Source organism: Devosia subaequoris, from assembly GCF_014197055.1.
Taxonomy (GTDB): domain Bacteria; phylum Pseudomonadota; class Alphaproteobacteria; order Rhizobiales; family Devosiaceae; genus Devosia; species Devosia subaequoris.
On record NZ_JACIEW010000003.1, the window covers coordinates 1 to 56664 of the forward strand.

The 56664-nt window shown below is 61.7% G+C and carries 56 protein-coding genes and 1 tRNA gene (1 of these 57 only partly in view); 32 read left to right on the forward strand and 25 right to left on the reverse strand.

Annotated elements, in window-relative coordinates:
* The 3 genes from GGR20_RS06730 to GGR20_RS06740 form a co-directional block, all read right to left on the reverse strand.
* Window positions 1-1235, reverse strand: a 1235-nt coding sequence (locus GGR20_RS06730) for a recombinase family protein (RefSeq protein WP_183310488.1), incomplete at its 3' end; no start/stop codon positions are given.
* Entirely contained in the window at window positions 1232-1840 is a 609-nt protein-coding gene (locus GGR20_RS06735) for a DUF2924 domain-containing protein (protein WP_246349480.1), read from the reverse strand. The genes GGR20_RS06730 and GGR20_RS06735, both read right to left, overlap by 4 nt.
* A gap of 393 nt (window positions 1841-2233) precedes the next feature.
* Window positions 2234-2309: transfer RNA gene (locus GGR20_RS06740), tRNA-Ile, on the reverse strand.
* Window positions 2310-2448: 139 nt separating this feature from the next.
* Here GGR20_RS06740 and GGR20_RS06745 point away from each other — a divergent pair.
* The 8 genes from GGR20_RS06745 (at window position 2449) to GGR20_RS06780 (ending at window position 10418) form a co-directional block, all read left to right on the forward strand.
* On the forward strand, window positions 2449-3204 hold the full coding sequence (locus GGR20_RS06745; RefSeq protein ID WP_183310489.1) for an IclR family transcriptional regulator domain-containing protein: 756 nt from the start codon (window positions 2449-2451) through the stop codon (window positions 3202-3204).
* 300 nt (window positions 3205-3504) lie between these two features.
* Window positions 3505-4533 carry a PstS family phosphate ABC transporter substrate-binding protein gene (locus GGR20_RS06750; RefSeq protein ID WP_183310490.1) on the forward strand — a complete coding sequence of 343 codons (1029 nt, stop codon included), beginning with the start codon at window positions 3505-3507 and terminating at the stop codon, window positions 4531-4533.
* A gap of 110 nt (window positions 4534-4643) precedes the next feature.
* Window positions 4644-6020: a phosphate ABC transporter permease subunit PstC gene (gene pstC, locus GGR20_RS06755; protein WP_183310491.1), complete on the forward strand. Its 1377-nt coding sequence runs from the start codon at window positions 4644-4646 to the stop codon at window positions 6018-6020.
* Window positions 6021-6022: 2 nt separating this feature from the next.
* Entirely contained in the window at window positions 6023-7384 is a 1362-nt protein-coding gene (pstA, locus tag GGR20_RS06760) for a phosphate ABC transporter permease PstA (protein ID WP_183310492.1), read from the forward strand.
* 66 nt (window positions 7385-7450) lie between these two features.
* The gene (gene pstB / locus GGR20_RS06765) at window positions 7451-8233 is read left to right on the forward strand and encodes a phosphate ABC transporter ATP-binding protein PstB (protein ID WP_246349494.1); all 783 of its coding nucleotides are present in this window, start codon (window positions 7451-7453) and stop codon (window positions 8231-8233) included.
* A 23-nt stretch (window positions 8234-8256) separates the two neighbouring features.
* Window positions 8257-8967: a phosphate signaling complex protein PhoU gene (phoU, locus tag GGR20_RS06770; RefSeq protein ID WP_183310494.1), complete on the forward strand. Its 711-nt coding sequence runs from the start codon at window positions 8257-8259 to the stop codon at window positions 8965-8967.
* A 157-nt stretch (window positions 8968-9124) separates the two neighbouring features.
* Window positions 9125-9826: a phosphate regulon transcriptional regulator PhoB gene (gene phoB / locus GGR20_RS06775; protein ID WP_183310495.1), complete on the forward strand. Its 702-nt coding sequence runs from the start codon at window positions 9125-9127 to the stop codon at window positions 9824-9826.
* 139 nt (window positions 9827-9965) lie between these two features.
* The gene (locus GGR20_RS06780) at window positions 9966-10418 is read left to right on the forward strand and encodes a PRC-barrel domain-containing protein (protein ID WP_183310496.1); all 453 of its coding nucleotides are present in this window, start codon (window positions 9966-9968) and stop codon (window positions 10416-10418) included.
* Between the two features lie 62 nt (window positions 10419-10480).
* On the opposite strand, the gene GGR20_RS06785 is transcribed toward GGR20_RS06780, so the two are convergent.
* The 3 genes from GGR20_RS06785 to GGR20_RS06795 form a co-directional block, all read right to left on the reverse strand.
* Window positions 10481-11083, reverse strand: a complete 603-nt coding sequence (locus GGR20_RS06785) for a DUF998 domain-containing protein (RefSeq protein WP_183310497.1) — start codon at window positions 11081-11083, stop codon at window positions 10481-10483.
* Window positions 11084-11246: 163 nt separating this feature from the next.
* Complete coding sequence (locus tag GGR20_RS06790) at window positions 11247-12686, reverse strand: aldehyde dehydrogenase family protein (protein ID WP_183310498.1); 1440 nt, start codon at window positions 12684-12686, stop codon at window positions 11247-11249.
* Window positions 12687-12732: 46 nt separating this feature from the next.
* Window positions 12733-13878: a fumarylacetoacetate hydrolase family protein gene (locus GGR20_RS06795; protein WP_183310499.1), complete on the reverse strand. Its 1146-nt coding sequence runs from the start codon at window positions 13876-13878 to the stop codon at window positions 12733-12735.
* A gap of 188 nt (window positions 13879-14066) precedes the next feature.
* Here GGR20_RS06795 and GGR20_RS06800 point away from each other — a divergent pair, with 188 nt between their 5' ends.
* Window positions 14067-14783, forward strand: coding sequence for an SIMPL domain-containing protein (locus GGR20_RS06800; protein ID WP_183310500.1), 717 nt, complete (start codon window positions 14067-14069; stop codon window positions 14781-14783).
* 262 nt (window positions 14784-15045) lie between these two features.
* Here GGR20_RS06800 and GGR20_RS06805 read toward each other — a convergent pair whose 3' ends face one another.
* A complete protein-coding gene (locus GGR20_RS06805) occupies window positions 15046-15876 on the reverse strand; it encodes a sulfite exporter TauE/SafE family protein (RefSeq protein ID WP_183310501.1) in 831 nt (276 codons plus the stop codon).
* A gap of 2 nt (window positions 15877-15878) precedes the next feature.
* Window positions 15879-16298, reverse strand: a complete 420-nt coding sequence (locus GGR20_RS06810) for a secondary thiamine-phosphate synthase enzyme YjbQ (RefSeq protein WP_183310502.1) — start codon at window positions 16296-16298, stop codon at window positions 15879-15881.
* A 258-nt stretch (window positions 16299-16556) separates the two neighbouring features.
* On the opposite strand from GGR20_RS06810, the gene GGR20_RS06815 reads away from it, so the two are divergent.
* Window positions 16557-18716, forward strand: a complete 2160-nt coding sequence (locus GGR20_RS06815) for an OmpA family protein (RefSeq protein WP_183310503.1) — start codon at window positions 16557-16559, stop codon at window positions 18714-18716.
* A gap of 250 nt (window positions 18717-18966) precedes the next feature.
* Window positions 18967-19368, forward strand: a complete 402-nt coding sequence (locus GGR20_RS06820) for a hypothetical protein (RefSeq protein ID WP_183310504.1) — start codon at window positions 18967-18969, stop codon at window positions 19366-19368.
* Between the two features lie 122 nt (window positions 19369-19490).
* Here the strand turns inward: GGR20_RS06820 and GGR20_RS06825 are convergent, their stop codons facing one another.
* The 5 genes from GGR20_RS06825 to dnaG all read right to left on the reverse strand — a co-directional run bounded on the left by GGR20_RS06825 (window position 19491) and on the right by dnaG (window position 24573).
* Entirely contained in the window at window positions 19491-19712 is a 222-nt protein-coding gene (locus tag GGR20_RS06825; protein WP_183310505.1) for a hypothetical protein, read from the reverse strand.
* Between the two features lie 73 nt (window positions 19713-19785).
* The gene (locus tag GGR20_RS06830; protein ID WP_183310506.1) at window positions 19786-20073 is read right to left on the reverse strand and encodes an HlyU family transcriptional regulator; all 288 of its coding nucleotides are present in this window, start codon (window positions 20071-20073) and stop codon (window positions 19786-19788) included.
* On the reverse strand, window positions 20073-20378 hold the full coding sequence (locus GGR20_RS06835) for a DUF2442 domain-containing protein (RefSeq protein ID WP_183310507.1): 306 nt from the start codon (window positions 20376-20378) through the stop codon (window positions 20073-20075). Before GGR20_RS06835 ends, GGR20_RS06830 begins: the two co-directional genes overlap by 1 nt.
* A gap of 11 nt (window positions 20379-20389) precedes the next feature.
* Window positions 20390-22438, reverse strand: coding sequence for an RNA polymerase sigma factor RpoD (gene rpoD, locus GGR20_RS06840; protein ID WP_183310508.1), 2049 nt, complete (start codon window positions 22436-22438; stop codon window positions 20390-20392).
* Window positions 22439-22629: 191 nt separating this feature from the next.
* Window positions 22630-24573 carry a DNA primase gene (gene dnaG / locus GGR20_RS06845; protein WP_183310509.1) on the reverse strand — a complete coding sequence of 648 codons (1944 nt, stop codon included), beginning with the start codon at window positions 24571-24573 and terminating at the stop codon, window positions 22630-22632.
* A 57-nt stretch (window positions 24574-24630) separates the two neighbouring features.
* On the opposite strand from dnaG, the gene GGR20_RS06850 reads away from it, so the two are divergent.
* Complete coding sequence (locus tag GGR20_RS06850) at window positions 24631-25020, forward strand: hypothetical protein (RefSeq protein ID WP_183310510.1); 390 nt, start codon at window positions 24631-24633, stop codon at window positions 25018-25020.
* A gap of 5 nt (window positions 25021-25025) precedes the next feature.
* Here the strand turns inward: GGR20_RS06850 and GGR20_RS06855 are convergent, their stop codons facing one another.
* The gene (locus GGR20_RS06855; RefSeq protein ID WP_183310511.1) at window positions 25026-25586 is read right to left on the reverse strand and encodes a DUF308 domain-containing protein; all 561 of its coding nucleotides are present in this window, start codon (window positions 25584-25586) and stop codon (window positions 25026-25028) included.
* Window positions 25587-25767: 181 nt separating this feature from the next.
* Between GGR20_RS06855 and GGR20_RS06860 the strand changes: the two genes are divergently transcribed.
* Window positions 25768-26958: an MFS transporter gene (locus GGR20_RS06860; protein WP_183310512.1), complete on the forward strand. Its 1191-nt coding sequence runs from the start codon at window positions 25768-25770 to the stop codon at window positions 26956-26958.
* Between the two features lie 124 nt (window positions 26959-27082).
* Window positions 27083-28222, forward strand: coding sequence for a GGDEF domain-containing protein (locus GGR20_RS06865; protein ID WP_183310513.1), 1140 nt, complete (start codon window positions 27083-27085; stop codon window positions 28220-28222).
* Between the two features lie 6 nt (window positions 28223-28228).
* On the opposite strand, the gene GGR20_RS06870 is transcribed toward GGR20_RS06865, so the two are convergent.
* On the reverse strand, window positions 28229-28681 hold the full coding sequence (locus tag GGR20_RS06870; RefSeq protein WP_183310514.1) for a GatB/YqeY domain-containing protein: 453 nt from the start codon (window positions 28679-28681) through the stop codon (window positions 28229-28231).
* A gap of 152 nt (window positions 28682-28833) precedes the next feature.
* Here GGR20_RS06870 and carA point away from each other — a divergent pair, with 152 nt between their 5' ends.
* Genes carA through GGR20_RS06885 form a run of 3 tightly spaced genes read left to right on the forward strand, consistent with a single transcriptional unit; the run spans window position 28834 to window position 31148 of the window.
* Window positions 28834-30084 carry a glutamine-hydrolyzing carbamoyl-phosphate synthase small subunit gene (carA, locus tag GGR20_RS06875; protein WP_183310515.1) on the forward strand — a complete coding sequence of 417 codons (1251 nt, stop codon included), beginning with the start codon at window positions 28834-28836 and terminating at the stop codon, window positions 30082-30084.
* Window positions 30085-30126: 42 nt separating this feature from the next.
* Window positions 30127-30843, forward strand: coding sequence for an AzlC family ABC transporter permease (locus GGR20_RS06880; RefSeq protein ID WP_183310516.1), 717 nt, complete (start codon window positions 30127-30129; stop codon window positions 30841-30843).
* Window positions 30843-31148, forward strand: a complete 306-nt coding sequence (locus GGR20_RS06885; protein WP_183310517.1) for a branched-chain amino acid transport AzlD family protein — start codon at window positions 30843-30845, stop codon at window positions 31146-31148. The genes GGR20_RS06880 and GGR20_RS06885 overlap by 1 nt, the downstream gene beginning before the upstream one ends.
* On the opposite strand, the gene GGR20_RS06890 is transcribed toward GGR20_RS06885, so the two are convergent.
* The 4 genes from GGR20_RS06890 to GGR20_RS06905 form a co-directional block, all read right to left on the reverse strand.
* Window positions 31145-31318 carry a hypothetical protein gene (locus GGR20_RS06890; RefSeq protein WP_183310518.1) on the reverse strand — a complete coding sequence of 58 codons (174 nt, stop codon included), beginning with the start codon at window positions 31316-31318 and terminating at the stop codon, window positions 31145-31147. The genes GGR20_RS06885 and GGR20_RS06890 overlap by 4 nt on opposite strands.
* A 67-nt stretch (window positions 31319-31385) precedes the next feature.
* On the reverse strand, window positions 31386-31892 hold the full coding sequence (locus tag GGR20_RS06895) for a cupin domain-containing protein (protein WP_183310519.1): 507 nt from the start codon (window positions 31890-31892) through the stop codon (window positions 31386-31388).
* A 51-nt stretch (window positions 31893-31943) separates the two neighbouring features.
* Window positions 31944-32864 (reverse strand): KPN_02809 family neutral zinc metallopeptidase, encoded by a 921-nt coding sequence (gene ypfJ, locus GGR20_RS06900; RefSeq protein WP_183310520.1) that lies wholly within the window; start codon window positions 32862-32864, stop codon window positions 31944-31946.
* 156 nt (window positions 32865-33020) lie between these two features.
* Window positions 33021-34493, reverse strand: a complete 1473-nt coding sequence (locus tag GGR20_RS06905; RefSeq protein WP_420827433.1) for a mannitol dehydrogenase family protein — start codon at window positions 34491-34493, stop codon at window positions 33021-33023.
* 133 nt (window positions 34494-34626) lie between these two features.
* Here GGR20_RS06905 and GGR20_RS06910 point away from each other — a divergent pair, with 133 nt between their 5' ends.
* Together GGR20_RS06910 and GGR20_RS06915 are read left to right on the forward strand one after the other, a co-directional pair.
* The gene (locus tag GGR20_RS06910) at window positions 34627-35535 is read left to right on the forward strand and encodes a PfkB family carbohydrate kinase (RefSeq protein WP_183310521.1); all 909 of its coding nucleotides are present in this window, start codon (window positions 34627-34629) and stop codon (window positions 35533-35535) included.
* A 233-nt stretch (window positions 35536-35768) separates the two neighbouring features.
* Window positions 35769-37754 (forward strand): bifunctional 2',3'-cyclic-nucleotide 2'-phosphodiesterase/3'-nucleotidase, encoded by a 1986-nt coding sequence (locus GGR20_RS06915; protein ID WP_183310522.1) that lies wholly within the window; start codon window positions 35769-35771, stop codon window positions 37752-37754.
* A gap of 63 nt (window positions 37755-37817) precedes the next feature.
* On the opposite strand, the gene GGR20_RS06920 is transcribed toward GGR20_RS06915, so the two are convergent.
* Window positions 37818-38015: a hypothetical protein gene (locus tag GGR20_RS06920; protein ID WP_183310523.1), complete on the reverse strand. Its 198-nt coding sequence runs from the start codon at window positions 38013-38015 to the stop codon at window positions 37818-37820.
* A gap of 94 nt (window positions 38016-38109) precedes the next feature.
* Here GGR20_RS06920 and GGR20_RS06925 point away from each other — a divergent pair, with 94 nt between their 5' ends.
* The 3 genes from GGR20_RS06925 (at window position 38110) to GGR20_RS06935 (ending at window position 41534) form a co-directional block, all read left to right on the forward strand.
* On the forward strand, window positions 38110-39087 hold the full coding sequence (locus GGR20_RS06925; RefSeq protein WP_183310524.1) for a ribonuclease T2 family protein: 978 nt from the start codon (window positions 38110-38112) through the stop codon (window positions 39085-39087).
* 147 nt (window positions 39088-39234) lie between these two features.
* The gene (locus GGR20_RS06930) at window positions 39235-39999 is read left to right on the forward strand and encodes an ABC transporter ATP-binding protein (protein WP_183310525.1); all 765 of its coding nucleotides are present in this window, start codon (window positions 39235-39237) and stop codon (window positions 39997-39999) included.
* The gene (locus GGR20_RS06935) at window positions 39996-41534 is read left to right on the forward strand and encodes a permease (protein ID WP_183310526.1); all 1539 of its coding nucleotides are present in this window, start codon (window positions 39996-39998) and stop codon (window positions 41532-41534) included. The genes GGR20_RS06930 and GGR20_RS06935 overlap by 4 nt, the downstream gene beginning before the upstream one ends.
* 74 nt (window positions 41535-41608) lie before the next feature.
* On the opposite strand, the gene GGR20_RS06940 is transcribed toward GGR20_RS06935, so the two are convergent.
* Entirely contained in the window at window positions 41609-41782 is a 174-nt protein-coding gene (locus GGR20_RS06940; protein WP_183310527.1) for a DUF1328 family protein, read from the reverse strand.
* A 144-nt stretch (window positions 41783-41926) separates the two neighbouring features.
* Here GGR20_RS06940 and GGR20_RS06945 point away from each other — a divergent pair, with 144 nt between their 5' ends.
* Complete coding sequence (locus GGR20_RS06945; RefSeq protein ID WP_183310528.1) at window positions 41927-44251, forward strand: putative bifunctional diguanylate cyclase/phosphodiesterase; 2325 nt, start codon at window positions 41927-41929, stop codon at window positions 44249-44251.
* Here the strand turns inward: GGR20_RS06945 and GGR20_RS06950 are convergent.
* From GGR20_RS06950 to motA, 3 genes are all read right to left on the reverse strand, one after another.
* On the reverse strand, window positions 44248-45222 hold the full coding sequence (locus tag GGR20_RS06950; protein WP_183310529.1) for a FecR family protein: 975 nt from the start codon (window positions 45220-45222) through the stop codon (window positions 44248-44250). The two genes, GGR20_RS06945 and GGR20_RS06950, sit on opposite strands and share 4 nt — an antisense overlap.
* Before the next feature lie 250 nt (window positions 45223-45472).
* Entirely contained in the window at window positions 45473-46393 is a 921-nt protein-coding gene (locus tag GGR20_RS06955) for a flagellar motor protein MotB (RefSeq protein ID WP_183310530.1), read from the reverse strand.
* A gap of 24 nt (window positions 46394-46417) precedes the next feature.
* Window positions 46418-47281, reverse strand: coding sequence for a flagellar motor stator protein MotA (motA, locus tag GGR20_RS06960; RefSeq protein WP_183310531.1), 864 nt, complete (start codon window positions 47279-47281; stop codon window positions 46418-46420).
* A 176-nt stretch (window positions 47282-47457) separates the two neighbouring features.
* Here motA and GGR20_RS06965 point away from each other — a divergent pair, with 176 nt between their 5' ends.
* Window positions 47458-47898 (forward strand): hypothetical protein, encoded by a 441-nt coding sequence (locus tag GGR20_RS06965; protein ID WP_183310532.1) that lies wholly within the window; start codon window positions 47458-47460, stop codon window positions 47896-47898.
* Between the two features lie 78 nt (window positions 47899-47976).
* On the opposite strand, the gene yghU is transcribed toward GGR20_RS06965, so the two are convergent.
* A complete protein-coding gene (gene yghU / locus GGR20_RS06970) occupies window positions 47977-48843 on the reverse strand; it encodes a glutathione-dependent disulfide-bond oxidoreductase (protein WP_183310533.1) in 867 nt (288 codons plus the stop codon).
* Between the two features lie 142 nt (window positions 48844-48985).
* Between yghU and GGR20_RS06975 the strand changes: the two genes are divergently transcribed.
* The 8 genes from GGR20_RS06975 to carB form a co-directional block, all read left to right on the forward strand.
* Window positions 48986-50092, forward strand: a complete 1107-nt coding sequence (locus GGR20_RS06975; RefSeq protein ID WP_183310534.1) for a THUMP domain-containing class I SAM-dependent RNA methyltransferase — start codon at window positions 48986-48988, stop codon at window positions 50090-50092.
* Between the two features lie 146 nt (window positions 50093-50238).
* Window positions 50239-50607 (forward strand): response regulator, encoded by a 369-nt coding sequence (locus tag GGR20_RS06980; RefSeq protein ID WP_183310535.1) that lies wholly within the window; start codon window positions 50239-50241, stop codon window positions 50605-50607.
* A gap of 72 nt (window positions 50608-50679) precedes the next feature.
* Entirely contained in the window at window positions 50680-51441 is a 762-nt protein-coding gene (locus GGR20_RS06985; protein ID WP_183310536.1) for a DedA family protein, read from the forward strand.
* On the forward strand, window positions 51369-51569 hold the full coding sequence (locus tag GGR20_RS06990) for a CsbD family protein (RefSeq protein WP_183310537.1): 201 nt from the start codon (window positions 51369-51371) through the stop codon (window positions 51567-51569). The genes GGR20_RS06985 and GGR20_RS06990 overlap by 73 nt, the downstream gene beginning before the upstream one ends.
* A gap of 109 nt (window positions 51570-51678) precedes the next feature.
* Window positions 51679-52038: a DUF2200 domain-containing protein gene (locus GGR20_RS06995; protein ID WP_183310538.1), complete on the forward strand. Its 360-nt coding sequence runs from the start codon at window positions 51679-51681 to the stop codon at window positions 52036-52038.
* A 110-nt stretch (window positions 52039-52148) separates the two neighbouring features.
* Complete coding sequence (greA, locus tag GGR20_RS07000) at window positions 52149-52631, forward strand: transcription elongation factor GreA (RefSeq protein WP_183310539.1); 483 nt, start codon at window positions 52149-52151, stop codon at window positions 52629-52631.
* Window positions 52632-53075: 444 nt separating this feature from the next.
* Entirely contained in the window at window positions 53076-53339 is a 264-nt protein-coding gene (locus GGR20_RS19230; protein ID WP_420827437.1) for a DUF6968 family protein, read from the forward strand.
* A 181-nt stretch (window positions 53340-53520) separates the two neighbouring features.
* Window positions 53521-56664, forward strand: partial view of a carbamoyl-phosphate synthase large subunit gene (gene carB / locus GGR20_RS07010; protein WP_183310541.1) — the 5' portion only. It continues 168 nt past the right edge of the window; the window shows 3144 of its 3312 coding nt (coding positions 1-3144); it begins with the start codon at window positions 53521-53523; its stop codon lies beyond the right edge, outside the window.

Consider the following 56664-nt stretch of genomic DNA (forward strand, 5'->3'; position numbering starts at 1 on the left):
TTCCGCTTGGTTGAGGTCCATGGACGGCTCATGGCTACCTCCTCTCCAGTGGAAGCAATATAGTGCACCTCCAGGCTGTCTCGCCTAACGATCACGTTGGCGATTGCGGGAGTGAGCTCAGCTGGGTCCTCTCTCACTTCTTCAGGGTTTTGGCTGCTGCTCAAGTGCTGTTGCAGCAGATCCAGGACCGCCTGCTCTATCTCTGGAGCGGATACGCGTGGAACCGATCCCGCCTCCTCTCGCCGACCCTGCTGCAGTGCAAAAGACGTGTAGTACCGATAGCGCACCCCAGCTTTATTGGCGGTCGTCGGTGTCATGCGGAAGCCTCTGTCGTCAAACAGCTTACCCGCAAGCAGCGCATTTGTGTTGATGCGCGTCGTGCTGCTGGGCGCAGCTTCACTCAGCGCTGTCTGAACTGCCTCGAACTGCTCCAGAGCAATGATCGGCGAGTGATGACCCGAATAGTGCTGACCCTTATGGCGCACTTCACCGATATAGACGCGATTGCGCAGAAGATAGGCCAGAGGCCCCTTACTGAACGGCACCCCACCTCTTTGGGTGCCGTCCCGCAGCTTGCTGATCTTGGTGGTGAGCCCCCGCTCCCGCAGTTCTCTCAGGAGCCCGGTCAGGCTCCTGAGCTCGAGATAGCGGCGGAAGATGAAGCGGATTGTCTCTGCTTCCGCCGGGTTGATCACCAGCTTCTTGTCTTCAGTGTCATAGCCAAGCGGCACCGGGCCACCCATGTGCAGCCCCTTCTTCTTGCTGGCCGCGATCTTGTCCCTGATGCGCTCACCGGTGACCTCTCGCTCAAACTGAGCAAAGGACAACAGCACATTGAGGGTGAGCCGTCCGATCGAGGAGGTGGTGTTGAAGCTCTGGGTCACCGACACGAAAGAGACCTGACGAGCATCAAAGCGCTCCACCAGCTTGGCGAAGTCTGCGAGAGATCGCGTCAGCCGATCCACCTTGTAGACCACGACAATGTCGACTTCCCCCGCATCAATCGCACCAATCAACTGTTGCAGGGCCGGGCGGTTCATCGAGCCCCCCGAAAAGCCACCATCATCAAACGCGGTGGGCACCAGCGTCCAGCCCTCATGTTTCTGGCTGGTAACATAAGCTTCACAGGCCTCCCGCTGTGCAGCGAGCGAGTTGAACTCCTGCTCCAGCCCATATTCCGTAGAGACACGCGTGTAGATGGCGCAGCGCAGCGGTTTGGCTAAGGCCGCACTCATTTCCCTTCCCCTGCCGCGCCGTTGCTGGTGTCTTTCTCACGTAAGCCAAAAAACCGCGGGCCATTCCAGCGGGTGCCAGTAATCCGCCGGGCGATGTCCGACAGGCTCTGATACTCAGCACCCTGCCAGATGAACCCGGCCGTGGTGACGGTCACGGTGTGCACGTCATTGCCGAACTCCCGCACCAGCAGGGTCCCCGGCCCAAGCCGCCGCCGGCGCACGGGCGGTACAGTCGGCGGAGCCTTGGCCTTGCGAGTCCCTTCCTGCCGCTCGCGAATGTTCTCACGCTGGATACGCTCGAGGTAGCGCTGAGTGGCCCGATCAAGATCCCCATGCACTTTTGCCTGCAGACGGTAGGCCAGCAGGCGCATCAACAGGGAGCGGGGCAAGTCTGGTGGTCCGGTGCGGAGCCGTTTCCGCCACAATACCCGCAGCCCGTTGATGTCCAGCTCCGCGAGTTGCGCCAGGTCGTGCCTCAACCCTTCTTTCCGCTCGTCTTCAAATGAGGGGGAGCCAGCCTGCTCAAGTGTCGGGGAATGCGACGGACCGGCTGTGACCGCCTCCGCACCTGACCTAGACTGATAATCAGTTTGAATCTGTTCCAAGGCGCGACCTCCAGGTTTTGACGATTAAGCCCGTTACCACCCAAACCCCGCTATGGCTAAAAGCCGGCGGGGTGACGCGCCTTTTTGTGGCGCCACCAGTACCGCTCCAAGCTGGATACAAGTCCAGTCCGAAGAGCCGGGAAGACCGCCTGTGCAAGGCGCACTTAAGACGAATCCCATCTCTTGTCTTTGCGAACCGGTCTCCAAGTGCGCCGACCTCAACCGACGGAAAGCAGACGAAAATACGGGGAGAAAAGCAGCAGAAACTGGCCAAAATGGCTGTGCTAAGTTCTTCGGGGAGACCGTCTCATTCGAGCCTAGTGACCGCTAAGCCTTTGATTGTGGCTGCATCTCCCACATCATCCGAGAGCACGCGGCTGCATAGGGAGTGGTTGGTGGGCCCACCAGGACTCGAACCTGGAACCAGACCGTTATGAGCGGTCGGCTCTAACCATTGAGCTATAGGCCCTCGCCCGCGTCATATCAGGGTCGCAGCCACTGTCAAACTCTGTTTGCACCGGCCAATGCATGCAAGCCCATGGCCGCTTCCCCCGGCGCCTGTCCTCGGCTAGTTTGTGCGCCAGCCGAACAGATGACGGGCAGCGCCCTTGCGGGACGGAGATATCATTCATGGTCTGATGCGAGGGCTCTCGGTAATCGAGTGCTTCGACGAGGATCATGCACGCATGTCGATTACCGACGTGGCCGAGCGCACCGGCCTTGAACGCGCCACGGCGCGGCGCTGTCTGCTGACCCTGGTGCATCTGGGCTATGCCACTTATGACGGTAAGTTCTTCCAGTTGACGCCGCGCGTGCTCAATCTGGGCCATTCCTATCTTGCCGCTACGCCCCTGCCCCGGCTGATCCAGCCATTCCTGGAGGAACTCTCCCGCGCCACCGGGGAAAGCACCTCGGCGGCCGTGCTGGAAGGAACTGACATACTCTATGTCGCGCGCGCCTCCACACGCCGCGTCATGTCGATCAATCTGGGCGCTGGCGCGCGCCTGCCCGCCTATTGCACCTCCATGGGGCGCACCCTCTTGGCCGCGCTGCCGCCCGAGGAAGCCCAGGCGATTCTCGAGCGCTCTGACATTGTCGCCTATACCGCGCGGACCAAGGCCGACAAGGCTACCATCACGACCGAACTGGCCGTCATCGCCGCCCAGGGCTTCGCTGTTATCGATCAGGAACTCGAACTGGGCCTGTGCTCGATAGCCGTTCCCCTGCACAATGCCGTCGGCCAGGTGGTGGCTGCCATCAATATCGGTGCCCACGTCGCCCGGGCGCCCACCTCTCGCATGATTGCCCATTTCCTACCGCTGATGCGCAGGGTTCAGGCCGAAGTCCGCCCGCTGCTGCGCTAGAAAATAGCGGCCCGCGGACTGTCCGGAAGCTGTCACACAGCAACGCTAACTTTGCCACCAAAGGCCGGAAAAGCCATGGTTAACCGCCCATGACGCCATGGCAGCTTGTTTCCGGGCAAGACCGACACAATTCCTTTCCGTCACAATTTTCACGTTCATTTACAACAGCTTGCAATGTCATAAACCGGTCATTGAATTGCAATAAAACTGTCGCCGCGCCCTCCTATGGTCTGCCGCGTCACAGGGCGGCCCAACGAATGGCTGGCCATGTTTGCAAATGAATTCCGGAAGGGACATTCCATGAAGACCGCACTCTACGCCAGTGCTGCCGTTATTGCTCTTGCAGCATTCGGCACTAATGCCGCCTACGCTCAGTCGCGCGACACCATCCAGATCGCCGGTTCCTCCACCGTGCTGCCCTTCGCTTCGATTGTCGCCGAAGAATTCGCCAATGCATTCCCCGACTACAATGCCCCCAACGTTGCCGGTGGTGGCTCGGGTGGCGGCAAGCGCCAGCTTTGCGAAGGCGTCGGCGAAGCCACTCTGGACATCGCCAACTCGTCCTCCAAGATGAGCGCCAGCGAACTGGAAAGCTGCCATGCCAACGGCGTGACCGACGTGCGCGAAATCGTGTTCGGCTATGACGGCATCGTTTTCGCCACCGGCATCGATCAGGGCGACTTCGCTCTCGAGCCCGTCCACCTCTACAAGGCTATCGCTGCTCAGGTTCCGGTTGACGGCGAACTGGTCGACAACCCGTACAACAACTGGTCCGAAATCGACGCTTCGCTTCCCGACCAGGCTATCTTCGTTGCCATTCCCGGCACCAACCACGGCACTCGCGAAGTCTTCGACCAGCGCGTTCTGGAAGCTGGTTGTGAAGCTGCCGAGCTGCCCGAGATGGATGAAGACGCCATGGAAGCGGCTTGCCTGACCCCGCGTCAGGACGTCGTTGTGGAAATCGCCGGTGACTACACCGAGACCCTGGCCCGCCTGCAGTCGAACCCCGAAGCTGTTGGCGTGTTCGGTTTGAGCTTCTACGATCAGAACCGCGACACCCTCAAGGTTGCCACCGTGTCCGGCGTTGAACCGAGCCTCGACACCATCGCCGCTGGTGACTACCCGGTCTCGCGTCCGCTGCAGTTCTACGTCAAGGGCGCCCATGTCGGTGTGATCCCGGGCATCGAAGACTACGTCGCCTTCTTCCTGTCCGAGCAGATGGCCGGTGCCGGTGGCACTCTGGAAGCTGCTGGTCTGGTTCCGGCGTCCAGCGAATTCCTCGCTGGCCAGCTCGAGGCCTTTAACAACGCTGAACAGTACACCCGCTAAGCGGCTCTACTCTTCTCAGGAGAATCCCGGCCCGGTCGGGGTTCTCCCCCAAGCATTCGAGATACGCGCCAGGCCCGTTGGTCCGGCACACCAGGAAGGACCGCTTCGCCGTGAACGCCCTCGTTATCGCAGCCCTTCTTCTGGTTCTACTTACGGTTTCCTATCAGGTCGGATGGTCGCGCAGCCGAAAACTGGCCGAGGGCAAGGAGGCGCGTCTTCACTCTCGCCCGATCTATCATGGCGTCCTTGCCGCGCTGTTCGCCCTCCTGCCAGCCATCGTCATTTTGGGTCTTTGGGCCCTGTTCAGCCAGTCCGTAACCCATAGCTTCATTCTGGCGCAGCTACCTGCGGAAGTTGCGCAGCAGCAGCCATTCGAGGTTCAGGCCGCCATTTCGCGGGTGCAGGCCATTGCCTCCGGCTATGGTGTCATCGGCGAACCGACCCCAGCCGAGGCCGCTGCAGCCAGTGCCTATGCCTCCTTCCAGCAACTTTCCTTCCTTGGCGTCATCGCCGCTGCCGCAGCCCTTGGCGCAGGCGGCCTGTTCTGGGCTCAACGCCGGATAGCGCCGCGCCTCCGCGCCCGCACCGAGGTGGAGATCTTCGTCCGCCTGGCGCTCATCGCCTGCTCCACCGTGGCCATCCTGACCACGCTGGGCATCGTGCTTTCCCTTCTCTCTGACGCACTGCGCTTCTTCAGCTTCATCAACCCGCTCGACTTCTTCTTCGGCACCACCTGGAACCCGCGCTTCCAGAGCACGGGGTCGGGTTCCGCGGGCGAATATGGGCTTTTGCCGCTGCTCTGGGGCACGGTGATGATCAGTCTCATCGCGATGCTGGTCGCTGTTCCCATCGGACTGATGTCGGCAATCTACCTGTCTCAATACGCCCATGAGCGCGTGCGCAGCGTGGTCAAGCCGATCATCGAAATTCTCGCCGGCATTCCCACTATCGTTTACGGCTTCTTTGCTCTGGTCACCGTCGGCCCGTTCCTTTCTGGTCTGGGTGACGTCATCGGCATCGATATTCGCGCCACCAGCGCGCTCACCGCTGGCGTCGTAATGGGCATCATGATCATCCCCTTCATCTCTTCGCTCAGCGACGACATTCTGGGGCAGGTTCCGCGCGCCATGCGCGACGGCTCGCTCGGCCTGGGCGCCACGCAATCGGAAACCATCCGTAAGGTGCTGCTGCCCGCTGCCCTGCCCGGCGTGGTCGGTGCAGTGCTGCTCGCCGTCAGTCGCGCCATCGGGGAAACCATGATTGTGGTTTTGGCGGCTGGCAACAGCCCGGTCCTGCGCGCCAATCCTGCCGAGCCGACATCTACGGTGACGGTCAGCATCGTCAACCAGTTGACCGGTGATGCCGACTTTACCAGCCCGCAATCTCTGGTCGCCTTCGCCCTCGGTCTCACGCTTTTCGCCATGACATTGCTGCTCAACGTCCTGGCGCTCTACATCGTCCGCAAATTCAGGGAGCAATACGAATAGCCATGACTGATACTGTGCTCCCTGGCGCCGCGGCCGGCGCGCAAAACCGCGAACGGGTTCGCAAGGGCCTGGCCCGTCGCCATCGCAACGAAGCGCTGTTCCGCTGGGCAGGCATTCTCTCCATTGCCGCCGCCCTTGGTTTCGTCGCCATTCTGTTCGGCATGATCCTGTCCAAGGGCCTGCCCTCGTTCTGGCAGTCCACCGTTCATTTCGAAGCCTATTTCGACCCCGAACTGATCCAGGGTGGCCCGCGTCCAGAGCGCGCCGATTTCCCCTCGCCTGCTGACCACCAGCAGGCCGTGAAAACCTGGCAGCGCGCCGTGACGATGTCCAATTGGAACAAGATCGTTGAGACCGGTCTGCGTGAGGCTGCACCTGGCTTTGAAATCGAGAGTCGCGATCTGCTCGAGCTTGTGACCTCCGCCGGTCGCTTCCAGTTGCGCGACATCTATTTTGCCAAGCCGGAGGTGCTGGGCCAGCGGATCCCGGTCTCCATTCTTGCCTCGGCCAACACCGACAACTGGCTCAAGGGCACCATCGACCGCAGCCAGCCTGATGAGCGTCAGCAGCTTGCCGCGACCACCCGCGCCCTGGCCGACCAGTTTGAAGAGAATGGGACCATCAGCTTCGATTTTGCCTGGCACATCTTCACCAATGTCGACAGCCGCTCGGCACCGGCGACCGCTGGCCTGGCCGGTGCATTCATGGGCTCGCTCTACATGATGATCGTGGTGATCGTGCTGGCCGTGCCGATTGGCGTGGCAAGTGCCGTCTATCTCGAAGAGTTCGCCCCAAAAAACCGCCTGACCGACCTGATTGAAGTCAACATCAACAATCTTGCGGCCGTGCCCTCCATCGTCTTTGGCCTGCTCGGTGCCGCCGTCTTTATCAACTACTTCGGTCTGCCCCGCTCGGCGCCGCTGGTTGGCGGCCTGGTGCTGACCCTGATGACGCTGCCAACTATTATCATTGCGACCCGCGCCGCTCTACGTGCGGTTTCGCCATCGCTGCGCCAGGCCGCACTCGGGCTTGGTGCATCGCACAACCAGACCGTGTTCCACCACGTCCTGCCCATGACCTATCCGGGCGTACTGACAGCGACGATCATCGGCGTTGCCCAGGCCCTTGGCGAAACTGCGCCGCTGCTGCTAATCGGCATGAGCGCCTTCATTGCCAATGTTCCGGCTGGTCCGCTGGACTCGGCCACCGCCCTTCCGGTGCAAATCTATCTCTGGCAGGGTAACGAAAACCGTAACTTCTTCGAGGCGAGGACCTCCGCAGCCATCATCGTTCTGCTCGGGTTGATGCTGCTGCTCAATGCCATCGCCATCTTCCTGCGCTCGCGCCTTGAAAAGCGCGCTTAAGGAGACACCAATATGGACGTTCTCGCCGGCAAGGTTAAAGTGACCTCAAAGACTTTGGATCAGACCATGAACCCCGCTGAATTGATGGATCATCCCATCCGCCTCTCCACACGCGACGTGACCGTCCACTACGGAGAAAAGCAGGCGCTGCATGGCATTTCCATCGACATACCCGATCGCGCCGTTACCGCCTTCATCGGCCCCTCGGGCTGCGGCAAGTCGACCTTTCTGCGTTGCATCAACCGCATGAACGACACCATTGAAGGCGCCAGGGTCGGCGGCAAGATTGAGTTGGATGGAGAGGATATTTACTCATCCGACCTCGATGTGGTCGAACTGCGCGCCCGCGTCGGCATGGTGTTCCAGAAGCCGAACCCCTTCCCCAAGTCGATTTATGACAATGTGGCCTATGGCCCGCGCATTCATGGCCTGGCCAAATCCAAGGCCGATCTCGATGAGATCGTCATCTCCTCACTGCGCAAGGCGGGCCTGTTCGAAGAGGTAAAGGATCGCCTTGCCGAACCCGGCACCGGCCTGTCCGGCGGCCAGCAGCAGCGCTTGTGCATTGCCCGCGCCATTGCCGTTGGTCCCGAAGTCATCCTGATGGATGAGCCCTGCTCGGCTCTCGACCCGATCGCCACCGCCATCATTGAGGAACTGATCGACGAGCTGCGTGAGAACTACACCATCGTCATTGTAACCCACTCGATGCAGCAGGCCGCCCGCGTCAGCCAGAAGACCGCCTTCTTCCACCTGGGCAACCTGATCGAGCATGGCGACACCGAAGACATCTTCACCAATCCGGTGAACAAGCAGACCCAGGACTACATCATGGGCCGTATTGGCTGACAGCCACGGGAAGAGGAAACATCATGCCCAATACCGGCACCGAACACATTGTCACCTCCTACAATGAAGAGCTGCTGGCGCTCGCCCAGGCCATTGCCGAGATGGGCGGTCAGGTTGAGGTGGCCATCGAAAATGGTACTCGCTCACTGCTCAAACTCGACCGCGAACTGGCCGATCTGACCATCATTGCCGACCAGCGCATCGACGACATGCAGCGCGAAATCGACGAGATGGCTGTCTCGATGATTGCCCGGCGCCAGCCCATGGCCAGCGATCTGCGCGCCATCATCACCGCCATCCACGTGGCGTCCGACCTTGAGCGCATTGGCGACATGGCCAAGCAGTTGGCGCGCCGCTCGCTGAAGCTCGAAGGCCTCAATCTCCAGCCCACCTTCTACAACGGCGTCAAGAATATGACCGCGCTGGTGCTACGCCAGGTCAAGGACGCACTCGACGCCTATGGCAATCGCGAGGAAGCTGCTTCCATTGAGGTCTGCAATCGCGATGACGAGGTGGACGCGATGTACACCTCGCTGTTCCGCGAACTGCTGACCTATATGCTCGAAGATCCACGCAACATCACCGCCTGCACCCATCTGCTGTTCTGCGCCAAGAGCCTGGAACGTGTCGGCGATCACGCCACCAATATCGCCGAGCGGGCTTACTATCTGTCCACCGGCAAGCAGCTCACCAGCGACGTTCAGGATCTGCAGCGCCAGCAGATCAAAGCGTAGCAGGCGGTCTGCGCTGCAGACGGAAGGCTCCATTGGAGCCTTTCAAGCCAAGTAGGCCGTGCGAGCCACGCTCGAATGGCCGGGACGGTGGGACAACCACCACATGCAAACTCAATGTTCGGCCCCTCCCTTGGGTGCCGGCCGATGGAGCACATCCATGCCCGCGACGGTTCTTGTTGTTGAAGACGAAGGCGATATCGCCATTCTGCTGCGCTACAATCTGGAGGCCGAAGGCTTCCGCGTGGTCACCGCCGAAAGTGGCGATGAGGCGCAGCAGGCCCTCGCCGAAAAACTGCCCGATCTGATCCTGCTCGACTGGATGCTGCCCGAGATTTCCGGCATTGAATTGTGTCGGCGCCTGCGCGCCCGCGATGAAACCGCCGGCATCCCGATCATCATGCTGACCGCGCGCGGCGAAGAAGAAGAACGCGTTCGTGGACTCTCGACCGGCGCCGACGACTACGTTGTCAAACCCTTCTCGGTGCCCGAACTGGTGGCCCGCATCCACGCCCTGCTGCGTCGCGCCAACCCCAACCTGGTCACCACCGCGCTCAAGGTCGGCGACCTCGAACTCGACCGCACCACCCATCGCGTGCGCCGCGCCAGTCGGGACGTACATCTTGGCCCCACCGAGTACCGGCTGCTCGAATATCTCATGCGTCATCCCGGCCGCGTCTATTCGCGCGAACAGCTGCTCGATGGCGTCTGGGGCAATGATGTCTATGTCGACGAACGTACGGTCGACGTCCATATCGGCCGTCTCCGCCGCGCCATCAATCGCGGTCGCGAGGTCGACCCCATCCGCACTGTGCGGGGAGCAGGTTATGCTTTCGACGAGCGTTTTGCCGCCAACGCCTAGCTATCGAGCGGGCCGGGCCGCTGCTGCGATCTCGTCCCAGCGCTAAAAACACCGTGACCGCCCACCAGGATTTTTTTGGAACGTCGCGCCCGCTTTCTTCATTGGTCAGCTATCCGAAGACGACCAAAAGGAGGCAGAAATGAAACTGTTCACCACCGCCGCCCTCGCAGCCGTGACCCTGCTCGGTGGCGCTCCCGCCCTGGCTCAGTTTAGCGGGGACTGGAACGAGCTGATCCGTACCCGTGATCTGACCGGCTCGCCGGTTTACACCACCAATGAGGCCCATGACGAGGGCTCTTGGGGAGCTGCAGACGGCGACTACATGTGGGGTTGGTCCGGCTATGAAGGCGTAGATGACAACTGGAACCACATCGGTGAGATCGAAGACGTTGTTCTCACTAAGTCCGGTGACCTGCGCGGCGTCGTGGTCGAAGTTGGCGGCTTTCTCGACATCGGCGACAAGCACGTCTTCCTCCAGGTAGAGGACGTTGAACTCACCCCAGAAGGCGACGAAGACTACGTCTTGGTGACCCGTTACTCGGAAGAGGAACTGGAGTCGATGGAAGGCGTCAACGAAGCTTGGTGGGAGTAGTCCCACATCTCATACGAGAAAATGGGCGCCACGGGCGCCCATTTTTTTGCCTCGTGCTCTGACTAACGCTTCTGGACCAAGAGCCACGCCAGACTCCCCAACCACCCAAGCAGCATCGCCCCCAAAAGGCGCTCATAAGCACCATCCCAGGCGGTGGGAACGAAAAAGAAGATTGGCGCCAGGACAGTCCAGGCTATTGCAAACCCAAGACCCAACCGCCCCCAGTGCCAGCCGCGTGCCTGCAGCGGCTTCCACAACAATGCCGAGGCAACAGCCACGGTTGTATAGAGGATCAGGACGCAGAGAAGGTGCAAGGTGGAAGCCGGAGACGTCACCAGCAGATCCTGGTTGACCCCCGCAATGGCGAGAATCGCAAGGGCCAGCGAGATCAGTAGCGCCCGGGCGGTTCGCGTCTGCCCATCATCGACTGTGACTTCCGGCAAGGCGACGGCGATGGCCACGATCGCTACCGCCAGGGCATAAAGCCCCACATCCTGAATCCATCCATATTGCCCATGCGCCAGGGCGCTGATCGTTTCGCTGAACGGATTGTGCTTCTCGAAGACGATTATCCCGACGAGATCGGCGAAAACCACCGCGCCACATCCCAGCAAACCGAGATAACCGCAGATCGTTGCCAGATGACTTCTGTGAGCGGCGGTCATGGCGAAGGATCCTTGCTTGGCGGCTCAATGACAAGCGCGCATACTGACAGAACCATCTCCTTTGAGCGTCCGTTCCAACAGAACTCTATCCGGACCAGGCGCTCAACAGCAAAAGGGCGGAGCCGCTAAGGCCCCGCCCTCCATCTCTGTCCGTCGAGGGACTTCAGCCTGCCGCGGTGTAAGCCGTTTTGACCACGGTGAAGAACTCGGCCGCATACTTGCCCTGCTCGCGCGGCCCGTAGCTCGAGCCCTTGCGGCCGCCAAAGGGCACGTGGAAGTCGACGCCCGCGGTCGGCACATTGACCATCACCATGCCGGCCTCGGCATTGCGCTTGAAGTGCGTGGCGTATTTCAGCGAGGTGGTGACGATACCGGCGCTGAGACCGAACTCGGTGTCATTGGCCGTGGCCAGCGCTTCCTCATAATCCTTGACCTTGATGACCGCCGCGACAGGCCCGAAGATTTCCTCGCGGGCAATGCGCATCTGGTTGGTCGCGCCGACAAACAGCGCGGGCTGCAGGAAGTGACCTTCGGTTTGCGCATTGACGCGATTACCGCCGGCGCGCAATTCGGCGCCTTCACCCCGACCGATCTCGATATAGTCCATGTCCTGCTTGAGCTGGCTGGGATCGACCACCGGACCGATTTCAGTGTCCTTGCTCAGGGCATCGCCCACGCGCAGATTCTTGGTCCGCTCGCTCAGGGCTTCGACAAACTTGTCGTGGATGCCCTCGGTAACGATGACGCGGCTCGAGGCGGTGCAGCGCTGCCCGGTCGAGAAGAAGGCCGACTGCGCCACGGTTTCCACGGCCACCTTGAGATCGGCATCGTCGAGCACGATGGTGGGGTTCTTGCCGCCCATTTCGAGCTGGAACTTGCGGCCATGTTCGATCGAGGCCGCAGCAACGCGCTTGCCGGTGCCCACCGAGCCGGTGAAGCTGATGGCATTGACATCCTTGCTGTCCAGCATGGTCTGGCCAACCACCGAGCCCTTGCCCATCACCAGATTCAGCACACCCTTGGGCAGGCCGGCGCGGACCAGAATATCGACGATTGCCCAGGTCGAACCCGGCACCAGATCGGCCGGCTTGACCACGACCGTGTTGCCATAGGCCAGGGCCGGCGCGATCTTCCAGGCCGGAATGGCGATGGGGAAGTTCCACGGCGTGATGATGCCGATGACCCCAAGCGGCTCGCGGGTGATCTCCACACCCACACCCGGCCGCACCGAGGGCAACACTTCGCCACTCAGGCGCAGCACTTCACCAGCGAAAAAGTCGAAGATCTGGGCGGCGCGGGTCACCTCGCCAATGCCCTCGGGCAGGGTCTTGCCCTCTTCGCGGCTGAGCAATTCCCCAAGCTCTTGCTTGCGGGCCGTGATTTCGTCGGCAGCCTTGCGCAGAATGGCGTGGCGCTCAAGAATGCCCGAACGCGACCAGGCCGGAAACGCGGCCTTGGCAGCCGCAATCGCCTGCTGCGTGTCCTCCACTGTCGCGCGGGCATAAACCCCCACAACTTCCTTGAGATTGGACGGGTTGATGTTCTCGACACCATCCGAGCCGACCCATTCGCCGTCGATAAGGTTCTTGTGCAATTCGGTCATGGAAAAGGCCTTTCGGTTGATAACGCTCGGGAGAAGAAGCGTGTATTTAGAGTAGGTTGGCTTGCGCGAGATCGCGCAGCAAATGGCTTGTGCCATAGGTCCAGGGCGGACATTTGGTAGACAGGTTGACCCGGTTGGTCAGCGTACCCAGGGTCGGTGTCGAAATGGAGACGACATCCCCAAGCTTGTGGGTAAAGCCTTTTCCAGTGCCATCGCGATCCTTCACCGGCGCAAACATGGTGCCCAGATAGAGCACCAGCCCGTCGGGATATTGATGGTGGTCGCCCACTGTGGCGGCGACCAGAGACTCGGGCGTACGCGAAATTTGCGCCATATTGGACTGGCCCTCGAGCACAAAACCATCCGTGCCCTCTACGCGCAGGGCGACCTCAGCCTGCTTGATGGTTTCGAGCGAGAACTCGCCGTCAAACAGACGCACGAATGGGCCCAGCGAAGCTGACGCATTATTGTCCTTGGCCTTGCCCAGCAGCAGCGCCGAGCGGCCCTCAACGTCACGCAGATTGACGTCATTGCCCAGCGTCGCGCCGATGATCTCGCCCTTGCTGGTCACCAGCAGCGCCACTTCTGGCTCGGGGTTGTTCCAGTTCGAAATCGGGTGCAGCCCGACTTCAGCGCCATGGCCCACCGCACTCATCGGCTGGCCCTTGGTAAAAATCTCGGCGTCCGGACCGATGCCCACTTCCAGGTATTGGCTCCAGACACCCTTTTCGATCAGCGCCGCCTTGACCTTCATCGCTGCATCCGAACCCGGTACCAGTTGCGAAAGATCGGTCCCGATCAGGTCGAGGATTTCGGTGCGCAATGCGTCAGCACGAGAATTGTCACCTCGCGCCTGTTCTTCGATCACGCGCTCAAGCAGCGACACCACAAAAGTCACGCCTGAGGCTTTGAGGGCCTGCAGGTCAATGGGTGTGAGCAATTGCGGCAGCTCCGGCTTGCCTTCCAGCGCATTGGCCATCACGGCATTGATGTCGCCAACCGCGCGACCGGGAGCAGTTTTCACATGCTCCGCCGCCCGCCCACTTTCGGCGATATCACGCACCGTGGCCATGCCGCGCGCCGTGATGTCGACCAATTGCCCGTCACGCACCGTCACGATGCGGGGATAGTCAAAGCCATCAAGTTTGGCGCGGCCGACAAGCACACCCTGCGGAAGATCACTGACGCTCATTTTGTCCCCTAACATGTTAGCTTGTCACTAGCCCAGTCGACTGGTCGGGCGCAACGCCTATGCGTATAAGTCATACTTTTTGACAATGCCACCCCATCGGCGAGCATTCAACTCTGGTTCATCTGCGCCCCAATACTGACGCATTGGGCCCGAACAACTCGGCCCAGCACTGATTCAAGGAGTTATCCATGCGTGCCCTTAGCGTCCTCGTCCCACTCGCATTGATCGCAACGACCCTGCCTGCATTTGCAGGAACCATCGCCATTGAAGGGCGCGGCGAAGTACGCGCCGCTCCGGACATGGCCACCATCAATTCTGGCGTCACCACCCAGGGCGCCACCGCTCGCGAAGCGCTCGACGCCAATACGGCCGCGATGAGCGAGCTGATTGCCGCTCTCAAGGAGTCCGGCATCGAAGCGCGGGATATCCAGACCTCCGGTTTTTCGGTCAACCCGAACTATGTCTATTCCGACGCCCGGGACGAGCTGGGCTATTCCAAGCCGCCCAAGATCAACGGCTATCAGGTGTCCAATTCGGTCACCGTCGTCGTGCGTGATCTCGAAGAGCTGGGCAGCATTCTCGACCGCTCGGTGACCGTGGGGGCCAACACCGTCAATGGCGTCAGCTCCTCTGTGGCCGATCCATCCGAACTGCTCGATGAAGCCCGCAAGCTGGCTTTCGACAATGCACGCGACAAGGCTGAGCTCTATGCCGACGCCGCCGATGTGAAACTGGGCGATTTGGAGCAGATTTCCGAGCGGCAGGACTTCAACGCCCCCCAGCCCTACCCCATGTATGCCCGGGCGGAAATGGCGGACGCGGCCCCGGTCCCTGTGGAGGCGGGCGAAATGAGCTTTGCCATTACCGTGAATGTGACGTGGGATTTGAACAACAGCACTGACTAATCGGTGCACAACTTCCCGCGCTGCCATGTTTTGGCCAAACCGTAACGGCCAAACGCGCGTTGAGTATTTTCATGGGCAGACCCGACCTCCGGTCTGCCTTTGAGTTCCCGGATCCCCTCATTGAGGGGGCTTGGGCGGTGGGGACGGTTCCACCGTAGTCACTCCGTCCCCACCTACCCCTCCGCCGTCGTTCGGCAAAGCCGACGACGGGCCCGGTGAGCGATGCGATGTTGGCAAAGGCAACGACCTGCCTTGGATCGGTTTACCCCGTCACCACTTCCCACAACATATTCAGGCCCACCACCACCAGGAACAGGGCGAACACATATTTAAGTGTCTTCTGCTCCAGCCGATGCGCCAACGCCGCGCCCCAGGGTGCACAGAGGGCGGCGAGCACGCCTACCAGAGCCAGCGCCAGCAGATTTATGTAGCCTACGCTGAGCGGGGGCAGTCCATCCACACCCCAGCCCGAAATCAGAAATCCGGCAGTACCCGAAACGGCAATCGCCACGCCTATGGCCGCGGATGTGCCAACTGCCTTGTGCATTGTCTCTCCGAACGCCACCAGCGTCGGCACGGTCAGCGAGCCGCCGCCGATACCCATCAGGGATGACACATAACCCACGACCAGCGCCGAAATGCGATGCGTAATGCTTGATCCCTTGAGATGCCCCATCAGCTTGGTCTGGAAGGCGAAGATGATATTGGCCGCGATCACGAAGGCCATGACGGCAAACACCATGCGCAGCACGTCGCCTGAATAGAGCCCCGCCATCAGCCCGCCGACAAACGTCCCCAGCACGATGAACGGCGCCCAGAGCTTGAGCACATTAAGATCGAGCGCGCCGCGCTTGTGGTGCGCCCGTGCACTCATGATTCCGGTTGGAATGATGATGGCGAGCGAAGTGCCCACGGCCACATGCTGCACCACCTCGGCATCATAGCCCATCAACAACAGGGCGTTGCTGAGGGCCGGCACAATCACCGCGCCGCCGCCAATGCCCAGCAAGCCCGCAGCGATGCCCGAGACCACCCCGGTCACCATCAGCCCCAGCACGAAGGGCCAGTAACCGGCCAAGACGCTCCAATCCATGTTTATTCCCCGATGATATGAAATACCAGCTCGCGCCGGTGCGGTCGCCGCCGGTGTTCGAAAAGATAGAGCCCCTGCCAAGTGCCCAGCACCGGCCGCCCGCCGCTGACCGGAATGCCGATCGAGGTTTGGGTGAGCGCGGCCTTGATGTGGGCGGGCATGTCGTCCGGACCTTCGGTGGTGTGCACAAGCCAGTCCATGCCTTCGGGCACCAGCCGCTGAAAGAAGCCGAGCATATCGGTCTGCACATCCGGATCGGCATTTTCCTGAATCAGAAGCGAGCAGGAGGTATGCCGCACATAGGCTGTCGCCAGCCCCGTCTCGATCCGTGTTTTGGCAACAAAACTCCGCAGCGCCCGGGTCACCTCATAGAGGCCCTGACCCTGCGTTTCGACGATATGGCTATCAATTGCCTGCTGCATCCCTGTCGCCTAGCACGGGCACACCTGGTCCGGAAGTCCGCGACCGCTGCGATCCGTCCACCACGCCGCATTGCCGCCGCAATGCGCCATTCTCTCATTCAAGATTGTTGGCGACGGAACTCCTGTCAAAACCCCGCGTTCTGGGCTGTGCGGGGCCTGTCGGACACAAGCCTGGCCATCGAGAACTGTTCATACAGCGTTCAGGTACGCACCACGATGCTCGACGGGAAGTGTTTCAAACACAAAAGGATAAGAACAATGCGCCTCAAGAACTGGCTCCTTGCCGGAACCAGCATCGGCCTGCTGGCCTTTGCGCCGATCTCGGCACACGCCCAGGACGCCGAATTGCAATCAGCCTATCAGGCTTATCTTAACGCCCAGGCCTCGGGCGACGCCGCCGCCCTGGAAGAAGCACAGACTGCTTTGACCGAGCTGTGCATCGTCGGCGGCTACACCAGCCTGGAAGAGTGTATCGCCGCGATCGAGGCCGCCGGGACCCAACCGGCTGCTGAAGAGCCTGCGGCAGAAGATGCCGCCCCCGCCGAACAGCCAGCTCCTGCGGAAGACGTTGCGCCAACTGAAGCACCGGTTGCCGAAGAGCCTGCCGCTGAACAGCCGCCGGCACAGGAAGAGCCTGTCGTCCAGGAACAGCCGGTGGAAGAACCTGCCGCTGAACAGCCCAAGGCGGAGGAACCGGCCACCGAACCAGCTCCCGCCAAGGAAGAGCCCTCCGTCAACGAAGAACCCATGACGGAGCAGGCGCCTGCTGAGGAAGCACCCGTCGCTCAAGAAGCGACCCCTGCCCAGGATCCAGCGACTGCGGACCCTGCCATTACAGAAGACGCCAGCATTGAAGCACGATTGATCGCTCAGGTTGACGCCCACAATGCGGCGGTCGCCGACCTCTCCGCCGGAGCCGATGCCACCGAAGCGCAATCCCGCATCGATGCAGCCTTGGACCAGATCACCGTAATCTGTGGCGGGCTCGGCTATGCCGACATTGAGGCCTGCCTCGCCGAATACGGTCTTGAGCTGACCCCGCTTCCCGAATCCATGTCCACCGACGAACAGCCTGCGGCTCCCGCCCCTGGTGACGAACAGCCTGCGGCTCCCGCCCCTGGTGACGAACAGCCTGCACCCGCAGAGGAAACCACCTCCGAAGGTGAACCGGCCGAAGTGATCGAGGACCTGCCTGAGGGCGTGACCCAGGATCAGGTCGCTCCGGTGCTCGACAGCGCCAAGGATGAAGAAGCCGCGCCCTCGGAAAGCGCTCAGCCTGTTGAAGGCGAAGCCGCCGCCGCCGAGGAACCCGCTGCGCCGCCCCCGGCTAATGACGAGGAAGCTCAGTCCGAAGCAACCCGCGCATTTTCAGCTCAACCCATCGCTGCAGTGACTGCAGACGAAGGCGAGGCTGTGAGAGCCGAAGAGAACGCGACCGTCAATCAGACCGTGATCAACAATTACGTCACCAACATCACCACCAATGTGACCGGCGACAACAACACGGTCACCACTGGGTCGCAACAGACGCCCGTCACCGTAGTCGAGGCGCCGAAAGTACAGACCAACAACGGTGATGCCTTCACGCAGCTCATCCTGCAGGTTGGTACGCAGCTGTTCGTTAACTCGGTCGGCCTGGACACTGATCGTTTCTACGATCCCCAGGAAGATGAGATCTACTACGAGCGCCTCAGCAATAACCGCGTTCGCGAAGTGATCACCCGCCCAGACGGCACCCAGATCATCACGGTGCGCAATCGCAACGGCGATATCCTGCGCCGCTCGCGTATTGCCCCGGACGGCCGCGAATACATCCTGGCCTACTTCGACGACAGCTACTACGACGACCTGGAACGCTGGCGCGACCCAGCCGAGGACCTTCCTCCGCTTCGCCTCAACATCCCGGTCCGCGAATATGTACTCGATGCCCGCTATGCTGACGAAGAGGAAGTCGAAGTCTTCTTTAGCCAGCCGCCGGTAGAGCAGGTCGCCCGCCTCTATTCCATCGATGAGGTGAAGCGTTCGGCCCGACTGCGTGACAGTGTCCGTCGCCTCGAAGTGGGCAATCTGACTTTCGATACCGGCGAAGCCACTATCGAGAGAAGCCAGGTTCAGGCCTTGTCCAGCGTTGCAAATGCCATGCTGTCCCTGCTTGAGCGCAATCCGAACGAGACCTTCCTCATAGAGGGTCACACCGACGCTATCGGATCGGACATCGCCAACCTGCGTCTGTCGGACCTGCGGGCTGCCACCGTTGCCCGCGTCTTGACCGACTTCTATGGCGTACCGCCTGAAAACCTGGCTACCCAGGGCTATGGCGAACGTTATTTGAAGATCCGTACCGAGGCGGCTGAGCGTCAAAACCGCCGCGTCACTATCCGCCGGATCACGCCGCTGATCACCGTCGCCGCACGCTGATCACGACACCGGACCACGCTGAAAGGCCGGGCCTCGCGCCCGGCCTTTTCTATTGCTTGCTCGAGCGCTGACGAATTCTTGAAAAAGCCACAATGAGTCACTGTCGAATGAACTTGATACGAGGCGACAGTCCATTGATTCTGTTAAGTTTTCAGAAAAAGAGCTGGCCAGTAAAACGCTCTTCACAAACTTGGGAACTCTCCATTTGGGACCGCGTTTATTAGCCAGCGTTGCAACATAGGAGCAAATGATGGCTACCCCCGAACGCGATACTGTTTACACCCGAGACGGAAACCGCACCGTCTACACCCGCGAGAGCAATGGTACCGGCTGGTTCGTCGGCATCATTGTGGCTCTCGCCCTGCTGGCGATTGGCTACCTCGTCTTCTCGGCCAATTCCGGTCCTTCGACCACCGTCGATGTGAACGGCGTGCCGGCCACTGAGGCCCCCTTGACCGACCCGGCAGTCGCTCCGGCTCCGATCACCGAAGCCCCCGCAGTCGAGACCGCCCCGGCTCCAGCCACCGAGGCTCCTGCCGCAGAAACCGCCCCGATGACCGAGGCCGCTCCCGCTGCCGAGCCTATCACTCCGGCTGAAACCGCTCCGGCCACGGACGCAGAGGTCGCCCCCCCGGCCGAACCTACCCAGTAACACTGAACCGGACCTGGCCCCTCCCTCCAGGACCGAAAGAGACCCCGGTGCCCCCGCCGGGGTCTTTTTATTGCGCCTTCCGTCCCGGATGCTGGCAATATCTAAGGTGCCCCCACGGCTGGCTATTTGCCGCTGCGCTTGATTGACTTGATCTCCTGCGGCGGAAGGCCGGACTTTTCCGAAATGACACGGTCCTGCTCCATGATGGCGGCACGCGCTGGCTCATCGCCATCAAGGCCGCCCAGCAGGCTCGCATCCACCTTGCGGTTGGAGCGCTGCGAGCCGTCTTCATAAACGACGTCGAACATCACGAATTCGGTGCGTGGGGTCGGTTTCCGGGCCATCTCGGCATCCTTTCAAACAGAAACCGCGAGCCGGCATGGCTCGCGGTCTTCGGTCAATTTGTGCGTGTGCGTCTTAGCGGTAGATCTGGTCGCCTTGCTCGTCGATGATCTGGCGTCCCTTGCTCAGCGCCAGCGCCACCAGGTCCTCGCGCGAGCTCATCTTGTCGGCGCGGATAAAGCGATAGGTCTTGACCTCACCCTCGACCTGCTTCTCGATCAGGCCTGCAAGCTGCAACTCGCCGCCTGCCTTCATCTCGATGGCCTTGATCTGGTAGCCCTTGTAACCCTCTTCGCCCAGAACCTTGTCGCCCTCCGGTTCCGAGGCGGCGCCACCGCCGAAGAGCTTCTTGAAGAACGACATTACGGGCCTCCTGTTTGTCCTGTCCTGCGCGCTGGTCGGGGTCGCTGCAACTCACCACGCTTGTTCATCTCCTCCTGCAACCAAAGCGGCGAGATGTCAAAATAGTTCGGCCAGATCGGCTTCCCATTCACCAGATCGACCTTGGCGAAATAGCCTCGATCCCGCAGCGGCTCGGTGCCTTCACCCCGCTCGGCCAGCATCGGGGCCGCATTGAACGTTCCCCAGCTGCCGTCGGAAAACGTCACCACCAGCTTGAACGGGATGGCGGTGCGCAGCGAGGTGAGTTTGAGCCGGGGAGCAGCCATGAGCTACTCTCCTAGTTGTCCAAAAAGCTCCGCAGCTTGCGCGACCGGCTCGGGTGCTTGAGCTTGCGCAGCGCCTTGGCCTCGATCTGACGAATACGCTCGCGAGTCACCGAGAACTGCTGACCGACCTCTTCAAGCGTGTGGTCGGTGTTCATGCCGATACCAAAGCGCATGCGCAGCACACGTTCTTCACGCGGGGTGAGCGAAGCCAGCACGCGGGTCGTGGTTTCACGTAGGTTCGACTGGATCGCCGCGTCGATCGGCTGCACCGCATTGGCGTCCTGGATGAAATCGCCCAGGTTCGAATCTTCTTCGTCACCAATCGGGGTTTCGAGCGAGATCGGCTCCTTGGCGATCTTGAGCACCTTGCGCACCTTGTCGAGCGGCATCTGCAGCTTTTCGCTGAGCTCTTCCGGCGTCGGTTCACGGCCGATTTCATGCAGCATCTGGCGGCTGGTGCGAACGATCTTGTTGATCGTCTCGATCATGTGCACCGGAATACGGATGGTGCGCGCCTGATCGGCGATCGAACGAGTGATCGCCTGGCGGATCCACCAGGTGGCATAGGTCGAGAATTTGTAGCCGCGGCGGTACTCGAACTTGTCCACGGCCTTCATCAGACCGATATTGCCCTCCTGGATCAGGTCCAGGAACTGCAGGCCACGGTTGGTGTACTTCTTGGCAATCGAGATCACCAGGCGAAGGTTGGCTTCCACCATTTCCTTCTTGGCGATAGCGGCTTCGCGCTCGCCCTTCTGCACCTTGTGCACGATGCGACGATATTCGCCGATATCAAGCCCGGCTTCTGTGGCCAGCGTGGCGATGTCATTGCGGATATCGGCAATGGTGTCGGTCTCGCGGCGGGCAAATTCCGCCCACCCCTTGCCATCGAAGGTCTCCAGCGACCATTCCCAGCTCGGGTCCAGTTCGCGGCCATAATAATTTTCGAGAAACGACTCGCGCTTGACGCCATAGCTCTCGGCCAGGCGCAACAGGCGGCCTTCAAGGCGCACCAGACGCTTATTGATGTCGTAGAGCTGCTCAACCAGGCTTTCGATACGGCCATTGTTCAGCGACAACGACTTCACATCGGCAATCACCTCGGCGCGCAGGGCGCTGAGCCGGTTGTTGTCGGCATCCGAAATGGCCGCCGTGCGGTCTTCAGCGTGGCGATCCTGCATTTCGCGCATCTGCCCATAAGCATCGGCGATGCGATCAAACGTTTCCACCACCTGGGGCTTGAGTTCGGCTTCCATGGCCGAGAGCGACAGGGCGTTGTCGAATTCGTCGTCGTCGTCGTCCTGCGGATCCTGAGGGGCTTCCGGCTCCTCGGGCACATACTCGTTATCACCGCTCGACGTGCGGTTGGGGGCGGCCTTGGGCTTTTCCTTGGCTGGCTCAGCTTCCGGCTTGGGCGCAACCTGCACCTCAGGCGCCGCCTGCTTGGCGTCAGGGCCTGCATAGGTGGCTTCCAGGTCGATAATGTCACGCAGCAGGATTTCGCCCTGACCAAGCTGCTCGCGCCAGATGATGATGGCCTGGAACGTCAGCGGGCTCTCACAAAGCCCCTCGATCATGGTTTCGCGGCCAGCCTCGATCCGCTTGGCGATAGCGATTTCGCCTTCGCGGCTGAGCAGTTCGACCGAGCCCATTTCGCGCAGATACATGCGAACCGGGTCGTCGGTGCGGTCGGACCCTGACTTCGCATTGGAAGTGTTGGCAACGGCCGTGCCGGTCGAGGTGGCGACTTCGGTGCCGCTTTCTTCCTCGTCCTTTTCGACTTCGGTCTCTTCGACCTCATCCTCGTCGACCACGTTGATGCCCATCTCAGAGAACATCGACATGAAGTCTTCGATCTGCTCGGAGCTGACCTCGTCCGAGGGCAGGACAGCGTTCAGTTCTTCATAAGTGACATAGCCTCGCTTCTTGGCGACCTTGATCAGCTTTTTGACGGCTGCATCGTTCTGATCGATCAAGGGAGAATCGTTGGAGGATTCCGGGGCGCCGCTTTCCGGCTTTTCGGTTTCCTTCGAGGCTTTGTTCGCTGCCTTGGTGGCCATCTGGTACTCCTCGGGACCCACGGGCGGGTGGTCCCGGCTGTGTCTTAGGTGGTGACAACTCAAGACAAGGTAAAGGTTCCATCACCGGAGCGTTAACACGCTCGTGTGACATGGCTCGCTTTCGGGGATTGTGGCAGTGATTCGCCACAACGCAAAATCGCGCAGCGTCGCCAGTCTCTCGGGTTTTCCCCTCAAAAACTGCGAGTTGCGCGTCCTGATAGCGAACCAAATCCTTCGATCAATGCCTCTGTGCCATCGACAGTGGTAATCTGGTTCTTGATGTCCCGCAGCCTTTCAAAGGTTTCTTCGCTCGGGTCTTCGCCCAGCGCGGCTTCGGCTGCCTTCAGCTCCCTATTTAGCTGAACTTTCTTGTTATGCAAGGCCAGCGCGTGACTTAATCCGGTCTCGGCATCCACCAGCGCCGTCTCGGCGCTCACCTGCCACACGCCCTGCCGCGTCAGTGATTCGGTCATTCGCTGCAACGCCGGGCCATGTCCGCGCACCCCAAGCGCCGCGCGCAAATCATCAGCCGAGATATCGTGATGCCGTACCGCCAAGGCCAGAATGTCGCCCAGCACCTTCTGCGCCACCGGCGTTTCGCAATCGAGCGCCGCAAGTGCTTCGAACTGGTCTTCGACCAGCGCCGGATGATTGACCAGCGTCAGAATAATCGTCGCCTCACGCGGGCTGGCATCGGCCATCGCGCCTGTCCTGAGCAGTCGCGAATTGCGCAGTGTGTCCGAAACCACCAGGCGCGGCGTGCCACGACCCGGATAGCCATAGGCTCCGCTCTGCCCATAGGCCGGCTTGCCGCCGCCCCGCCAGTTTTCGCGCCCGCCCCCCTGGCGCAGCGGCGCAAAAAAGGCCTTCAATTTCTCGTCAAAGGCCTGAGCATAGTGGAAGCGCACGGTCGAATCCTGGATGCCATTGGCCCGTTCGCGCAAGCGCGCCTGAAGCGCGGCGCGCTCTTCGGGCGCCTCGGGCACCAATCCGCCTGTCTCGAAACTCCACACCATGTCCGACAGGCTGCGCGCCTTTTCGATCACCTCGGCAAAAGCGCCGCGCCCCTGCGCCTTGATCAGATCGTCCGGATCCTGCCCCTCAGGCAGCGTGGCAATCTTGACGCTCTTGCCGGGTTTCAGATGCGGCAGGATGATATCCGCCGCCCGCTCCGCCGCCTTGAGGCCCGCCTTGTCGCCATCAAAACACAGGATCGGCGTATCGCTCATGCGCCAGAGCAGTTGAATATGCTCCTCGGTCAGCGCCGTCCCCAGCGGCGCCACCGCCCCTTCAAATCCGGCGGCCACTGCCGCGATCACGTCGAGATAGCCTTCTACGACAATCACGCTGGCTCCATCCCGCGCTGCCGCGCGCGCCGACTGGCCATTGTAAAGCGTCTGCCGTTTGGAGAAGAGCTGGGTTTCCGGCGAATTGAGATATTTCGCCGGCACATCCGGGCTCATGGCCCGTCCGCCAAATGCGATCACCCGGCCACGAAAATCGGTGATCGGGAACATCACACGGTTGCGGAACCGATCATAAGTCAGCGGATCATCGTCACGGCTGGTCACCAGACCGGCATCGATCATCGCCTGACCCGATACGCCATTGGCCGCCAGATGTTCCTTGAGCCCATTGCGGCTTTCCGGCGCAAAACCGATCCGGAACCTGGCCTGACTTGCCGGTGTCACCCCGCGCTCAAATAGATAGCCTCGCGCCCGCGCCCCGATATTGTGCGCCAGCGCCGCTTCGAAATATTTGGTCGCCAATTCCATGACATCGGCCAGCCCGCGCTGCGCCGCTTCGCGCTTTTCGGTGCGTTCGTCGCGCGCCGGCATCTGCACGCCGGCCATCCCCGCCAGTTTCTCGACCGCCTCGGGAAAACTCATCCCGGCCTTTTCAGTCAGGAACCGGAAGTGGTCACCCGTGGCCCCACAGCCAAAGCAGTGATAAATGCCGCGCCGGTCATCGGCGTGAAAACTCGGGCTCTTCTCGGCGTGAAACGGGCAGCAAGCCCACATATCGCCTTTGCCCGGCTGGCTTTTGCGCTTATCCCACAAGACATGCTCGCCCACCACCTGCGTAATCGGCAGGCGCTGGCGAATTTCGTCCAGGAACGTATCGGTAAAGCGCATGTATGTTATCTAGGCGCTCACAGCGCCCAAGTCATCAGCAGAGAGTTTTCCACAGCCATGCCCAAAGCCAAAATGCCCGTCGCCGTGCTGATCGCCCTCACCGCAGGTCCGGCGCTGGCCATTGGTGTCACGCTTTGGGTGGTCAATGACATGGTTCCTGCCTGCGTCATCACCGAGGCCGAGCGCCTTACCGCGCCCGATGGGGAATATGATCTGGTGACATTCTCCCGCGCCTGCGGCGAGACACCACCCAATATCCAGGCCGCGCTTGTCCCGCCGGGTGAAGAAGTGCCGTTCGATGCCGCCAGCTTCGTCTCTGTCGTCGAAGCCACCGACTTGGCCCCGCGTTGGGGCGCCGAGGGCCAGATCGAGATCACCCTGCCCCAGACCGGCGAAGTGTTGCGTCAGGATGAGACAGTGGCGGACATCACTGTCGTTTATCGCTGAGCCAATCAGGCCTTGCTCGCCTGGTACAGCCGCCAGGCCCAGCCAAACAGGCCGACAGCAAAGATGATCAGCAGAATGCCGCCGATGATCATCGCCACCCAGGCGCTGAGCAGCGGGAACAGCAGCAACAGCAGCCCCAGCAACACATAGGATGCACCTGCAAGCACCACCGGCCAGATCCGCGCATAGCTCTCACGCTCCCGCACGATCACCACGATCTGCATCACGCCGACGACAATCGCCGCCAGCCCCATCAGGGCAGATATGAAGGTCACGGTGAAAATGGTCGCCAGCATGGGGCTTATCAGGATCACCACACCCAGGAGAAGCGAGGCGGCATTGGCCACCACATCGAACCAGTAATTGCCGCTCTTGCCGCCACCGAAAGTCAGGCTCCAAAGCCCCAGCGCCCCGTCGATCAGCAGCAAGATACCGCCGAACAGCAGCAACACCGCCAGCGCCTCCAGCGGCCAGATCACCGCATAGACCCCCGCCGCCAGCATCAGTAGGCCCCGCAACGCCGTTGCCAGTGCAAATCGTTTCTTGGTCTCGGACGAAACAGGCATCTCACTCTCCTCGCGGCGGTCCGCATCCCATTCACGTCAACCAGATTAACCGCACTTGCGGAGTCGCCCAAGCACCAGCCCCCTATAGATTTTCTAAAGCGTCCGAACCAAATTGTGCATTGCGTCAGTTCCCCGTCCATGAAATGAGGCGCAATAGCCTCCTCCCCCTGCGGCCTTGACCATGTCCCTGCCCCTGCTTGCCCTGTTTCTGGCGGCCTTTGCCTTCGGCACGGCCGAATTCGTCATTGCCGGCGTTCTACCAGACGTCGCTTTGGGGCTCGGCGTGTCCATTCCCGTCGCCGGCTACCTGGTTTCCGGCTACGCTATCGGCATCGCCATTGGCGGCCCGGCCCTGGCAGTGCTCACCAAGAAGATGAACCGCAAGCTGCTCGTCCTCGTGCTCGGCGTTGGCTTCACCCTGGGGCAGGCGCTCTGCGCCATCGCGCCGAATTTCGAGCTGCTGCTTCTGGCCCGCATCTTCGTGTCGGTGCTGCACGGCGCCTATTTCGGCATCGCCTTTGTGCTGGCCACCAGCCTCGTTCCACCGGCCCGGCGCGGCTTTGCCATGGCGCTGATTCTTTCGGGCCTGACTGTCTCCAACGTCCTGGGCGTACCGGGCGGCTCGGCGATTGGCACGATGCTGGGCTGGCGCGCCACCTTCTGGGCAGTGGGTCTGCTCGGTCTTGCGGCCACCCTGGTTATCGCCGCGGTCTTGCCCGCCCGCGCCGGTGCCACAGCGTCACAGGGCAGTTTCCGGCATGAATTTGCTGCCCTTGGGCGCCAGCAGGTGTTTCTGGGCTTCACCATCGCCATGCTGGTGATGACCGGGCAATACAGTCTCTTCACCTATATCGCCCCGTTGCTGCTCACCGTCACAGGCGTGGGGAGCGAAGCGATACCGATCATTCTGCTGCTGTTTGGCATTGGCGCCACCATTGGGGTGTTCATCGGCGGGCGCTTGGCCGACTGGCGCCTCATGCCCTCGCTGATCGCCATCCTTACCCTCCAGATGACTCTCTTTGTCAGCCTCTACTTCGCTGCGCCCCACGCCATCCCGATGGCCATCGCCATTATCCTTTGGGGCGGCGCCACCTTTGCCTTTGGATCGCCCCTGCAGTCCCGCATGCTGCTCTGGGCGGCCGACGGCCCAAACCTGACGTCGGCCCTTATTCCTGCCGGCTTCAATATCGGCATCGCCGTTGGCGCCGTCTTGGGTGCAGCGCTGATCGAAGCAGGCCTGGGTTATCGGGCCTTGCCGCTGATCGGTGCAGTCTCGCTCGCCTTCGCCGTGGCGATTGCCACCCTCTCGGCGTTTCTGGAACGCCGCAGCAACGCCGCGCCGCCCCTGCCGACGGGCGTTCCGGCGCAGTGACAAGAATGCGTTAAGCTTTCGCTCACTAGACGGACACTCTCCCGCTCCCCGTAACCATCCATTTTGACATTGGCGTTATGAGAAGGTTTTCGCTGGTCGAGTTCGGCCTGTCTGGTGACCCGACATGATCGATAACGCCTCTTTGCTGATCGGCATTGCCTTTTCCGGGGCCGCCCTCGTTCTGGCGCTCGTGATAGGCTGGCTCAATTCGCGGGCCGAAACCTACCTTATTCACGGCGCAACCGGCATTGGCCTGATCGTATTGGCCATGGTCGCTCTCGGCCTGCGTGGGGACAGCTATACGCTGCTGACCCAGCTCATCCCCTTTCCGGTCATGCTCGCCGGCCTTGCCTATGTCTACTCGGGGTCTCGCCTGTTCAACTACAAGCCGGTGCGCCCGGCACTATGGATCGGTAGTGCCGCGATCATCCTGACGTTCATTCCACTCGCGCTCGGCCTGACCGGCGTCGGCACACTGATGCTCAATTTAAACGCCGGCGTCATACTGGCCCTTTGTGGCCTGGAATGCTGGCGCGGCCGCGCGGATGTCCGCTTGGCCATGGTGGCCAATGCCATCATCTATGGTCTGGTCGCCGCCTCCTTCCTCGCCTGCGCAATCATGCTGCTGGTAGAGGGGCAATGGATACTTGATGGGCCACCCGACAATCTCGCCGAAGACATCAACTCCATCATGTCGCTGGTCGGTCTGACCGGTATTGGCGCCATCACGCTGACCCTGCACCACGCTCGCGCTGCCCGACGGCATCGCATGGAGGCCAATACCGATGCGCTGACCGGCGTCCTCAACCGGCGTGCCTTGTTCCAGGCCTTCAGCGACAACACCCCAACGACCGGCTTGGCCGTGATCATGTTCGATCTCGATTGCTTCAAGCAGATCAACGACCATCTCGGCCACGCTCACGGTGACATGGTGCTCGTCCGCTTTGCTGATGTCCTGCGCAGCGAATTGCGCCACAGTGACATCATTGCCCGCATAGGCGGCGAGGAATTCTGCGCTATCCTGCCCGGTGGTGACCGTGACATGGCAGGGCACGCTGCCGAGCGGGTCAGGCGTGCCTTCGATGATCTGGCCCTGCCCGGCGGCAGCGAGACAGAAACCGCCACCGTCAGCGCCGGTCTCGCTGCCGCCGGCGAGGGTGAAACATTTTCCTCGGTTCTCAGCCGCGCCGACACTGCCCTCTACGGGGCCAAGGAGGCCGGTCGCAACCGTGTGCACATCGCTCCGTTTCGCCTGGTAGCCTGAGCGCGCCTACGCGCTCAGCGCCGCCCGCACCAGTCCGCTCGCCTTGCCAAAATCGATTCGTCCCGGATAGTCCGCCTTGAGCCGGGCAATCACCTTGCCCATGTCCTTGGGCCCCTCAGCGCCGGTAGCGGCAATCGCCGCAGCGATCGCCGCTGCAACCTCCTCGTCACTCAGTCCCTTGGGCAGGAATTCGTTGAGAATATCGATTTCTTCCTTTTCTACCGTGGCCAGGTCGCTGCGGCCCGCCTGGGCATAAATGGCAAAGCTCTCTTCGCGCTGCTTCACCATTTTCTGGATCATGGCCAGAATCTCGTCATTGGTGGCCGGCCCCTTGCCTTCGCCACGATTGGCAATGTCGCGGTCCTTGATCGCAGAATTGATCGACCGCAAAGTCGCGGTGCGCCGCTGATCCCGGGCCTTGAGCGCCAGTTTGAGCCCTTCGCTGATATCTTCGCGCATGTTTCGTCTGGTTCCTTGCCATGCAATTTGTCGCCCCCATATAGGCAACAAACGCAGGCTTCGCCACTTGCGCTGTTGGGCCATGCCTTCTAAGAGGAGGCCTCAACCGACATCATTGCCACGGCTGTGGGCAGGCCTCCCCGCCACCACTCATGCCGCGCGCCCCGACAAACCGAGCTTGGAGACCCAAAGTGACCGGCTGGCAGCAGACCCCCGCGACCGCAGTTCTGATTCTGGCGGACGGCACCCGCCTTGAGGGTTACGGCCTCGGCGCTGTTGGCCACGCAGCTGGTGAAGTGTGTTTCAACACCGCCATGACCGGTTATCAGGAAGTGCTCACCGACCCCTCCTATGCCGGGCAGATCATCACCTTCACCTTCCCCCATATCGGCAATGTCGGCACCAATGACGACGACATCGAGACGGTGAACATGGCCGCCCTCTCGGGCGTCCGCGGCGTCGTGCTCAAGGCCGACATCACCAACCCGTCCAACTACCGCGCTGCAGAAAAGCTCGATGCCTGGCTCAAGAAGCGCAACATCATCGGCATCGCTGGCATCGACACTCGGGCCCTGACCGCACTGATCCGCGAAAAGGGCATGCCCAATGGCGTCATCGTCCATGAGCCAACCGGCCAGTTCGACGAGGGCTCCATTGCCGCCGAACTCAACGCCTTCCCCGGCCTTGAAGGTCTCGACCTCGCCAAGGAAGTCACCACTGCCCAGACCTATCACTGGGACCAGACCAGCTGGCAGTGGAATGTTGGCTACGGCACGCTGGAAAACCCAGAATTCCACGTCGTCGCCATCGATTACGGCGCCAAGCGCAACATTCTGCGCTGCCTCGCCGATCAGGGTGCCAAGGTCACCGTCGTGCCTGCCACTGCTTCGGCAGACGACATCCTGGCCCACAATCCCGATGCGGTCTTCCTCTCCAACGGCCCCGGCGATCCGGCCGAGACCGGCACTTACGCCGTCCCGACCATTCAGAAGCTCATGGAAACCGGTAAACCCATGTTCGGCATCTGCCTTGGTCACCAGCTCATGGGCCTGGCCCTGGGCGGCAAGACCTCCAAGATGCATCAGGGCCATCACGGTGCCAATCACCCGGTCAAGGATCTGACCACCGGCAAAGTCGAGATCACCTCGATGAACCACGGTTTCGCCGTGGATGCCGACAGCCTGCCCGCTGGCGTCACCCAGACCCACGTGTCCCTGTTCGATGGCTCCAACGCCGGCCTCGCCGTCGACGGCAAGCCGATCTTCTCGGTGCAGTACCACCCCGAAGCCAGCCCCGGCCCCCAGGACAGCCACTATCTGTTCACGCGCTTCCTTAATCAGGTTCGCAAGCAGAAGGGCCTGCCCGAAAAGGCCGAATATATTGCGCCGGGCGCCGCGGCCTGATCCACTCGGGATCTCCCCTCGAGTCTCATCAGCAGCACGTCCATGAACAAAGATATCGTTGCAGGCCTCAAGGGCGGCGCGGTCATCGCGCTGTCCGCCTCACCCTTTGCGGTGCTGTTCGGTGCCGTCGCCGTCGATAATGGCCTGACTGTGTTCGATGCGGCACTGATGAGCGCCACCATCTATGCAGGTGCCAGCCAGCTTGTCGGCATTGAGCTGTTCGGCCAGCAGGTCGCCCCCTGGCTCATCGTTCTCTCGATCTTCGCCGTCAATTTCCGCCACATTCTTTATTCGGCCGCCATCGCCCGGCACATTCGCGGCTATAGCCTCTTGCAGAAGGCCATTGCCTTCTTCTTCCTTACCGACCCCCAATTTGCCGAAGCGATCCGTCGCGCCGAACAGGGTAGGCCCCTGACTTTCACCTGGTACATGGCCTTTGCCCTGGTCTTCTATTTCTCCTGGCTGTTCTTTTCGACCCTGGGCGCCTGGTTCGGCTCCATGCTGGGCGACCCAAAGGCCTGGGCCATCGATGTGCTGCTGCCTATCTACTTTCTGGGGCTGGTCCTTGCATTCCGACGCAAGCCGGGTTTCTACCCGGTTGTCGCTGCCAGCATGGTCGGCTCGGTCGCCGGCTACTACTTTGTCGGCTCGCCCTGGCATGTGAGCATCGGCGCCATTTGCGGCGTCCTGGTTGCAGCCCTTCTGCCCCTGCCAGCGCAACCTGTTGCAGCAGAAGTCAGTGAAGAGGCCGCCTCCTGATGGACGATCTTTCCATTCTCTGGCTGATCCTGGCCGCCGCCCTCGCAACCTACGCCACACGGGTCGGTGGCTATGTCCTTATCACCCGCATGCGCACCCTGCCGCCCCGTCTCGAGCAGGCGCTTAACGCTGTGCCAGCGGCCGTGTTGACCACCCTCTGGGCACCGGCCTTCTTCACCAATGGCTGGGATGTGCGCCTCGCCTTGATCGCCGCGGCGCTGGTCAGCCTGCGCTATCCGGGCCTGATCATGCTCGCCGCCGGCTGGGCTGCGGCCATGCTGGCCCGGCATCTATTTGGGCTTTAGTCGCCGCTATTCTCCCTTGAACTGACGCCACGCGAGCCGTTGGTCCCGCGCTCTTGTTCACGCCGCTCGCCCGTTTCCTGCTTGTCCCTGGACTGCGACGCGCCGCTATCTTCGCGGGGCCGCTCGATTTCGTCAGGCTGCGCCGGACCGGTCTTCTGATGTTTGTCCATGTTATCGCTCCACTGGCTGAGCATACTCAACGGATCGCGCCCGATTGAGTTCGCTTCATGCTCGGCATCAGGCCCATTTCTCCAGCACCGGGCCGCCTTGCCCGCCGACCGGATCGCTTTTCGGCAGTGGCACCTGCGCGATCCGTTCATCCGCCCCGGGCCGCTCGCCCGCCTCTCCTCGCATCAGGTCGGCACTGAAACCCGGCGGGTAGGCGCCCACCACCAGAAAATCGTCGCTGGCTTCCAATTTCTTGTGGCCCGTCCCCGCCGGCAGCACGATCACGTCTCCTGCCGAAACCGAGAACTCGCGTCCCTCAGGCCCGCCCAGTAGCAGCCGTGCATGGCCCTGCGCCACGCCCAGGCACTCATGGGTATTGGAGTGATAATGATGGTAGTCATACACGCTCCACCGCCAGGCGCTCGGCCAGCCATTGACGTCAAACAGCGCCTCCAGGGCCTCCGCCGAGGGCGACGAAAGCGCTCCCTTGTAGATTATCGTTGGCAGCACGGTGTTGGGAATGGTGCCGCTATCGGCGAAATGTTCCAGTGTAACTCCAGCCAGGTTGCCTTGCATGTGCGCCTCCGTTGCAGCCCATGCAACGCGCGAGCCCCATCGCTGGTTCGGCTACACATTGCCCGAAAAAGTATCGCAATCGCCCGGATTGCCCGACTGATAGCCCCGTTCGAACCATGCTTGCCGCTGCGCCGACGTGCCGTGGTTGAAGGTCTTGGGTACGGCAAAGCCCTGCATGCGCCTTTGCAAGGTATCATCACCGATCTGGTTGGCGGCGTTCAGCGCTTCCTCGATATCGCCCCTATCAAGCAGGTTTTCCTGTCCCGCATAGTTGGCCCAGACCCCGGCGTAGCAATCGGCCTGCAATTCCACCCGCACCGACCAGGCATTGGCCTCTTCCAGGCTCATCGACTGCCGCGCCTGGTTGAATTCGGGCAAGACCCCGGTCAGGTTCTGGATATGGTGCCCCACTTCATGGGCCAGCACATAGGCCTGGGCAAAATCGCCCGGCGCGCCGAACTGGCGGTGCAATTGGTCATAAAAGGAAAGGTCGATATAGACCTTGCTGTCCCCCGGGCAGTAAAACGGCCCCACCGAGCTGTCCGCTGCTCCGCAGGCTGTGTTCACCGCATCGGTAAACAGCACCACTGTCGGCTCGGGATAGTCTTCCCCGATGGCGGCAAACTGCGCGCTCCACAGATCCTCAGTTTCCTTGACCACCACGCCCACGAAATCGGCCAGCTCGTCCTGCCCCTCCGCTGGAAGCTGTCGCGACGTCGCATTGGCACTCGGCGCACCGCCCGATCCGCCGGAGAGCATGTCCAGGGGATTCTGCCCGGTGGCAAACCAGATGATCCCCAGCACCACCACAATGCCGATCAGTCCCGATATGCCGCCGCGCGAACCACGCCCGCCGGTCGGAATGCGAATGCCGCCGCTGCGTCCCAAACCGCCCAGCCCACCAAGACCGCCGCGCCGCTGCCCGCGTCGATCCTCGATATTGGAGCTGCGCTCCCGACCCCGCCACTTCATCGTCGCGCGCCTTTCACATTTTCATGGACGCTAGCAGTAAGTGAAGTGCGGGGGAACTCGTTCCACGCGGGCATCCCAACGAACGCAAAGCCCACTTCCCTACCAGGGAGAGGTAAGGGCGCCCAGTCCGAAAGGCTTTCGGCGAGCTGGGAGAGGCTATCCCGCCACCTTTGCCACCGTCGCCCGGGCACCTTCGTCGAACAGGCTCTCCAGATGCCCGACGACCACCGCGCGGAATTCCGCATTCCCCGCCAGATCGGCCCCGAACACTTCGCTCAGCCCGACCAGCCCGTCAAACAGCGCCTCGGCATCGTCCCCGGCATCAGCGGCAATTGCATGCATTTTGAGCGCAAGCGGATCGCGCACATCGATCTCACCGCCATCCTCGGCGACGCCGGTCACATAGCGCATCCATGCCGCCACCCCCAGCGCCAGCCGCTTAAAGCCCAGCCCTGCCTTCAAACGGTCGCGGATCGTCCCAAGCAATCTCTGCGGCAGTTTCTGGCTGCCATCCATCGCGATCTGCCAGGTCCGGTGCTTCAGCGCCGGATTGGCGAACCGCTCCAACAACTGATCGCGATAGGCCTCCAGATCGACGCCGGGCATGTCCAGGGTCGGCATGGCTTCTTCGGTCATCAAGTCATGGATGAGCTTTACATAGGCCGCATCGCCCATAACCTCGGCGATATACTCATAGCCCCCCAGGTAACCGGCATAAGCCATGGTCGAATGAGAGCCATTGAGCATGCGCAGCTTCATCAGCTCGAACGGCTCGACATCCTCGACCAATTGCGCGCCCACCGTCTCGAATTCAGGACGCCCGGACGGGAAATGATCCTCGATCACCCATTGGGTGAAGGGTTCGGTCATGATCGGCCAGGCATCTTCCGCGCCGATCAATCCGGCGACCTCGTCCCGGTCCGCATCGGCCGTCGAGGGCACGATGCGGTCCACCATGGTCGAGGGGAAGGCAACAGACTTGATCCATTCCCTAAGTTCGGCATCACGCAACGCGGCAAAGGCGGTCACGATCCGCTTCGCCGTTTCGCCATTGCTCGGCAGATTATCGCAGCTCATTACCGTGAAAGGAGCCACACCCGCCGCCTTGCGTCGCGCCAGCGCCTCCACCAGCATGCCCGGCGCCGATTTCGGCGCTGTCGGATTGTCGAGATCATGCACAATGTCGGCATGCTTCTGGTCCAGTTCGCCAGTTGCCGGATCGTGGCAATAACCCTTTTCCGTGACCGTCAACGACACGATGCGAATGGCCGGATCGGCCATCAGCGTCAGCAATTCCTCGCGTTGCGTATTGGCATCCATCACCGAAAGGATCGAGCCAATGACCCGCGGATGCGTGCCCTCGGCATCGCGCACGGCAATCGTATAAAGCCCGTCCTGCGGCTCCAGCGCCTCCTTGGTGTCTGGCCGGCGAAGGCTGGCCCCGACAATGCCCCAGCTCGGGTCCTTGCCCAGCAGATCGTCGACATAGACCGCCATATGCGCCCGGTGAAATGCCCCGATCCCCAGATGCACGATTCCCGGTGTCACCTTGGCCCGGTCATAGCCAGGCACTTTCGTGCCCTTGGCGAGTGTGGCAAGGCTGGCTGTGTTGAGGCGCGGGCTGGACACGGAAAATCTCCTCGAGACATGCGGCTTCCATCTTGTATGGAAGTTTGACGCAAGATAGAGCCTCTTTAGTGGCAAGCCCTTGCCGGAGCAAGCCCGCACCGTCATAACCCCGTTGAAGTTCAGGAGGAAATCCGTGGCCAAACGCATCGTCTCAATCGGGGAATGCATGATCGAGATGAGCGGTGGCGAAGACCGCACCTATCGCCTCGGCTATGCCGGCGACACGCTCAACACCGCCTGGTACCTCCGCGCCCTGCTCGATAAGGACTGGTCGGTCGACTACGTCACCGCTCTTGGTCAGGACCGCTACTCGGCCGACATCCGCGCTTTTCTTGATGGCAACGGCATCGGCACCGGTCACATCCAGACCATTTATGATCGCCGTCCCGGCCTCTACATGATCCACCAGGAAAACGGCGACCGGCACTTCACCTATTGGCGCGACAGCTCCGCTGCCAAGCTGCTGGCCGACGACAAGTCTGCGCTCGCCAATGCCGTCGAAGGCGCCGAACTGGTCTATTTCTCCGGCATTACCCTGGCCATCCTTGCCCCCCGCGCCCGCGGCCGCCTGCTCGGCGCCATCGTCAAGGCACGCGACAATGGCGCCAGGATTGCCTTTGACACCAATCTCAGGCCTGCCCTCTGGTCCTCTCCCCGCGTCATGGCCGGCGTGCTGACGGCCGCCGCCAGCCTGTGCGACATCGTCCTGCCCACCCATACCGATGAAGCGCCGCTGTTTGGCGACAAGACCATCGACGATACCGCCGACCGCTATCTCGAACTCGGCGTCGAGGAAGTCGTGGTCAAGGACGGCGCCGGGGATGCCCTGATCGCCACCGCCAGCGAGCGGGTCCGCATCGCGCCGCCCCCAGGCACCAATGTGGTCGACGCCACCGGCGCTGGCGACAGCTTCAACGGCGCCTATCTCTCAGCCCGCCTAAATGGCAGATCCCTGCACGACGCCGCCGCCGCTGCCCACCGCACCGCCGGCATCGTCATCGGCCACAAGGGCGCTCTGGTGGATCCAAAGCTGGTTCAATAGACAAGTCTGACCTGCCCCGCTTCTGCGCGAGGAAAGTGTTCGTCATCAAACTGTCATAAATTGACCAACCGGTAAAAACTTCATAGCGTCTCCATCCAGCCGTCATGCGCTCGTCACTTGAGCAAGGCATGAGCGGTCTGCTCCCCGTGGACGGGGAAGCGCCAAGAACCGGTCGAAAACCGGCCGCCGGGAGCACGCCCCCGGCAAAGCGGCACTTCATTGGAGACGATCAAATGAACTTCTTCCCATCCATTTCCCGGCGCAGCTTCCTGGCCGGTTCGGCGAGTGTTGGCGCCATGGTCGCCATGCACCCCTTTGCTGCCATGGCGCAGGCCAACCAGGCCCATCTGCGCATCATGGAAACGACCGATATTCACGTCGCCATCCTGCCTTACGACTATTATGCCGACGCTCCCAACGACACGATGGGTCTGGCGCGCACCGCCGCCATCATCGAACAGATCCGCGCCGAGGCCGGCAATGCCGTGCTGTTCGACAATGGCGATCTGATTCAGGGCAACCCGATGGGCGATTACATGGCCTATGAAAAGGGCCTCGATCAGGGCGACATTCACCCCGCCGTCGCCGCGCTCAACACCTTGGGCTACGACGCCGCCACCTTGGGCAATCACGAATTCAATTATGGCCTGGAGTTCCTCGACCGGGCGCTCGAAGGCGCCAATTTCCCGCTGGTCTCAGCCAATCTGGTGCGTGGCACGGAACTGGGCGATAACCCGCTTGAGGACGATACCTATCTCGAGCCCTACCGCATCTTTGAAAAAGAACTGACCGACGGCTCAGGCGCCACCCACACGGTCAAGATCGGTGTCATCGGCTTCCTGCCGCCGCAGATCATGACTTGGGATGCCACCCACCTGACCGGCAAGGTCGCCGTGCGCGACATCGTCGAGACTGCCGAGGCCTGGGCGCCCAAGATGCGCGAAGAAGGCGCCGACATCATTGTCGCCCTTTCCCATTCGGGCATCGACGGCGGCGAATATGTCCCGGGCATGGAAAATGCCTCGTTGCAGCTTGCTGCGGTCGAGGACATCGATGTCGTCCTGACCGGCCATCACCACCGCGTCTTCCCGGGCCCCGACTACGCCGACGTGCCCGGCGCTGATATCGAAGCTGGCACCCTCAATGGCAAGCCGGCGGTGATGCCCGGTTTCTGGGGCTCACACATGGGCCTGGTCGATCTGCTGCTCGAAGTCGATGAGGCAGGCAAGTGGGCCGTGGTATCCCACACCTCCGAAGCGCGCCCGATTTTCGAACGCGTCGAGCGCGAGAACATCCCCACGGTGGAATCCGAGCCTGAGGTCGAAGCCTCGGTTGCTGAAGAGCATCAGGAAACGCTCGACTACATCCGCCGTCCGGTTGGCGAAACGGCTGCACCCCTGCACTCCTACTTCGCCCTGGTCGCCGATGACCCGTCGGTGCAGATCGTCTCCCAGGCCCAGTCCTGGTACATTGAGCAGATGATGAAGGGCACCGAATGGGAAAGCCTGCCGATCCTGTCGGCCGCGGCCCCCTTCAAGGCCGGTGGCCGTGGCGGCCCGGATTACTACACCGACGTGCCGGTCGGCCCGGTCGCCATCAAGAACGTGGCCGATCTCTATCTCTACCCCAACACCATCCAGGCTCTGGTGGTGACCGGCGCCGATGTGAAGAACTGGCTCGAACGCTCCGCCGGCATCTTCAATCAGGTTGAAGCCGGTGCAACAGATGCCGATCTGATCAATCCCGACTTCCCGTCATACAATTTCGACGTAATCGACGGCGTGACCTACAAGATCGACCTCACCCAGCCTTCCAAATATTCTTCCGACGGCAAGGAAGAGATCAATCCCGACGCCAACCGCATCGTCGACCTGATGTATGACGGCGCCCCGATTGACCCGGAGGCCAAATTCGTCATCGCCTCGAACAACTACCGCGCTGGCGGCGGTGGCTCCTTCCCCGGTACCGGTGCCGAGAACATCATCTTCATCGGACCCGATACCAACCGGGACATTATCGTCCGCTACATCATCGAAAACGGCACCATCAACCCAAAGGCAGACAGCAATTGGTCACTCGCCCCGATCGGCGACACGACCGTGCTTTTTGCCACCGGGCCAAAAGCCGCCGATAAGGTCGCTGACGTTACTGCGGTCAGCATCGAGGCGACCGGCGAAACCGACGAAGCCGGCTTCGGCATCTACCGCATTACGCTCTAGGTCGTGCACAAAAATGCGGGCGCCCCACTGGGACGCCCGCTACAATCTTATCTGCAGCCAGTTCTACTGGCCGTCCGGCGCCACATCGACACTCACGGCGGGAACGTCAACATCCACGGTGCCGCCACCGGAGCCGTCGCCATTGAAGAAGACCAGGTAGCCGATGGCCAGCAGCGCCAGCACCACAATGATACCGACGATCATTCCAGCGCCGCTCCCGCCACGGTCGACGACTACAGTTTCACGATCAGGTTCAGACATTCCATGCCTCCTTTGGCTATGCCAGAAGAACGGTGCTGGCAGCCTGGCGGTTCCGACATGCTAAACCGGCACAAAAAAGCCCCGGAGATGAACCGTGCTAAAGCAACTCGCTCTCGCATCCGTACTGCTGGCCGCGTCACCGGCGCTTGCAGAGGTGCCACTATCTGGTACGTTTACCGCAGGAACAGCCTGCCCTGCTTATCAGTCGATCAACCGCCAGACCAATCCAGGTAGTGTCACTCTTTCCCCCGGCGAGACCTATGAGCTCGTTGCCGCCAACAACACGCCGGCCACCCATCTCTGGCTCATAATTCCCGGCGCAGAACCTGCGCGCCGCTGGGTAGAGATCACTTGCGGCACCACCGATATCGCCCTGCCGACGGCTGACAAAACGTCCTCACCGCAACAGGCCTACCGCGGCACCCAATACGTCCTCGCCGTCAATTGGCAGCCTGCTTTTTGCGAGACAGCCTCGCGCACCACCGAATGCCGCAACCAGCGCGAAAACAGCTTCGAAGCCACCCATTTCACCCTGCATGGCCTCTGGCCTCAGCCACGCAGCAATGAGTATTGCGGGGTCCCCGAGCGCGACATCTGGGCCAGCCGCGACGGTCGATGGCGTGATCTGCCTCTGCTCGACCTCACTATTGCCCAGCGCCGCAATCTGGACGAAGTCATGCCCGGCAGCCAGTCTGGCCTCGACCGGCACGAATGGACCAAGCACGGCACCTGCTACGGCAGCGGCCAGCGCGAATACTTCGCCGACTCGCTGGACCTCATGCTGGCCCTGAACACATCGGAAGTTGCGGAACTGTTCGCCAGCAATATCGGCAAGCGCATCACCCTCGACCAGCTTCGCGACGCTTTTGACAACGCGTTCGGTCCCGGCAGCGGCGAACGGGTCACCATGAGCTGCGAGCGCGACGGCAATCGCACCCTCATCACCGAACTGCGTATCAACCTGACGGGCGAGATCGCCGGACCCGATAATTTCGGCACCTTGCTGCGGGCGGCAAACCCCGCCGAAATCGAATGCCGCTCCGGCCAGGTGGACGCGGTGGGACTGCAATGACACAAATTCGCGGACGTCAACGCCCCTTTCCGGCAGCCATTGCGCAACGGAGTGCGGCAATGCCGCCTGACTCATTCCGTTAACGATTGCCATTCACTTGACCGAAAGGGCGACGAGGCTAGCGTTTCCAGATCAACAGGAGCCGCCATGCCCGCCGCCCTTACCATTTCCGGCCTCACCAAAGCCTTCGATCGCCCGGTCGTAAAGGGCGTCGACCTGACGATCGGAGCCGGCGAATTCTACGCCCTGCTTGGCCCCAATGGGGCCGGCAAAACCACCATCCTGCGCATGGTGGCAGGCCTGCTGAAACCGGATGCGGGCAACATTTCCATTCTCGGCATCGACGCCCTGGCCGATCCGGTCTTTGCCAAGCGCCGCATGGCCTGGGTGTCCGATGAGCCCATGGTCTATGACCGCCTCACCCCCCTCGAATATCTCGACTTCGTCGCCGGCCTCTGGCAGGTCGACCCGGGCCGCGCCCGTCAATCAGCCCATGAACTGATCGACTGGCTCGGCCTGTCGCCCCATGCCAATGAGCTTTGCGGCGGCTTCTCCAAGGGCATGCTGCAAAAGGTCGCCCTGGCCGGCGCCCTCGTGCATGACCCCGATCTCATCATTCTTGACGAGCCGCTGACCGGCCTCGATGCAGGCTCGGCCCGCCAGGTCAAAGATGTCCTGCGCAGCAAAACCGCTGCAGGTGTAACCGTCATCATGACCACCCATATTCTCGAAGTCGCCGAGCGCATGGCCGAACGCATCGGTGTGATTGCCGAAGGTCGCCTGATTGCCGAAGGCACGCTGGAGGAACTGCGGACCCGTATCGGTCGCGAAACCACGCTCGAGGAAATCTTTCTCGATCTGGTCGCCCAGGGCACGGCTGAAGACACTCGGTCAGAGCAGGACGCCGCGTGACCCTCGTCCCAGCCTCCCTGCCCTGGCTTGCAGCCCACGAGCTTCGCCTCGCCTGGCGTGACACCCTGGCGATGGTGACAGGCGGCCGCCGCGGGCGCCTTTTCGGCTGGATCGCCGGAGGCGGCGCGGTCTTTGGTATCATGCTCCTCATTGCCTGGTTTGCCGTCCGCCCCTGGATTGAAGCGGGTATCGTCCTTGACAAACAGGCACTGGTGACGATTTCCGGCATGGGCCTGCTGTTCTGGACAGTCACCCTCTCCCAGGCGCTCGAGGCGGTCACCCGGGTATATTACGGCCGGTCCGATCTCGACCTGATCCTGTCTTCGCCGGCCTCGAGCGCGCGGCTGTTTGCCGTTCGTGCCGGCACAGTCTTTGTCTCGACGGCCGCTCTCGGATTACTTCTCGTCAGCCCTCTGGTCATCGCCCTCGTTTTGCAGGACGGGCCGCGCTGGCTGTCGGCAATTCTGGTCATGATGGCCCTGGCGGCATTCTCTGTCGCCATCGCCATGGCCATCACCAGGCTGCTGTTCCGCCTCACCGGCCCACGCCGCACACGCCTCATTGCCCAGATCGTCGCCGGCATCGTCGGCGCCGGCTTTGTCATTGGCATCCAGGCAGCCGCCATTCTCTCTCATGAGGGCTTTTCCCGGTTGGCCTTCTTCCAGTCCGACGCCATCCTCGCCGCTGCGCCCCCTCCGAACAGCCTTCTCTGGCTCCCGGCGCGCGCCGCTTTGGGCGAACCCATGCCGGCCCTGCTGCTGATCGCCTTGTCGGTCGTAGCGCTTGTGGCAACAGCGACCCTGATCGCTCCCAGCTATGGCCGGCTGGCCACCGCCGCAGCCGGGCTCAATCATGTCCGGGGCCAACGCCGACCGCAAAAACGCGCCTTCCGCCCAGCCAGCCAGCGCCAGGCCCTGCGCCGCAAGGAATTCCTGCTGCTCCAGCGTGACCCCTGGCTGCTTTCGCAAACCCTGATGCAATTGCTCTATCTGGTGCCGCCCGCCCTGCTGCTCTGGATCAATTACGGCACATCCTCAGGCGACGGCACCTTCATTGTCATCGTGCCTGTGCTGGTCATGGCCTGCGGCCAACTGGCGGGCGGCCTCGCCTGGCTCGCCATTTCCGGCGAAGACGCGCATGACCTCGTGGCAACCGCGCCCCTTACTCCCGCCACTATACTGCGCGCCAAGATCGAAGCGGTATTGACCATCATTGCCCTGGTCATGGCGCCGCTCTTGTTCATGATCGGTCTCGCAGCCTGGCCCATGGCACTGATTACAGCCACCTGTGCCGCCGCTGCAGCAGCCGCTTCAACCGCCATTCAGCTCTGGTTTCGCGTCACCGCCAAGCGTTCGATGTTTCGCCGCCGCCAGGTCGCCTCGCGTGCGGCAACCCTCTGCGAGGCCTTCTCATCCATCCTCTGGGCCGGCACCGGCGCCCTCTGGGCCGCCGGCCTCTACCTTGCTGTCGGACCTGCAATTCTCGCATTGCTGGTTCTTGGGATTGCCCGCCTTCTCGCGCCAAAGCCGACCTGATCCAGGACTTCCAGGCGCACCGCCGGCGCAAAACGCCGAGCGGCCTCTGCCTGCGACGGAAAAAATATTGCCAGCTAGAACAGGATCGCCAAGCCCATCATAGCCAGGATCAGGATGATGACGATGCCGACAAGCATGACGCCGGCAACGATCTTGGCCAGGGTCGCCGCCGCCCCCGCCAGCGCTGTAAATCCCAGCATGCCAGCAACAAAGGCGACGACGACGAGAATAAGCAAGAGTTGAAGCATGAGAAATCTTCGCCTTCTTTTCGGTTTCTCTCGCAACGTCGCCCGCTCTGGCTCCGTTCCAGCATGACCGCACGAATAATCCGGTCTTAACCGGATGTCAGGGCTAACCCGGCTAATATATGCTCTGGCTGGGGGAGATTCTTGTTGCGGCACCTGCTGAGATGGACTGCCACCATTGTGGCCTTGCTGGTGTTGTTGGGTTTGACCCAGTCTGGCATGCTGGCCTCACTCGACCGGCGCCTCGACGACTGGCGGTTGGCCGCGGCAAACCGTCCTGTCAGCGGAACAACCGTGGTGGTCGAGGTGGACAGCCCAAGTCTGGCCGAGATCGGTATCTGGCCGTGGCCTCGCAGCCTTCATGCAGCCCTGCTCGACCGTCTGATGGCTGCTGGCGCCGACGAAGTTGCCTTCGATATCGATTTCTCCAGCAGCCGCGATCCATTTGACGACGCTCAGTTTACCGCAGCTCTTGAACGGGCCGGCGGCTACGCCTGGCTGGCCGCCTTCGCTCAGACCGGAGCGGATGGAAACCTCCATTTTTCCCGCCCCCTGCCCGAGTTCGCAGCCTCTGCCGGCTCGGTTCTGGTCAATGTCCTGCTCGATCCACTGACAGCAACGGCGCGCAGCCTGCCTATCGCAGCCGCGGATGATGATGGCACCATTCCGGCGCTGGCCGTTCAGCTGGCCCGCAGCCAGCTTCCCCTGCCCGAAATTCTCGAAGTCGACTTCAGCCTGGATTTGAGCGGTCTGCCGCGCCTCAGCTTTACCGATGTTCTCTACGGTCGGGTTGATCCGGCCGTGCTGGCGGGCAAGCAGATCGTAGTCGGAGCCACCGCCATTGAATTGCGCGACTTCTTCACCGTCCCTCGATACGGCGTCATACCTGGCCCTGTGCTTCAGGCCTTGGCTCTTGAAACCCTGAAGACCGGGCGCATCCTGTCCAACTGGGGCCATCTGCCCGGCGTACTGATCGTTTCCATCCTGGCCTTGCTGCTGCTCTTCCGCCCAGGCAGCGCCAATATACCCGCTATTTTTACTGCCCTTGCGGTCACAGCGTTTCTCGGCGAGGCGATGGCGCTCATTGCCTATTCCCAACTCGATCTGCTGGTCAGTACGGCAAGCCTGCATGTCGGCCTCGTCGTTCTTTTTGGCTTGGCCCTGGCGGACAATGGCTATGACCACCTTCTCGCGCGCCGCGCTGCCCAGGACCGACTGCGCTTTCTGGCAACCCACGACGCGGCTACGGGCCTGCTCTCCCAGCAGGGCTTGATGGAGCTACCGCGCTCACTCGTGCCGCAAGTTCTCCTGCTGCTGCAGGTTCAGGCCACCGACGAACTGCGGGTGACACTTGGCCATGACGTGGTCGAAACCGTGCTGCGCCAGTTTGCCCACCGCCTGGGGCATGCCGGATTTACTGAAGTTGCGCGCACCACCCCGGCGACATTCGCGCTGCTGCGCGGCGACGATGGCGACGCGGATGGTCTGGCCCAGACGGCGGCGCAGCTCAGAACCACACTTTCGGGGGAATATCACGCTGACGGCCACCACCTGCATATCGACGTCGTCATAGGCTTTGCCAATGGCGCGCGCACACGCGCGGAACTGCTCAATCAGGCGGAGATTGCCCTGATCCAGGCCCGCGCCGATCGGATCCAGACGCGAAGCTTCAGCCCCGCAGATCAGTCTATCCTGGACCGTCATCGCCAACTTGATCGAGACCTCCGACGTGCCCTGGAACGAAACCAGCTTCGTTTGAATTTCCAGCCTCAGGTCGATCTCAAATCCCGCAGGATCATTGGCACCGAAGCCCTGATGCGTTGGGATCACCCCGAATTGGGTCCTGTCTCACCGGCCGAGTTCATTCCCCTTGCCGAAGAAACCGGTCTGATTGTGGAGCTGGGTCGCTGGATCCTGAACGAAGCCTGCGAACAGGCAGCCGCCTGGCCAAGCCCGGTCACCGTGGCCGTCAATGTGTCGCCGATTCAATTCCAACACGTGGATCTTGCTTCTGCGGTATCAAGGGCGCTGCGCAGTTCTGGCCTGCCGGCCTCGCGGCTCGAACTGGAAATTACTGAGAGCAGCCGTGTAACCGACCCGGGTCGTGTTCATGCGGTCATGTGGCAGTTGCGCAATCTGGGCGTGCGGCTGGCCATCGACGATTTCGGCACCGGGTATTCTTCCCTGAGCTATTTCCGCGATCTGCCGTTCGATCTGGTCAAGATCGACCAGAGCTTCGTGCGCAACCGCACCTCGGCCGAGGATCATCGGCTGCTGGCGGCGATCATCGAGCTTTCGACCAAAATGGACAAGCACACCATTGCAGAGGGCGTGGAGGACGAGCCGACCGCTCGTCTGCTCACAGAAATGGGCTGCACCTATGGGCAAGGCTACTACTTCAGCCGCCCGATCTCCGGAGAAGACTTCACCAACTTGCTTTCCCAGCCGCCCCGGCAAAAGCGGATCAGCTAGAGGCCCAGCCCGCCTAAGCTAACACCAACCTCGGCGACACCCAGGTCCACGGAGACCGAGCTTTCCGAGCTGCCACCGCCCGAGCTGCCGCCACCCACGCCGACGCTCGCCCCGACGGAACCACCACCTGCCGAAACGCCTGCACCAACGCTGGCCCCACCTGAGGAGGCTCCGGCCGAAACGTTGCCGCTAACGACGCCAGTCGACGCCCCCGCTGAAACTGTTGCGCCACCACCGCCTGCCGACGCACCAGCGGAGACCTTTACGCTTCCGCCAGCGGCAGACGCACCAGCGGAGACATTGGCGGTGCCACCACCGACAACAACCCCGGCCGCCGCGTTAACAGCTGCGGCACCACCCCCCAGAAACGCGGCGCGCGCTGCTGCCGGCACCGTTACGCCTTCAATGAGGAACACCGCTTTGCTGGCCCCCGGACCGCTGACATCGAGCGGCCTCGCCAGGCTCGCAGCAGCAGACTGTCCACGCGTCACATCCACGACCATGTCGTGAACGCTGTCTTGCACCTGAACAACGCCGCTGGCCACATCCACTCGGGCGAGCCCATTGCTGTAGGTCACCGTAAACTGGGTCCCCTTGACGACGGCCGCGAGGATTGGGGTTTGGACCGAGAAATGCTTCACATTGCGCTTCTCGGCAGTGACGGTCACAACGCCGCTGCTCTGAATGACGCTGGTCATTTTCTGTCCCGCTGCATCGCGCACGGCGATCTGGGTATTTGGCCCCAGCGCTATGTTTTCCTGGCCGCGCACCAGTTCCACCCGGCCGGTGCCGGTTGTGCGCACCTTGCCGCCATCGGGCACCACATGGCCACGCTCCAGCGCAATCCAGTTACCGCTCTGGTATTGCATCACGCCGCCGCGCAGACGCTCGGCGATCCAGTCATCGGCCAGCGCAACTGAGCTGGTGCAGCACAACGTCAAAGCAACCAGTACAGATTTTCCGATACACATGAGCTTCCTCCGGCGCGGCCCACTACCGCAATTGAGTGCTCATCTGGCGCGCAACCTGTTAACTCAACCTTACTTCGTGAAAGTACTGAGCCATACGCAGCAATACTTTTCAGACTTGGGTTAACACGACTCGCATGACGAAAATAAAACTTTAACAACATGAGTAGCAAAGCCGTCGATAAACCAGCGGCGGGATATCGCGGCAGATCATATACAGGAGCGATTGAGCGCTTCCTGCGCTGAATTCCGCCTAGAAAGCCAGACCTGCCGGCACAGGCGGCGCCGTATGCACAACGGTAATCCGCACGCGCTCATTGGCGGCCATATAAGGGTCATTGGGAAAGAACGGCTCGCCCGTTGCCCGTCCGGCAACAGCCTTGAAGCGATCATCGCTCATGCCGAATTCGCCCAGGATCGAGCGCACCACATTGGCGCGGTCTGCCGACAACTCCCACGGCCCATAGCGTGGATTGTCATAGCGCCCGCCAGCCGCCGTATGGCCCGATATGGTCACCTGGGCATTGAGCTGCTGCAGGATCGGGCCAATCGCCGCGATCGCTGCGCGGGTGGGCTCCAGCGGATATTTGGATCCCTCGGGGAACATTGGCCGACCCTGCTGGTCGATGATCTGGATATCCAGGCCCTCTTCGGTCTGTTCAACAAGCAGATTGTCCAGGAACGGGGTCACTTCAGGCAGCGACTGCCATGCCTGCTTGATGCTTGCCGCCGCGCTGTGGAACGCTTGTGCCTCGAGTGATTGCAGGTTGAATTCGCTGTCGCTGCTGGCGCGCCGTTCACTGCCCTGCTGGCGGGCCGCGCCGCCGATATGAGTATCGGTCGTGCCCTGGTCCGAGCTCTGCGGCGAGGCCGGACGATCCTCGATCACATCGGCCGACGAGCCCGACATCTGGTTGCCCGAATTATCCATCGCATTGCCGCCCATGACGCCACCGGCGCCGCTCGTGGTCGTGCTGAGCGAAGCCGGCGCGAAGTAATTCGCCAGGCCTTCCTTCTGCTCCGGCGTGGTCATGCTGATCAGCCACATCAACAGGAAAAACGCCATCATTGCCGTCACGAAGTCGGCATAGGCAATCTTCCAGGCCCCGCCATGGTGAGCATGGGCGGCCTTCCTGACCTTCTTGATGATGATCGGCTGGTCGTAATTCGCCATTCTGGCTGGCCCCCGTTCAGGCTATCAGGTCGTGACCGGCAGGGCGGCGGTGGCAGCTTCCACTTCCGCAAAGCTGGGCCGCACATCGCTCATCAAGGCCTTGCGCGCGAATTCAATCGCCATCACCGGCGGCTGGCCGCCGATATGGGCCAACAGGCCAACCTTGAGCGAGAGGAAATATTTGGATTCGGCTTCAAACGTGCTCTTGAGCGACTGGGCCATGGGGCCGAAAAAGCCATAGGCGACAAACACACCGAAGAACGTACCAACCAGCGCGCCGCCGATCAGGTGGCCCAGCACTTCGGGCGGCTCCGAGATAGCGCCCATGGTCTTGATCACACCCAGCACCGCGGCCACGATGCCCAGTGCGGGCGTGCCGTCCGCAACCGCCTGCATGGCAGACACGATCCGTTCCTGCTCCTGGTGGTGCGTCTCCAGTTCCTCGTCCATCAACGCATCCATTTCATGCACATTGTTGGACCCCATGGTCACCATGCGCATGTAGTCGCACACGAACTCCACCGCATGGTGGTTCTTGGCAAAGGTCGGGAAGGCATTGAACAGGGTGGAATTATGCGGGTCTTCGATATGCGGCTCGATCCCCAGAATGCCCTTCTGCTGGATCAGCTTGTACATCGAGAACTGCAGACCCAGCAGTTCCACGTAAGCCGCCTTGTTGTACTTCGGCCCCTTGAGCATCGTACCGAACATGGACGGCACCGCCTTGAGCACCGGCGCCCCGTTTGCGATGATGAAAGCACCGATCGCTGCGCCCAGAATGATCACGAATTCAAAAGGCTGCCACAACACGTAGAGCTTGCCGCCCATCGCCGCATAGCCACCAAACACGCAGGCAAAGACGACGACGATACCGATAATCAGGCGCATAGGGCTTACTCAAACTCAATACAAACAGGCAGGAGGGGCAAAAAAACGCGCCCCGACAGCCCACATAATGGTCCGGTTACGCTTAACAGGGGGTGTATTCCCGCCATCGCGCCTTGCATGTAGATTGAATTGGACCGCTCTAGTGTGACGGCAAATCTTACCCCAGCGAGACCACAATGTTCCTTCGCCCCGCTCTTGCCTTGCTAGCCGCCCTGCTGCTGGCTTCCCCCGTGGCCGCCGAGTCAGAAGAGGACGTGTACGCCCGTATCGAATCCATCCATGGCAATGCCGATGGGTTCTTCGAGGTCTTCTCCTTGCTCCAGGACGCCGTAATGTTCGGCGACCCTGTCACGTGGGGACAATATGCCTTCTTTCCGCTAGTGGTGAATGCCAATGGGGAAACCTACGACGTGCTCGAAGAACAGGACTTGGCCGACAATTTCGACATGCTGGTCTCCTCCGACACGCAGCAGGCGTTCCTCAATCAGGATGTGGCAGACCTCATCGTCACCTCAGAGGGCGTGGGCGTTGGCAATGGCGCAGTATGGATCAGCAATGTGTGTCTGGACGACGATTGCGCAGCCACTCAATGGGGCATCATCGCCATCAACAATTGAATTTGCCACCCCCGAGTATCGGATAAAAAAGTCACCCCCGATGGCCGAGGGTGACTGGATTTCGTCAAAGAGGGTGCGCTAGACCGTGCCGCGCTGCTTGCGTAGCGCCACAACCTTGTCGATATCGGCAGCTGAATGCCGCTCGTGCAATTGTTCGTCTTCCGGTCCACCGCCGGAATTGACACAGCGCCCGCGCTTGACCGGCTCGCGCGCATCGATCTGCTCGGCCCAGCGAATGACATTCTTGTAGGTGCCGACATCGAGGAATTCGGCCGCATTATAGGCTCGGCCCAGCACCATGCCTCCATACCAGGGGAAGATCGCCATGTCGGCGATCGTGTACTCGCTCCCGGATATAAATTCCTTGTCCGCCAATTCGCGATCCAGCACATCAAGCTGACGCTTGGTCTCCATGGCATAGCGATTGATCGGATATTCCTGCTTGGTTGGGGCATAGGCATAAAAGTGCCCGAACCCGCCACCCACAAAGGGCGCGCTGCCCATCTGCCAGAACAGCCAGTTCATGGTTTCGGCCCGCTTGGCCACATCCTTGCTCAGGAACGCGTCGAACTTGTCGGCCAGGTAGACCAGCATCGAGCCGCTCTCGAACAGCCGGATCGGCTCCTTGGGTCCATAATCCATCATCGCGGGGATCTTCGAGTTCGGGTTCACCGAGACAAAACCCGACCCGAACTGGTCCCCCTTGCCGATATTGATCAGATACGCGTCATATTCCGCGTCATGCCCGGCTGCCAGCAGCTCCTCGAGCATGATTGTGACCTTCTGCCCATTGGGAGTTGCCAATGAATAGAGCTGGATGGGATGCTCGCCGCGCGGTAGTTCCTGGTCATGGGTCGGCCCGGCAATCGGTCGATTGGTGCTGGCAAAGGCACCTCCGTTTTCCTTGTCCCAGGTCCAGACTTTGGGCGGCACATATTCGGTCATCGCAACGGCTCTTTCGACAGTGTCCTGAAATTACGGCGAATGGTTCATCGCCTTTCACCGATATAAGCATAGATCACGCCGAGCGTAACCCTTCCCCCCAAGCAAACTTGCCAGCCCCTCCGCCCGGGGCTACTGCTCGCCCATGAACACGCCCCCATTCGATATCTTCCTGGTCGCCACCCCCGGGCTTGAAGCCCCTTTGGCCGACGAGGCACGCGCCAACGGCTTCACCGAAGCGAAAATCACCGATGGTGGCGTGACTTTTTCCGGCACCTGGCCCGATGTTTGGCGTGCCAACCTGGTGCTGCGCGGCGCCACGCGCATTCTCGCCCGCATCGCCTCCTTCCGCGCCATGCATCTGGCCCAGCTCGACAAGCGCGCGCGAAAGCTCCCCTGGGCCGAATTCCTTCGCTCAGACATCCCCGTTCATGTCGAAGCCAGTTGCAAGCGCTCGCGCATCTATCATGCCGGCGCTGCGGCCCAGCGCGTCGCCACCGCCATCCGCGAGGAATTGGGCGCCCCTATTGCCGAAGACGTTGCCTTGCGCATCATGGTCCGCATCGAGGACGATCTGGTCACCATCAGCATCGATACCTCCGGGGAGTCCCTGCACAAGCGCGGCTTCAAGGAAGGTGTCGCCAAAGCCCCGATGCGCGAAACCATGGCGGCGATGTTCCTCTCGCAATGCGGCTACACTGGCACCGAACCGGTGCTCGACCCGATGTGCGGCTCGGGCACCTTCGTCATCGAAGCGGCCGAAATCGCCCTTGGCCTGCAGCCGGGCCGTGCACGGAGCTATGCCTTTGAACAGCTCCCCGGTTTTGACGCCAAAGCCTGGGCGACGCTGCGCCAGCCTGCAGCGCCCACCCCTACGGCATTGCGCTTTTTCGGCTGCGACCGCGATCCCGGCGCCATCCGCATGGCATCCGAGAATGCCGCCCGCGCTGGCGTTGCCGACTGCACAAGCTTTACCCAGCAATCCATCGAGGACCTGACCCCGCCCCAAGGCCCTGCGGGCCTTGTCATCGTCAATCCGCCCTATGGCACGCGTGTGGGCGAAAAGGGTCCGCTCATCGGCCTCTACCGGACTATGGGCACCGTCCTCAAAACCCGCTTCGCCGGCTGGCGCGTCGGCATCGTCACCGCTGACCGGCAATTGGCGCAAGCCACCGGCCTTGGGTTCGAACCGCCCCTCCCCCCGGTGCTGCACGGCGGCATCCGCGTGGGGCTCTACCGGGCAGCCCTCTGACCGCCCGGACAGCCACGCCGATCCATACAATTTAAACCAAATCCTAACCATGTGATCAGCTATGCGGTCGCCGCATGCAACGATCCATCGCGCCGGCGCTTCCTGTCTCACGCACTCCTTGTAACCGCGTTTGGAGGCATCCCGAAATGCCCATAGCCCTGCGCATTCTGGTCGTTGAAGACCAGCCATTATTATTGCTCGATCTGGCCGATCAGCTGATCGAATTCGGCCACCACGTCGTGACGGCAGGCACCGCCCGTACGGCTGCGCGCCTGATCGACGGCAATATCGACGCCCTCGTCACCGATATCGAGCTCGGTGACGGTCCGGACGGCCTTGCGCTCGCGCGCCTTGCTGCCAAGGCTCGGCCCGGCCTGCCCATTGTCGTGGTCTCCGGCGGGGTCCGGCCCACGCACGCCCAATTGCCTTCCGGCGCCGTGTTTCTCCCCAAGCCCTATCGGGTCGCTGATATCCAGGCCGCCCTCGCCTCCCGACAGGCGGCCCGGGCCGCCTGATCCCCGGCCGTCACAGGACTGTGCCATCAGCCCGCTAACCTGCATGCCTCGATGTGCAAATCCGCGAGCCCGATGGATATCTTCAACGATCTCGTCCTGCCCCTTGCAGCTTCGCCATGGGTTTATCTGATCGCCCTGTTGCTGGTGGTGCTCGATGGGATTTGTCCCGTCTTCCCCAGTGAGATGGTCGTGGCCGGTCTGGCAGCCCTTGCCGCCTCCAGCGCCGTCCCCGACATTGTCCTGCTACTGCTCACTGCCTCGCTCGGCGCCATGCTCGGCGACAGCCTGACCTATGCACTGGGTCGGCTCATCGGCGTCCGCCGCCTTCAGTCCACGCGCCTTCGCCCCCTGGCCCGCTTGTTACGCTGGGCCAGCCGCCGCATGGGCCCACGCGCCGGCATGGTGGTGCTGACCGCCCGCTTCATTCCGTTTGCTCGCCTTGCGGTCAACCTCACCGCCGGCAGCACAGGCTTCCCCTATGCTCGCTTTGCGCCCTTCTGCTTCATCGCTGGCGTGATCTGGGCTGCCTACAATGTCACCTTGGGCTATCTCGCCGGCCATTGGTTCCGCAACCACCCCTACTGGGCATTGCATTGGCGATCGGTCTGGCCATGGCCCTCGGCCTGGCCCTTGATTTCTTCACCGCATCCGCCCGTCCGCACAAGCAGCGCCGCTCGTCTTGAGCCTAACATTTTTGGAACGACCGCCCTCTCCAAACGTTTTCCAGTCACGCAATTTCACCAAGTGAAGGAGACGAAGAAATGGACTGGAACCGCATCGAAGGCAGTTGGAAGCAGTTTTCTGGCAAGGCCAAGGAACACTGGGGCAAGCTGACTGACGACGACATGGACCAGATCAATGGCAATCGTGAGCAGCTCGAAGGCAAGCTCCAGGAGCGCTACGGCAAGTCCAAGGACGAAGTCCGCAAGGAAGTCGACGATTGGTCAAGCAACCAGAACTGACGCGTTCGTCACGCTTGCAGCAGAACGCTTCAACAATAGCCCGGTCTATCCAGACCGGGCTTTTTCGTGCTTCATCGGTGTAAGCCTGATCCATTCCCGGAACTGAGAAATGCCCGGACACCGCATCTTTTCCACCAGCGTCGCCAGCGTCTATCCGCACTACATCGCCAAGGCGGAAAGGAAGGGGCGCACCAAGGCCGAGGTCGATGAAATATTCCGCTGGCTCACCGGCCACGACCAGGCCTCGCTCGAAGCCGAACTGGCCAACCAGACCACTTTCGAAGACTTCTTCGCCAACGCCCCAAAACTCAACCCCAACCGCACCCTCATCACCGGCGTCGTCTGCGGCATCAGCGTCGAAAACATCGAAGACCCCCTGATGCAGGAAATCCGCTATCTCGACAAACTCGTGGACGAGTTGGCGAAGGGGAAGAAGATGGAGAAAATTCTCCGGACGCCCACGCAATAGAGGGCTGCCGCACTGGCCGTTTCACTTCGCCGCCAGCATGCCTACATATTGGCAAGGCAGGCTGCGCCGGGCAGCGGCCCTTGATGTCATCGCCAACAGGATAGAGTTCAGTGAGCGTAGCTTTTACCAAGGAAGACAGCGCCGAGACGGCCGCCGAAACCATGCTGCCGGAAAAGCCCGTGCCCGCGGGCCCCAATCTCGTGACGGCGAACGGACTGGCGCAGCTCCAACGGCAACTGGCCGAGGCTACCGCCGCCTATGAAACCGCCCTCGCCATCGAAGACATCAACGAACGCCGCCGCCAGTCCGCCAATCCCTGGCGCGACCTGCGCTACCTCAACGAACGCCTCCGCACCGCCCAGCTCGTGCCCCCGCCCGAGAGCAACGACCTCGTCGCCTTCGGCTCCCGGGTCACCATCGAGCGCGACGACGGCCGCACCCAGACCTTCACCATCGTCGGCGAAGACGAAGCCGACCCCAAGGCGGGCACTCTGTCCTTCGCCTCGCCACTCGCGCGGGCGCTGATAGGCAAGGGTGTGGGGGATGTGGCGACGCTGGGTGACGCAGAGGTGGAGATTGTGGGGATTGGGTGAGGGGCGTCGCGGCTATCAGCTCCGCCACCCCCACCTAGCCTCCCCCTGCTAGGGGGAGGGACATATCGGGTCATGCGGCCCATCGCGCCCAAACCACTGTTCCCACCTCCCCCTGACAGGGGGAGGTAGCGCCGCTAGGCCCAACGGGCCATAGCAAAGCTAGGAGGGGGTGGGCCGACGACAGTTGTGGGACCGACGCCCTCTGACATGTCCACACCCGCTTCCCCGAGGGCATCGAGCGAATGCCCTCACTCCCTGAAATACATGTACAAAATCTCGCAGACAGATCACAAATTTCCCGCATAGACCAACACCAAGTGCAGTCTGCCGTCGTACGAACTTTCGCTCCCGCCTCCAACGGCTAATCTGCAGCCATGCTCACCCGGACCCTCACAATCGATGACGGCAATTCGGAAACTTCGGTCGTCATAATCCTCCGCCCCCATTCAAGGCGACGGCTTCTGGGAATGCGCCTTCGAAATTCATTGGCCTGAAGGTATAAAGTCCTTCCGAGCCCGCGGCTTTGACAGCGTTCAAGCGACCTACCTGGCTATGCAGAACATCGCGGTCCACCTCTATGCCAGCCAGTATCACGCGAAGGGAAAGCTCCGCTGGGGCGAGCCGGGAATGGGCTATGGTTTTCCCATGCCAGTTGTCGGATATGACAGCCTGATTGGTGAAGATCGGATCGCTCAGGTGCCGGAGTGATCCCCACCCCCTTCCCTTCCGCCGACTCTTCGGTTAGACAGCCCGCTTAACCACCATGTTCGGTCTTTTCCCCTGCGGCGCAGTGCTCAACTGCAGCGCGGGTTTCGCGCGGACAGGTGTGTTCCGGGCGATTCTCCCCCTCGCCCGTGTCACAGGTTAGAACGAGCAGAGCGAGCCCCGAATGCCAAAGCGTACCGACATCAAATCGATCCTCATCATCGGCGCGGGGCCGATCATTATCGGGCAGGCTTGCGAGTTCGATTATTCGGGCACCCAGGCCTGCAAGGCGCTCAAGGAAGAGGGCTACCGGATCATTCTGGTGAACTCCAATCCGGCCACGATCATGACCGATCCGGATCTGGCCGATGCCACCTATATGGAGCCGATCACTCCAGAAGTCGTCGCCAAGATCATCGAGAAGGAGCGCCCGGACGCGCTGCTCCCCACCATGGGCGGCCAGACCGCGCTCAACTGCGCTCTCTCGCTGCGCAAGATGGGCGTGCTCGAAAAATACAATGTCGAAATGATCGGCGCGACGGCCGAGGCCATCGACAAGGCCGAGGATCGCGAGCTGTTCCGCGACGCCATGAAGAAGATCGGGCTTGAAACCCCGCGCTCCATGCTCGCCCACAATTCCATCGAAGCCCTGCAGGCGCTCGAAGTCATCGGCCTGCCCGCCATCATTCGCCCCAGCTTTACGCTCGGCGGCACCGGTGGCGGCATCGCCTACAACCGCGAGGAATATCTGGCCATCTGCGAAAGCGGCATCGACGCCTCGCCCACCAATGAAGTGCTGGTCGAGGAAAGCGTGCTCGGCTGGAAGGAATACGAGATGGAGGTTGTCCGCGACAAGAACGACAACTGCATCATCATTTGTTCCATCGAGAACATCGACCCGATGGGCGTCCATACCGGCGATAGCATCACCGTCGCCCCGGCCCTGACGCTGACCGACAAGGAATACCAGATCATGCGCGACGCCTCGCTGGCGGTGCTGCGCGAGATTGGCGTGGAAACCGGTGGCTCCAACGTCCAGTTCGGTATCAACCCCCAGGACGGCCGCATGGTCGTCATCGAGATGAACCCGCGCGTGTCGCGCTCCTCGGCGCTGGCCTCCAAGGCCACCGGCTTCCCCATTGCCAAGGTCGCCGCCCGTCTCGCCGTTGGCTACACCCTCGATGAGCTGGAAAACGACATCACCGGTGGCGCCACCCCGGCCAGCTTCGAGCCGACCATCGACTATGTCGTCACCAAGATCCCGCGCTTTGCCTTCGAGAAATTCCCGGGTTCGGACAACCGCCTGACCACTTCGATGAAGTCGGTGGGCGAGGCGATGGCCATCGGCCGCACCTTCCAGGAAGCGCTGCAAAAAGCCCTGCGTTCGCTCGAAACCGGCCTCACCGGTCTCAACGAAGTGGGCATTCCCGGTCTTGGCGAAGGCGAAGACAAGAACGCCATCAAGGCGGCCCTGGGCACCGGCACGCCGCAACGCCTGCTCCATGTCGCCGAAGCCATGCGCCTGGGTGTGTCCAACGAAGACATTTTCGACGCCTGCAAGATCGACCCCTGGTTCCTCGAGCAGATGCGCGGCATCGTCGACATGGAAGCCAAGGTCAAGGAATTCGGCCTGCCCCAGGACGCTGCCAACCTGCGCATGCTCAAATCCATGGGCTTTTCCGATGCGCGCCTGGCCCAGTTGGCCAATCTCAAGGTTTCCGACGTCCGCAAGCTCCGCCACAGCCTCGAGGTCCGCCCGGCCTACAAGCGCATCGACACCAGCGCGGCCGAGTTCGCCTCGCCGACCGCCTATATGTACTCGACCTATGAAACGCCCTTTGCCGGCAAGGTCGAGGACGAGTCCCGCCCCACCGACCGCAAGAAAGTGGTCATCCTCGGCGGCGGTCCCAACCGCATCGGCCAGGGTATCGAGTTCGACTATTGCTGCTGCCACGCCGCCTTCGCCCTGGCTGACGCCGGCTATGAAACCATCATGGTCAACTGCAACCCGGAAACCGTTTCGACCGACTACGACACCTCCGACCGCCTCTATTTCGAGCCGCTGACCGAGGAAGACGTCATCGAAATTCTGCTGACCGAAAAGCAGAACGGCACCCTGCACGGCGTCATCGTGCAGTTCGGCGGCCAGACTCCGCTCAACCTGGCCGAAGCCGTCGCCAAGGCCGGCGTGCCGATCCTGGGCACCCAGCCCGAGGCCATTGATCTGGCTGAAGACCGCGACCTGTTCATGAAGCTGCTGAACAAGCTCGAGCTGACCCAGCCCAAGAACGGCATCGCCTATAGCCTCGAACAGGCCCGTCTCGTTGCCGAGCGCCTTGGCTACCCGCTGGTCATCCGCCCCTCCTACGTGCTCGGCGGCCGGGCCATGGCCATCGTCCACTCGGCCAAGGAGTTCGAGAGCTATGTGCAGGACACCCTGACCGGCCTCGTCCCGCCAGACATTCTGCAGCGCTATCCCAATGACAAGACCGGCCAGATCAATTCGGTCCTGTCGGACAACCCGCTGCTGTTCGACGCCTATCTCTCCGGCGCCACCGAGATCGACGTCGATTGCCTCTGCGATGGCAAGGACGTGTTCGTGGCCGGCATCATGGAGCACATCGAGGAAGCCGGCATTCACTCCGGCGACTCGGCCTGTTCCCTGCCCCCGCGCACCCTGCCGCCCGCCATCATCGACGAACTCAAGCGCCAGACCCGCGAGCTGGCATTCGCCCTCAAGGTGGGTGGCCTGATGAACGTGCAGTTCGCCTATAAGGACGACACGATCTACCTCATCGAGGTCAATCCGCGCGCCTCGCGCACCGTGCCCTTCGTCGCCAAGGTCATCGGCGAACCGATCGCCAAGATCGCCTCGCGCATCATGGCCGGTGAGAGCCTGGCCAGCTTCAACCTCGTGGAAAAGCAACTCAAGCACATCGCCGTCAAGGAAGCCGTCTTCCCGTTCAGCCGTTTCCCTGGCGTTGATACGGTGCTTGGCCCGGAAATGAAGTCGACCGGCGAAGTCATCGGCCTGGATGCTGATTTCGCCATGGCCTTCGCCAAGTCGCAAATGGGCGCTGGCCAGAAGGTCCCAACCTCGGGCAAGGCCTTCATCTCGGTGCGTGACAGCGACAAGCCCGACATTGTCGACATGGCCCGCCATCTCGTCGAAGCCGGTTTCGAAATCCTCGCCACCGGCGGCACCCAGCGCTATCTGGTCGACAACAACGTCCCGGCCACCAAGATCAACAAGGTGCTCGAAGGCCGTCCGCACATTGTGGACAGCCTCAAAAACGGCGGCGTGCAGCTGGTCATCAACACCACCGAT

Bases quoted from the DNA above. Each gene is read 5' to 3' on its own strand.
- GGR20_RS06985 (WP_183310536.1), top strand. From the start codon at position 50,680: ATGGATATCTTCAACGATCTCGTCCTGCCCCTTGCAGCTTCGCCATGG.
- GGR20_RS06880 (WP_183310516.1), top strand. From the start codon at position 30,127: ATGAACAAAGATATCGTTGCAGGCCTCAAGGGCGGCGCGGTCATCGCG.
- GGR20_RS06965 (WP_183310532.1), top strand. From the start codon at position 47,458: ATGTTCCTTCGCCCCGCTCTTGCCTTGCTAGCCGCCCTGCTGCTGGCT.
- motA (WP_183310531.1), bottom strand. From the start codon at position 47,281: ATGCGCCTGATTATCGGTATCGTCGTCGTCTTTGCCTGCGTGTTTGGT.
- yghU (WP_183310533.1), bottom strand. From the start codon at position 48,843: ATGACCGAATATGTGCCGCCCAAAGTCTGGACCTGGGACAAGGAAAAC.
- phoB (WP_183310495.1), top strand. From the start codon at position 9,125: ATGCCCGCGACGGTTCTTGTTGTTGAAGACGAAGGCGATATCGCCATT.
- pstB (WP_246349494.1), top strand. From the start codon at position 7,451: ATGAACCCCGCTGAATTGATGGATCATCCCATCCGCCTCTCCACACGC.
- GGR20_RS06915 (WP_183310522.1), top strand. From the start codon at position 35,769: ATGAACTTCTTCCCATCCATTTCCCGGCGCAGCTTCCTGGCCGGTTCG.
- GGR20_RS06855 (WP_183310511.1), bottom strand. From the start codon at position 25,586: ATGCCTGTTTCGTCCGAGACCAAGAAACGATTTGCACTGGCAACGGCG.
- GGR20_RS06780 (WP_183310496.1), top strand. From the start codon at position 9,966: ATGAAACTGTTCACCACCGCCGCCCTCGCAGCCGTGACCCTGCTCGGT.
- GGR20_RS06830 (WP_183310506.1), bottom strand. From the start codon at position 20,073: ATGTCGTTCTTCAAGAAGCTCTTCGGCGGTGGCGCCGCCTCGGAACCG.
- GGR20_RS06810 (WP_183310502.1), bottom strand. From the start codon at position 16,298: ATGCAGCAGGCAATTGATAGCCATATCGTCGAAACGCAGGGTCAGGGC.
- GGR20_RS06890 (WP_183310518.1), bottom strand. From the start codon at position 31,318: ATGGACAAACATCAGAAGACCGGTCCGGCGCAGCCTGACGAAATCGAG.
- pstA (WP_183310492.1), top strand. From the start codon at position 6,023: ATGACTGATACTGTGCTCCCTGGCGCCGCGGCCGGCGCGCAAAACCGC.
- GGR20_RS06920 (WP_183310523.1), bottom strand. From the start codon at position 38,015: ATGTCTGAACCTGATCGTGAAACTGTAGTCGTCGACCGTGGCGGGAGC.
- GGR20_RS06850 (WP_183310510.1), top strand. From the start codon at position 24,631: ATGCCCAAAGCCAAAATGCCCGTCGCCGTGCTGATCGCCCTCACCGCA.
- GGR20_RS06940 (WP_183310527.1), bottom strand. From the start codon at position 41,782: ATGCTTCAACTCTTGCTTATTCTCGTCGTCGTCGCCTTTGTTGCTGGC.
- dnaG (WP_183310509.1), bottom strand. From the start codon at position 24,573: ATGCGCTTTACCGATACGTTCCTGGACGAAATTCGCCAGCGCCTGCCG.
- rpoD (WP_183310508.1), bottom strand. From the start codon at position 22,438: ATGGCCACCAAGGCAGCGAACAAAGCCTCGAAGGAAACCGAAAAGCCG.
- GGR20_RS06930 (WP_183310525.1), top strand. From the start codon at position 39,235: ATGCCCGCCGCCCTTACCATTTCCGGCCTCACCAAAGCCTTCGATCGC.
- GGR20_RS06815 (WP_183310503.1), top strand. From the start codon at position 16,557: ATGCGCCTCAAGAACTGGCTCCTTGCCGGAACCAGCATCGGCCTGCTG.
- GGR20_RS06795 (WP_183310499.1), bottom strand. From the start codon at position 13,878: ATGAGCGTCAGTGATCTTCCGCAGGGTGTGCTTGTCGGCCGCGCCAAA.
- GGR20_RS06835 (WP_183310507.1), bottom strand. From the start codon at position 20,378: ATGGCTGCTCCCCGGCTCAAACTCACCTCGCTGCGCACCGCCATCCCG.
- GGR20_RS06865 (WP_183310513.1), top strand. From the start codon at position 27,083: ATGATCGATAACGCCTCTTTGCTGATCGGCATTGCCTTTTCCGGGGCC.
- GGR20_RS06895 (WP_183310519.1), bottom strand. From the start codon at position 31,892: ATGCAAGGCAACCTGGCTGGAGTTACACTGGAACATTTCGCCGATAGC.
- GGR20_RS06805 (WP_183310501.1), bottom strand. From the start codon at position 15,876: ATGGATTGGAGCGTCTTGGCCGGTTACTGGCCCTTCGTGCTGGGGCTG.
- GGR20_RS06995 (WP_183310538.1), top strand. From the start codon at position 51,679: ATGCCCGGACACCGCATCTTTTCCACCAGCGTCGCCAGCGTCTATCCG.
- GGR20_RS06980 (WP_183310535.1), top strand. From the start codon at position 50,239: ATGCCCATAGCCCTGCGCATTCTGGTCGTTGAAGACCAGCCATTATTA.
- GGR20_RS06950 (WP_183310529.1), bottom strand. From the start codon at position 45,222: ATGTGTATCGGAAAATCTGTACTGGTTGCTTTGACGTTGTGCTGCACC.
- phoU (WP_183310494.1), top strand. From the start codon at position 8,257: ATGCCCAATACCGGCACCGAACACATTGTCACCTCCTACAATGAAGAG.
- GGR20_RS06955 (WP_183310530.1), bottom strand. From the start codon at position 46,393: ATGGCGAATTACGACCAGCCGATCATCATCAAGAAGGTCAGGAAGGCC.
- GGR20_RS06820 (WP_183310504.1), top strand. From the start codon at position 18,967: ATGGCTACCCCCGAACGCGATACTGTTTACACCCGAGACGGAAACCGC.
- ypfJ (WP_183310520.1), bottom strand. From the start codon at position 32,864: ATGAAGTGGCGGGGTCGGGAGCGCAGCTCCAATATCGAGGATCGACGC.
- GGR20_RS06790 (WP_183310498.1), bottom strand. From the start codon at position 12,686: ATGACCGAATTGCACAAGAACCTTATCGACGGCGAATGGGTCGGCTCG.
- GGR20_RS06825 (WP_183310505.1), bottom strand. From the start codon at position 19,712: ATGGCCCGGAAACCGACCCCACGCACCGAATTCGTGATGTTCGACGTC.
- GGR20_RS06785 (WP_183310497.1), bottom strand. From the start codon at position 11,083: ATGACCGCCGCTCACAGAAGTCATCTGGCAACGATCTGCGGTTATCTC.
- GGR20_RS06975 (WP_183310534.1), top strand. From the start codon at position 48,986: ATGAACACGCCCCCATTCGATATCTTCCTGGTCGCCACCCCCGGGCTT.
- GGR20_RS06800 (WP_183310500.1), top strand. From the start codon at position 14,067: ATGCGTGCCCTTAGCGTCCTCGTCCCACTCGCATTGATCGCAACGACC.
- GGR20_RS06990 (WP_183310537.1), top strand. From the start codon at position 51,369: ATGGACTGGAACCGCATCGAAGGCAGTTGGAAGCAGTTTTCTGGCAAG.
- carA (WP_183310515.1), top strand. From the start codon at position 28,834: ATGCCGCGCGCCCCGACAAACCGAGCTTGGAGACCCAAAGTGACCGGC.
- GGR20_RS06860 (WP_183310512.1), top strand. From the start codon at position 25,768: ATGTCCCTGCCCCTGCTTGCCCTGTTTCTGGCGGCCTTTGCCTTCGGC.
- GGR20_RS06870 (WP_183310514.1), bottom strand. From the start codon at position 28,681: ATGCGCGAAGATATCAGCGAAGGGCTCAAACTGGCGCTCAAGGCCCGG.
- GGR20_RS06885 (WP_183310517.1), top strand. From the start codon at position 30,843: ATGGACGATCTTTCCATTCTCTGGCTGATCCTGGCCGCCGCCCTCGCA.
- GGR20_RS06750 (WP_183310490.1), top strand. From the start codon at position 3,505: ATGAAGACCGCACTCTACGCCAGTGCTGCCGTTATTGCTCTTGCAGCA.